Source organism: Streptomyces sp. NPDC088254 (assembly GCF_044740925.1).
In the GTDB taxonomy this organism is placed as follows: Bacteria; Actinomycetota; Actinomycetes; order Streptomycetales; family Streptomycetaceae; genus Streptomyces.
The window spans coordinates 1-57671 of sequence record NZ_JBIURQ010000010.1 but is presented as its reverse complement, the minus strand read 5'-3'; the positions used below and the strand labels follow the sequence as shown (position 1 = coordinate 57671).

At 71.3% G+C, this 57671-nt stretch carries 45 protein-coding genes and 1 pseudogene (1 of these 46 running past the window's edge); 24 read left to right on the top strand and 22 right to left on the bottom strand.

Features of this window, described 5'->3' with window-relative positions:
• Nucleotides 1-891, bottom strand: partial view of a glycosyltransferase family 2 protein gene (locus ACIOC0_RS27310; RefSeq protein ID WP_402158298.1) — the 5' portion only. 90 nt of this gene lie to the left of the window's left edge; 891 of the gene's 981 nt are visible here — the first part of the coding sequence; the start codon lies at nt 889-891; its stop codon lies beyond the left edge, outside the window.
• A gap of 196 nt (nt 892-1087) precedes the next feature.
• Here ACIOC0_RS27310 and ACIOC0_RS27305 point away from each other — a divergent pair, with 196 nt between their 5' ends.
• From ACIOC0_RS27305 to ACIOC0_RS27290, 4 genes are read left to right on the top strand one after another with little or no spacing between them, the layout of a single operon-like run.
• On the top strand, nt 1088-2431 hold the full coding sequence (locus tag ACIOC0_RS27305; RefSeq protein WP_402158297.1) for a DUF6716 putative glycosyltransferase: 1344 nt from the start codon (nt 1088-1090) through the stop codon (nt 2429-2431).
• 20 nt (nt 2432-2451) lie between these two features.
• Nucleotides 2452-3738 (top strand): cytidylyltransferase domain-containing protein, encoded by a 1287-nt coding sequence (locus ACIOC0_RS27300; protein WP_402158295.1) that lies wholly within the window; start codon nt 2452-2454, stop codon nt 3736-3738.
• Between the two features lie 11 nt (nt 3739-3749).
• The gene (locus tag ACIOC0_RS27295) at nt 3750-4688 is read left to right on the top strand and encodes an N-acetylneuraminate synthase family protein (RefSeq protein ID WP_402158294.1); all 939 of its coding nucleotides are present in this window, start codon (nt 3750-3752) and stop codon (nt 4686-4688) included.
• Between the two features lie 8 nt (nt 4689-4696).
• Nucleotides 4697-5911 (top strand): hypothetical protein, encoded by a 1215-nt coding sequence (locus ACIOC0_RS27290; protein ID WP_402158293.1) that lies wholly within the window; start codon nt 4697-4699, stop codon nt 5909-5911.
• 15 nt (nt 5912-5926) lie between these two features.
• Here ACIOC0_RS27290 and ACIOC0_RS27285 read toward each other — a convergent pair.
• Nucleotides 5927-6424: pseudogene (locus ACIOC0_RS27285) on the bottom strand (class I SAM-dependent methyltransferase); the annotation flags it as partial.
• 395 nt (nt 6425-6819) lie between these two features.
• Between ACIOC0_RS27285 and ACIOC0_RS27280 the strand changes: the two are divergent.
• The 8 genes from ACIOC0_RS27280 to ACIOC0_RS27245 all read left to right on the top strand — a co-directional run bounded on the left by ACIOC0_RS27280 (nt 6820) and on the right by ACIOC0_RS27245 (nt 17277).
• Nucleotides 6820-8049, top strand: coding sequence for a M20 family metallopeptidase (locus ACIOC0_RS27280; protein WP_402158715.1), 1230 nt, complete (start codon nt 6820-6822; stop codon nt 8047-8049).
• Between the two features lie 784 nt (nt 8050-8833).
• On the top strand, nt 8834-9901 hold the full coding sequence (locus tag ACIOC0_RS27275) for a BMP family protein (RefSeq protein ID WP_402158714.1): 1068 nt from the start codon (nt 8834-8836) through the stop codon (nt 9899-9901).
• Between the two features lie 244 nt (nt 9902-10145).
• Nucleotides 10146-11198: a BMP family protein gene (locus ACIOC0_RS27270; RefSeq protein WP_402158291.1), complete on the top strand. Its 1053-nt coding sequence runs from the start codon at nt 10146-10148 to the stop codon at nt 11196-11198.
• A 257-nt stretch (nt 11199-11455) separates the two neighbouring features.
• Nucleotides 11456-13126, top strand: coding sequence for an ABC transporter ATP-binding protein (locus ACIOC0_RS27265; protein WP_130441350.1), 1671 nt, complete (start codon nt 11456-11458; stop codon nt 13124-13126).
• On the top strand, nt 13123-14247 hold the full coding sequence (locus ACIOC0_RS27260) for an ABC transporter permease (protein ID WP_389034305.1): 1125 nt from the start codon (nt 13123-13125) through the stop codon (nt 14245-14247). The genes ACIOC0_RS27265 and ACIOC0_RS27260 overlap by 4 nt, the downstream gene beginning before the upstream one ends.
• Entirely contained in the window at nt 14247-15509 is a 1263-nt protein-coding gene (locus ACIOC0_RS27255; protein WP_402158289.1) for an ABC transporter permease, read from the top strand. Before ACIOC0_RS27260 ends, ACIOC0_RS27255 begins: the two co-directional genes overlap by 1 nt.
• A complete protein-coding gene (locus ACIOC0_RS27250; protein ID WP_130441356.1) occupies nt 15506-15919 on the top strand; it encodes a cytidine deaminase in 414 nt (137 codons plus the stop codon). Before ACIOC0_RS27255 ends, ACIOC0_RS27250 begins: the two co-directional genes overlap by 4 nt.
• Before the next feature lie 80 nt (nt 15920-15999).
• Nucleotides 16000-17277 (top strand): thymidine phosphorylase, encoded by a 1278-nt coding sequence (locus tag ACIOC0_RS27245; RefSeq protein WP_352250589.1) that lies wholly within the window; start codon nt 16000-16002, stop codon nt 17275-17277.
• Nucleotides 17278-17420: 143 nt separating this feature from the next.
• Here ACIOC0_RS27245 and ACIOC0_RS27240 read toward each other — a convergent pair whose 3' ends face one another.
• A complete protein-coding gene (locus tag ACIOC0_RS27240; protein WP_402158286.1) occupies nt 17421-18605 on the bottom strand; it encodes an SGNH/GDSL hydrolase family protein in 1185 nt (394 codons plus the stop codon).
• A gap of 4 nt (nt 18606-18609) precedes the next feature.
• Nucleotides 18610-19194 carry a TetR/AcrR family transcriptional regulator gene (locus tag ACIOC0_RS27235; RefSeq protein ID WP_402158284.1) on the bottom strand — a complete coding sequence of 195 codons (585 nt, stop codon included), beginning with the start codon at nt 19192-19194 and terminating at the stop codon, nt 18610-18612.
• Between the two features lie 87 nt (nt 19195-19281).
• Here ACIOC0_RS27235 and ACIOC0_RS27230 point away from each other — a divergent pair, with 87 nt between their 5' ends.
• Nucleotides 19282-19668, top strand: coding sequence for an STAS domain-containing protein (locus tag ACIOC0_RS27230; protein WP_402158281.1), 387 nt, complete (start codon nt 19282-19284; stop codon nt 19666-19668).
• Here ACIOC0_RS27230 and ACIOC0_RS27225 read toward each other — a convergent pair.
• A complete protein-coding gene (locus tag ACIOC0_RS27225) occupies nt 19552-20577 on the bottom strand; it encodes a sigma-70 family RNA polymerase sigma factor (RefSeq protein WP_402158279.1) in 1026 nt (341 codons plus the stop codon). The two genes, ACIOC0_RS27230 and ACIOC0_RS27225, sit on opposite strands and share 117 nt — an antisense overlap.
• A 155-nt stretch (nt 20578-20732) precedes the next feature.
• A complete protein-coding gene (locus ACIOC0_RS27220; protein WP_402158277.1) occupies nt 20733-22037 on the bottom strand; it encodes an MFS transporter in 1305 nt (434 codons plus the stop codon).
• Between the two features lie 63 nt (nt 22038-22100).
• Here ACIOC0_RS27220 and ACIOC0_RS27215 point away from each other — a divergent pair, with 63 nt between their 5' ends.
• Entirely contained in the window at nt 22101-23063 is a 963-nt protein-coding gene (locus ACIOC0_RS27215) for a LysR family transcriptional regulator (RefSeq protein WP_402158275.1), read from the top strand.
• 13 nt (nt 23064-23076) lie between these two features.
• Here the strand turns inward: ACIOC0_RS27215 and ACIOC0_RS27210 are convergent, their stop codons facing one another.
• Nucleotides 23077-23850: an alpha/beta hydrolase gene (locus ACIOC0_RS27210; protein WP_402158273.1), complete on the bottom strand. Its 774-nt coding sequence runs from the start codon at nt 23848-23850 to the stop codon at nt 23077-23079.
• Nucleotides 23851-23963: 113 nt separating this feature from the next.
• On the opposite strand from ACIOC0_RS27210, the gene ACIOC0_RS27205 reads away from it, so the two are divergent.
• Together ACIOC0_RS27205 and ACIOC0_RS27200 are read left to right on the top strand one after the other, a co-directional pair.
• Nucleotides 23964-25127 (top strand): adenosine deaminase, encoded by a 1164-nt coding sequence (locus tag ACIOC0_RS27205; RefSeq protein WP_402158271.1) that lies wholly within the window; start codon nt 23964-23966, stop codon nt 25125-25127.
• A 134-nt stretch (nt 25128-25261) separates the two neighbouring features.
• Nucleotides 25262-25615, top strand: a complete 354-nt coding sequence (locus ACIOC0_RS27200; protein WP_402158269.1) for an ATP-binding protein — start codon at nt 25262-25264, stop codon at nt 25613-25615.
• A 91-nt stretch (nt 25616-25706) separates the two neighbouring features.
• Here ACIOC0_RS27200 and ACIOC0_RS27195 read toward each other — a convergent pair whose 3' ends face one another.
• The 5 genes from ACIOC0_RS27195 to afsQ1 all read right to left on the bottom strand — a co-directional run bounded on the left by ACIOC0_RS27195 (nt 25707) and on the right by afsQ1 (nt 29615).
• Nucleotides 25707-25907 (bottom strand): PspC domain-containing protein, encoded by a 201-nt coding sequence (locus tag ACIOC0_RS27195; RefSeq protein WP_402158267.1) that lies wholly within the window; start codon nt 25905-25907, stop codon nt 25707-25709.
• A 95-nt stretch (nt 25908-26002) separates the two neighbouring features.
• Entirely contained in the window at nt 26003-26554 is a 552-nt protein-coding gene (locus tag ACIOC0_RS27190) for a VanZ family protein (protein ID WP_402158266.1), read from the bottom strand.
• A 153-nt stretch (nt 26555-26707) separates the two neighbouring features.
• A complete protein-coding gene (locus tag ACIOC0_RS27185) occupies nt 26708-27328 on the bottom strand; it encodes a hypothetical protein (protein WP_402158264.1) in 621 nt (206 codons plus the stop codon).
• A complete protein-coding gene (locus tag ACIOC0_RS27180) occupies nt 27325-28941 on the bottom strand; it encodes a sensor histidine kinase (RefSeq protein ID WP_402158261.1) in 1617 nt (538 codons plus the stop codon). The genes ACIOC0_RS27185 and ACIOC0_RS27180 overlap by 4 nt, the downstream gene beginning before the upstream one ends.
• Nucleotides 28938-29615, bottom strand: a complete 678-nt coding sequence (afsQ1, locus tag ACIOC0_RS27175; RefSeq protein ID WP_207228799.1) for a two-component system response regulator AfsQ1 — start codon at nt 29613-29615, stop codon at nt 28938-28940. The genes ACIOC0_RS27180 and afsQ1 overlap by 4 nt, the downstream gene beginning before the upstream one ends.
• A 286-nt stretch (nt 29616-29901) precedes the next feature.
• On the opposite strand from afsQ1, the gene ACIOC0_RS27170 reads away from it, so the two are divergent.
• Complete coding sequence (locus ACIOC0_RS27170; RefSeq protein ID WP_402158259.1) at nt 29902-30666, top strand: SigE family RNA polymerase sigma factor; 765 nt, start codon at nt 29902-29904, stop codon at nt 30664-30666.
• Nucleotides 30667-30937: 271 nt separating this feature from the next.
• On the opposite strand, the gene ACIOC0_RS27165 is transcribed toward ACIOC0_RS27170, so the two are convergent.
• Nucleotides 30938-31645, bottom strand: coding sequence for a uridine kinase (locus ACIOC0_RS27165; RefSeq protein ID WP_402158257.1), 708 nt, complete (start codon nt 31643-31645; stop codon nt 30938-30940).
• 59 nt (nt 31646-31704) lie between these two features.
• Between ACIOC0_RS27165 and ACIOC0_RS27160 the strand changes: the two genes are divergently transcribed.
• The gene (locus ACIOC0_RS27160; protein ID WP_402158255.1) at nt 31705-32109 is read left to right on the top strand and encodes a hypothetical protein; all 405 of its coding nucleotides are present in this window, start codon (nt 31705-31707) and stop codon (nt 32107-32109) included.
• 87 nt (nt 32110-32196) lie between these two features.
• Here ACIOC0_RS27160 and ACIOC0_RS27155 read toward each other — a convergent pair whose 3' ends face one another.
• The 4 genes from ACIOC0_RS27155 to ACIOC0_RS27140 all read right to left on the bottom strand — a co-directional run bounded on the left by ACIOC0_RS27155 (nt 32197) and on the right by ACIOC0_RS27140 (nt 37301).
• Nucleotides 32197-33105, bottom strand: coding sequence for an aldehyde dehydrogenase family protein (locus ACIOC0_RS27155; RefSeq protein ID WP_130441394.1), 909 nt, complete (start codon nt 33103-33105; stop codon nt 32197-32199).
• Complete coding sequence (locus ACIOC0_RS27150) at nt 33106-34563, bottom strand: aldehyde dehydrogenase family protein (RefSeq protein WP_402158252.1); 1458 nt, start codon at nt 34561-34563, stop codon at nt 33106-33108. It abuts the gene before it with no gap.
• 5 nt (nt 34564-34568) lie between these two features.
• Nucleotides 34569-35531 (bottom strand): deoxyribose-phosphate aldolase, encoded by a 963-nt coding sequence (deoC, locus tag ACIOC0_RS27145; protein WP_130441707.1) that lies wholly within the window; start codon nt 35529-35531, stop codon nt 34569-34571.
• Between the two features lie 963 nt (nt 35532-36494).
• Complete coding sequence (locus ACIOC0_RS27140; RefSeq protein WP_402158249.1) at nt 36495-37301, bottom strand: IPT/TIG domain-containing protein; 807 nt, start codon at nt 37299-37301, stop codon at nt 36495-36497.
• 671 nt (nt 37302-37972) lie between these two features.
• Between ACIOC0_RS27140 and ACIOC0_RS27135 the strand changes: the two genes are divergently transcribed.
• From ACIOC0_RS27135 to ACIOC0_RS27120, 4 genes are all read left to right on the top strand, one after another.
• Complete coding sequence (locus tag ACIOC0_RS27135; protein ID WP_402158247.1) at nt 37973-38695, top strand: PH domain-containing protein; 723 nt, start codon at nt 37973-37975, stop codon at nt 38693-38695.
• A 332-nt stretch (nt 38696-39027) separates the two neighbouring features.
• Nucleotides 39028-39645 carry a BMP family ABC transporter substrate-binding protein gene (locus ACIOC0_RS27130; RefSeq protein ID WP_402158245.1) on the top strand — a complete coding sequence of 206 codons (618 nt, stop codon included), beginning with the start codon at nt 39028-39030 and terminating at the stop codon, nt 39643-39645.
• 184 nt (nt 39646-39829) lie between these two features.
• Nucleotides 39830-50521, top strand: coding sequence for a LamG-like jellyroll fold domain-containing protein (locus tag ACIOC0_RS27125; RefSeq protein ID WP_402158243.1), 10692 nt, complete (start codon nt 39830-39832; stop codon nt 50519-50521).
• Nucleotides 50518-50970, top strand: coding sequence for an SUKH-3 domain-containing protein (locus ACIOC0_RS27120; RefSeq protein ID WP_402158241.1), 453 nt, complete (start codon nt 50518-50520; stop codon nt 50968-50970). The genes ACIOC0_RS27125 and ACIOC0_RS27120 overlap by 4 nt, the downstream gene beginning before the upstream one ends.
• A gap of 114 nt (nt 50971-51084) precedes the next feature.
• Here the strand turns inward: ACIOC0_RS27120 and ACIOC0_RS27115 are convergent, their stop codons facing one another.
• From ACIOC0_RS27115 to ACIOC0_RS27100, 4 genes are all read right to left on the bottom strand, one after another.
• Nucleotides 51085-52716 (bottom strand): phospho-sugar mutase, encoded by a 1632-nt coding sequence (locus ACIOC0_RS27115; protein ID WP_402158238.1) that lies wholly within the window; start codon nt 52714-52716, stop codon nt 51085-51087.
• Nucleotides 52717-52939: 223 nt separating this feature from the next.
• Nucleotides 52940-53764 (bottom strand): purine-nucleoside phosphorylase, encoded by an 825-nt coding sequence (locus ACIOC0_RS27110; protein ID WP_130441406.1) that lies wholly within the window; start codon nt 53762-53764, stop codon nt 52940-52942.
• A 100-nt stretch (nt 53765-53864) separates the two neighbouring features.
• Complete coding sequence (locus tag ACIOC0_RS27105) at nt 53865-54143, bottom strand: type II toxin-antitoxin system RelE/ParE family toxin (protein WP_402158236.1); 279 nt, start codon at nt 54141-54143, stop codon at nt 53865-53867.
• A 49-nt stretch (nt 54144-54192) separates the two neighbouring features.
• Nucleotides 54193-54633: a gamma-glutamylcyclotransferase gene (locus ACIOC0_RS27100; RefSeq protein WP_130441408.1), complete on the bottom strand. Its 441-nt coding sequence runs from the start codon at nt 54631-54633 to the stop codon at nt 54193-54195.
• A gap of 102 nt (nt 54634-54735) precedes the next feature.
• Between ACIOC0_RS27100 and ACIOC0_RS27095 the strand changes: the two genes are divergently transcribed.
• Both ACIOC0_RS27095 and ACIOC0_RS27090 read left to right on the top strand, forming a co-directional pair.
• Entirely contained in the window at nt 54736-56184 is a 1449-nt protein-coding gene (locus ACIOC0_RS27095) for an NAD(P)H-quinone dehydrogenase (RefSeq protein ID WP_351095168.1), read from the top strand.
• Nucleotides 56185-56388: 204 nt separating this feature from the next.
• On the top strand, nt 56389-57357 hold the full coding sequence (locus ACIOC0_RS27090; protein WP_402158234.1) for a DeoR/GlpR family DNA-binding transcription regulator: 969 nt from the start codon (nt 56389-56391) through the stop codon (nt 57355-57357).
• Nucleotides 57358-57473: 116 nt separating this feature from the next.
• Here the strand turns inward: ACIOC0_RS27090 and ACIOC0_RS27085 are convergent.
• Nucleotides 57474-57671 (bottom strand): biotin/lipoyl-containing protein (locus tag ACIOC0_RS27085; RefSeq protein ID WP_351333370.1); only part of this gene is annotated, 198 nt, incomplete at its 5' end.

Genomic DNA, 57671 nt, shown 5'->3' with positions numbered 1-57671 from the left:
CGCGAGCACGTCCTGCGGCATCCTGCGCAGCGCGGCGGCGCACAGCGAGCGCAGCCTGCGGGCCACGGCCGGCTCGAACCGCTCGATCGAGCCGAGATGGTGGGCCATGACCGCGCAGTACGTGCGCACAGCCTTCGGCAGCAGCGCCCCGGCCTCGGGGTCGCGTGCCGTCTCCTCGACGACCTGGTCGAAGGCGCGCACGAAGTCCAGTTGCCGCACGTCTGCGATCTGGGTGAGCGAAGAGGCCACCCCGCGCCGGTAGAAGACGCCGAGCAGCCCCACGACCGCGAAGGTCTCCGCCTCCCGGTGCAGCTTCCAGATCCACGGCCGGTCCTCGGCGGTGCGCAGCCCGTCGGTGAAGTGCAGCAGCCCGCGGTCGACCAGCCGGCGGTGGTAGACGCCCGCCCACGCGTAGGCGTAGTCCACGGGGGTGGACCGGTCGGCGGGCAGGATCGCCGCCCGCGGGTCCAGCACCGTCGAACGGCGTCCGTGCGGGACGCGGTGGACGGCGCGGGCCCGCCCGGTGCACTGCACATGGTCGGTGCGCACGAAGTCGCAGCCCAGCTCCTCGATCGCGTCCAGGAGCCGGGGAAGGTACCCGGGTGCGAGCCAGTCGTCGCCGTCCAGGAAGGTCAGATACTCGCCGCGCGCCCTGTCGATGCCGGAGTTCCTCGCGCTCGCCAGCCCCGCGTTCCGCTCGTGCGAGACCAGCACCGCGCCCGGCAGTTCACGTATCCCGCGGGCGAGGACGTCGGGGGTCGCGTCGGTCGAGCAGTCGTCGACCAGAATGAACTCGAAGTCAGCGCGCGCATTCGCACGCAAACTCTTCAGAGTGTCGGACGCGAATTGCTGCACGTTGTAGAACGGCACGATCACCGAGAGCTTGGGCACGCCGAAACCCTAAGAGGCGTTATTGCGGCTCTTCTTGACGCACGGAATATGGCTGGTGAACTCGATGTGTCGGAACGGTGCATCGCGGATACGCCACGGCTGTCGGCCTGCCGGTTATTACTTCGGCCTTACTCCGTTAACCATTCGTTGAATCACGGTTCGGCCCGTCCTGGATTTCGCTTCCTAGGTTCGAGCCGTGCCACTTCGTACTCCGAAGCCCCTGCGGGTCGCCGTCCTCGCCGACTCCGACACCCGCTGGAAATGGGGCGCCCTGACCGCTGGACGCGTCCTGCCCGCCGGCCCCGCCGCCCCGGTGCTGGACGGTTTTCTCCTGCGCGGCCGGGCCACCCCCACCCCCCGCCAGCTGCGCGAGGTCGGCGTCCGCGCCGACTCGCTGCGCGAGGTGACGGCCGTGGAGTTCCTGCGCGTCATGGCGCGTGAGTCGTACGACGTGCTCGTCCTCGCTCTCGTGGGCGGCGGGGTCCAGGCCGTGCTGCACGGCCTCGGGCGGGCCTGGGAGGGGCGGAGCGAGCGGCCCGTCGTCGTCACCGGCTACGTCGGCGTCGTCTACGAGAAGCTCGCCGACGGCCTGCTGCTGCGGCACGGCGCGGACCTCGTCCTCGCCAACTCCCGCCAGGACGCCGAGCGTTTCCGCGCGGTGTACGAAGGGGTGGGCGCCGACGCCTCGGCGGTGACGGAGGTGGCCCTGCCGTTCCTCGGCGGCGACCCCTACCAGGGCGAACACAGTCCCTACACCGTGGTGTTCGCGGCGCAGCCCTCCGTGCCGGACAACCGGGCGGACCGCACCTACCTGCTGGAGAGGCTGGTGAGGCACGCGCGGCTGCACCCCGACCGGGAGGTGCTGCTCAAGCTCCGCTCCCGGCCTGGCGAACACACCACCCACGTCGAGGAGTTGCCCTACCAGAAACTGGTGCGCGACCTCGACGCGCCGCCCAACCTCCGCCTGGTGTACGGCAACATGGGCGAGGTCCTCGACCGCGCCGACCTCATGGTCACGGTCAGCTCCACGGCCGCCCTGGAGTCCCTGCACCGCCGCGTCCCCACCGTCGTCCTCACCGACCTGGGCGTCCGCGAGACCCTCGGCAACCACCACTTCATCGGCTCCGGCTGCCTCGCCTCCTGGGACCAGCTCGACGCCGGACACCGGCCTGAGCCCGACCCGCAGTGGGTCGCCCGGCAGGGCGTGGCCGCCGGCGCCTCCGATGGAGCCGCCCCGGCGGGAGGCTCGTACGCCACCGCCTTCGACGCGGCGCGCGAGCGGATCGGCGCGCTGCTCGACCGGCCCGGCGGCCTGCCGCCGCTGACCCCGTACTACACACCCGCGACCGCGCCCGGCTACCTGCCCGGCATCCTCGCCCGCCACCACCTCGGCCCGGACGGCAGCCCGCTGCCCGGCGCGCCCGCCGCCGACGAGGAGCCCGGAGCCGTCCGGAGGATCGTCCGCCGGGCGGCGCGCGGCGCCTACCGGCACGGAGTGCAGCGGGTGGCGCCCGTCATCCGGCGGATGGGGGAGCTGTGACCCGTCAAGGAGAGACACCCATGACCGATCCCCGGCCCGGCGCGCACCGCGTCCTCGCCGTCATCCCCGCGCGCGGCGGCTCCAAGGGAGTGCCCGCGAAGAACCTCGCCCCCGTCGGCGGAGTGCCGCTGGTGGCGCGGGCGGTCCGCGAGTGCCGCGCCACCCGCCTGGTGACGGACGTCGTGGTCTCCACCGACGACGAGGCCATCGCCGCCGCGGCCCGGCAGGCCGGCGCGCAGGTCGTGCCGCGGCCCGCCGCCCTCGCCGGCGACACCGCGACCTCGGAGGCCGCCGTCCTGCACGCCATGGACGCCCACGCGGCCCTGAGCGGCACACCCGCCGACGTGGTGCTCCTGGTCCAGTGCACCAGCCCGTTCCTCGTCCGGCAGGACATCGACGCGGTGGCGGCCGCGGTGGTGGAGGGCGGCGCGGACACCGCCCTGACCGTCGCGCCCTTCCACGGGTTCGTCTGGCGCGACGCGGCCGACGACCCCGCCACGCACACCGGGAACGGCGACGCCCGGACCGCCGGCGGCCACGGCGTCAACCACGACAAGTCCTTCCGCCCCCGCCGCCAGGACCGCCCCCAGGACCTGCTGGAGACCGGCGCCGCCTACGCCATGGACGCGGCCGGCTTCCGCGAGCACCGCCACCGCTTCTTCGGGCACACCGAACTCGTACGGACCGACCCCGCCCGCGTCCTGGAGATCGACGACCCGCACGACCTCGCCCGCGCCCGGGCACTGGCCCCCCTCCTCGACGCGAACGGCCCCGGCGCCCTCCCGACCGCCGGCGACGTCGACGCCGTCGTCCTCGACTTCGACGGCACCCAGACCGACGACCGGGTGCTGATCGACTCCGAAGGGCGGGAGTTCGTCTCCGTCCACCGCGGCGACGGACTCGGCATCGCCGCCCTGCGCCGCAGCGGGCTGAAGATGCTGATCCTGTCCACGGAACGCAACCCCGTCGTCGCCGCCCGCGCCCGCAAGCTGCAACTGCCGGTGCTGCACGGCGTCGACCGCAAGGACCTCGCGCTCAAGCAGTGGTGCGACGAACAGGGCGTCGCGCCGGAGCGCGTGCTCTACGTCGGCAACGACGTCAACGACCTCCCCTGCTTCGCCCTCGTCGGCTGGCCCGTGGCGGTCGCGAGCGCCCACGACGTCGTACGCGGCGCCGCGCGCGCGGTCACCGCCCTCCCCGGCGGCGACGGCGCGATCCGCGAGATCGCCGGCTGGCTCCTCGGCCCCTCCCTCGACCCCCTCACCCCCCTCGACTCCCTCCCTCCCCTCACCCCCCTCTCCCGGTAAGGAACCCACAGATGAGCACCAACTCCCGCCTCCGCCAATTCGGTTCGCGTACCGCCGGACCCGGCCGCCCCGTCTACGTCTGCGGCGAGATCGGCATCAACCACAACGGCGAGCTGGAGAACGCCCTCAAGCTGATCGACGTGGCCGCCGAGGCCGGCTGCGACGCCGTGAAGTTCCAGAAGCGCACCCCGGAGATCTGCACCCCGCGCGACCAGTGGGACATCGAGCGCGACACGCCCTGGGGCCGGATGACCTACATCGACTACCGACACCGCGTCGAGTTCGGCGAGGACGAGTACCGCGCCATCGACGACTACTGCAAGACCAAGGGCATCGCCTGGTTCGCCTCCCCGTGGGACACCGAGGCCGTCGCCTTCCTTGAGAAGTTCGACGTCCCCGCCCACAAGGTCGCCTCCGCCTCCCTCACCGACGACGAACTGCTGCGCGCCCTGCGCGCCACCGGCCGCACCGTCATCCTCTCCACCGGCATGTCCACCCCGAAGCAGATCCGGCACGCGGTCGAGGTCCTCGGCAGCGAGAACATCCTGCTCTGCCACGCGACCTCGACCTATCCGGCGAAGGCGGAGGAGCTCAACCTCCGCGTCATCAACAGCCTCCAGGCCGAGTACCCGAACGTCCCGATCGGCTACTCCGGCCACGAGACCGGCCTGCAGACCACCCTGGCCGCCGTCGCCCTCGGCGCGGCGTTCGTCGAGCGCCACATCACCCTCGACCGCGCGATGTGGGGCTCCGACCAGGCCGCCTCCGTCGAGCCGCAGGGCCTTCAGCGTCTCGTCCGCGACATCCGCACCATCGAGGCGTCCCTCGGCGACGGCGTCAAGAAGGTCTACGACTCCGAACTCGGCCCGATGCGGAAGCTGCGCCGCGTCACCGGCGTCGTCGCCGAGGCGGAGATCGCCGCGGCGGCGGGCGAGCCCGTCGCGGTCTGACGACACCGATGAGCCCTCGCGCCGGTACCGCCGGCACCACCCCCCACACCCTCGCCTTCGTCGAGAGCCCCGTGCAGCTGCTGAACGTCCTGGAATGGGCGCACGCCCGAGGTCTCGGGGGCGAGGAGCGCTCCGGCGCGGGGCTCACCGTCGTCGTCCTGTCCCCGGTCGACCCCATGACCCGCGGCCAGCTGCGCCGCATGGCCGAACTGGCCCGCGACGAAGGTCACTCGGTCCGCTGGGAGGACGCCCGCGACGGCGCGGGCGCGCCCCTGCACACCGTCCGCGGTCTGACCCCGCTGCTGCGCGCGGCGAGCCGGATCGTCGTCGGCGACCCGTTCTCCCGCTACGTCCAGCTCCTGCTGACGATCGCCCGCCCCGCCGACCTCGTCGTCGTCGACGACGGCACGGCCACCATGGAGTTCGTCGGCCAACTGGCGCGCGGTGAAAGGCTCGTGCGCTGGCACCGCACGGGCGGGCGGCCCGGCCCCCGCGATCTGCTTCTCGCGCCGGTGTCGGCCGCGGCCCGCCGCCGTCTGACGCCCGGACCGGACCGGCGGGTGGAGGTCTTCTCCTCCATGCCGGTGCCGCAGACCCCGGCCGGCGTCACGGTCATCGGCAACGCCTTCGCCTGGACCCGGGCCCGCTTCGGCCCGCCCCGCGTGACGAAGGGAGCCGACCTGGTCGGCACGTCCCTCGTCGAGACGGGCGTCGTCGACGGCGACCGCTACCTCCACGCCGTCGGCCTCCTCGCCCGGACGCACGGCGCGGCCCGCTACTTCGCGCACCGCCGGGAGAGCACCGACAAACTCCGCCGCCTCGCCGCCGAGACCGGTCTGGAGATCGTCCGACCCGACCTGCCCCTCGAACTGATCGCTCGCCGCGGCCCCGTCGGCCGCACCGTCCTCAGCTTCCCCTCCACCGTCGTCCACACCCTGCCCCTGGCCCTGACCGGCACCGGGGTCCGCGTGGCCGTCTGCGACATCGACCCCGACTGGCTGACCGGCCACGCCTCTCCCCGGGCCCAGGGCTTCCTCACCACGGTGACCGCCACGGCCCGCGCCGCCCACGACCTCACCGAGGTGACGCCGCGAGATCCCTCAGCCGTCCCGCTTGTGGGCCAGCAGGAAGGACACCGGGCGACTGGTCTCGGCCTCGGGCTCCAGGACGGTGCTGGCCAGCAGGGAGAGGCCGGCCTGTTCGAGGTGGGCGGTGACCGCTGACGGCGAGCGCCAGTGGTACGAGAGGGCGACCTCCCGCCCGAACCGCTCGGTGAGCTGCTGCTCCTCCCCGCCGCCGGTCTGGAAGCAGAGCAGGACGTAACCACCCGGGGCGAGGACCCGCCGGAACTCCGCGAACACGCCCGGCAGATGGGCGTCCGGCACATGGATGAGCGAGAACAGGGCGAGCACTCCGCCCAGCGTCCCGTCGGGCAGGTCCAGGGACTCCATCGACCCCACGTGGAACCGCACCCCGGGATGGGTCCGCCGGGCCAGCGCCGTCATCCTCGGTGAGACGTCGACGCCGAACACCGGGACGCCGAGCCGGGCGAGCCGCGCCGTGACGTGCCCCGGCCCGCTGCCCACGTCCGCGACCGGCTCGCGTCCCCTGGATCTGACCAGCTCCGCGAAGGCGCACAGCAGCGCCCGGTCCAGGGGCCGGCGCTCCAGCCAGTCGGGGATCTGCCGGGCGTACTCCTCGGCGATCGCGTCGTACGAGGTCCGTGCGTCCCGCACGAAACCGGGCTCCGCGATCACCGGACAGGAGCGTGTGTTCGGTGCGCTCACGGGCCGGACTCTACCGACGCGGCCCCCGCCGGGAGGCCGAACCGGCGGATCCGCCCGCCGGTCCCGGGCGCGCGGGCCCGGATCGGCTCTCTCGGACGTTCCGGTACGTGGACAGGCCCGGCGTGATCCGCTCGGGGCGTGGTATGCGTGGAAGTGGAGAGAGCAAAAATTGGGATGGATCAGGATTCATGATCCACTCGGTGGGAAGTCGGCCGAGTGTACCCATCCCAAAAGACAGCCATGCGCCGTGCGACCGGCTTTTCTGCCTCTACGGGCTGAATTTTTGTTGATCGTGGGTCAGTCGACCGCCCCGGCGTCCTACCCTTCAGAGGGTGAAGCAACTGATGTCCCGAGAGTCCGAGGCCGATCCTTCAGGGGACGCGCTGCTCCCCGGCGCCCTGCCGGAGCCCCTGCGCGCAGAGCTCGTCGCCTTCCGCCGCGACATGCACATGCACCCAGAGCTCGGCAACCAGGAGTTCCGCACGACCGCCGCGATCAAGGAGCGCCTGGAGCGGGCCGGCCTCAAGCCGCGCGTCCTAGCCGCCGGGACCGGCCTCGTGTGTGACATCGGCGACGCGAGCGACGGCACGCCGATCCTCGCCATGCGCGCCGACATCGACGCGCTGCCCATCCCGGACACCAAGACCGAGTGCTCCTACCGCTCGAAGGTGCCCGACCGCGCCCACGCCTGCGGCCACGACGTGCACACCACCGTCGTCCTCGGCGCCGGCCTCGTCCTCGCCGACCTGCACCGCCAGGGCCTGCTGCCGCGCCCGGTGCGGCTGGTGTTCCAGCCCGCCGAGGAGGTGCTGCCCGGCGGCGCCGCCGACGCCATCCAGGACGGCGTGCTGGAGGGCGTCGGCCGGATCATCGCCGTGCACTGCGACCCGCGCGTGGACGCGGGGCTGATCGGACTGCGCACGGGCCCCATCACCTCCGCCTGCGACCGTCTGGAGATCGCCCTCGAAGGCCCCGGCGGCCACACCGCCCGCCCGCACCTGACCACCGACCTCGTCACCGCCGCCGCCCGGGTCGTCACCGACGTGCCCGCGCTCGTCGGCCGCCGCGTCGACACCCGCGCCGGCCTCGCGGTGACCTGGGGCCGGATCGACTGCGGTCACGCGCCGAACGTCATCCCGCAGCACGCCGAGCTCTCCGGCACCGTGCGCTGCCTCGACATCGACGCCTGGCGGCAGGCCCCCGACCTGGTCGTCGCCGCGATCGACGAGGTCGCCAACCTGCACCGCGCCAAGTCGGAGATCAACTACGTCCGGGGCGTCCCGCCGGTCGTCAACGACGCCGACGTCACCGCCCTGCTCAACGACGCGATGATCGCCCGCCATGGCGAGGGCACCGTGGAGAGCACCGAGCAGAGCCTCGGCGGCGAGGACTTCTCCTGGTACCTGGAGCGCATCCCCGGCGCCATGGCCCGCCTCGGAGTCCGCCACCCCGGCGAGCGCACAGTCCGAGACCTCCACCAGGGCGACTTCGACGCCGACGAGTCCGCGATCAAGGTAGGAGTGGAACTCTTCACGGCGGCAGCCCTCCTGGACGCCACAACCCGAACCGCGTGAGCTGACGGGAGCCGGGGGCCGTGCGCGGGCGTGGCCCGCCGGCCTGCGCAGTAGCGACCCCAGCAGCCTGCGCGGCGGCGACCAGCCCGGCCTGCGCGGGCCAGTGGCCCGGACGGCCCACGGGGGAGCGGTCTGCGCCCCCGGGTGGGAGCGGCCCGACGGCTGGGCGTGCTGTGGCGCGGGCGGCTTGAGTGGGGGTGGCCCGGGCGGCCCACACGCGCCAGCGACCGGGCGGCCTGGGCCGGAGTGGCGAGGACGTCTTGCTCAGGCGCAGGAGGAACCCGGGCACTCCGCGCGGGAGCGACCCGCGGCACCGCCCAGCCTGGGCGGCACCGGCCGGCATCGCCCGGGTGGGGGCGGTCCGGACGGCCTTCGCGGGAGCGCCCTGCACCGCCCGCCCGGGGGGCGCCCCGCACCGTCCCCGTGGCAGCGGCCCACACCGCTCGCGTGGCAGAAACCGCACCGTCCCCGCGGCAGCGCCCCGCACCGCCCGTGTGGCAGCCCCCCGCCGCAGTGGTCGGTGGCGGGGAGTGCCCGGAGCGCGGGGCTTTGTCCGGTGGGGTCATGTGGGTGTAACCGGGCGGGGCTGACCGGGGCGCGGTGGCGGCACGAATCGGTAACGGCCGGGGGGAATCCCGTTCCGCTCGCCTTCTACGCGCGTTACTGTGCGCCGAAATCGCCAGCCGGATCGGACAGTTGGGGGAGCCGCGCCGGAGGCGCCACATGGGGACACGCGGGCCGTTCGGCGGTGCCGTGGGGATGAAGGGTGCTTGCTGTGCGTTCGATCTCTCGGAAGACCAGAATCTCCCAGGCCGCGGCGGCCGTCGCGGTCGTCGCGCTCGCGGCCGCCGGCTGCGGCGAGTCCAGCACCGGCGCGAAGAGCGACGGTGACAAGCAGTCGTCCGGCAAGTACTCGGGCAAGGGCGTCGGCCTCGCGTACGACATCGGCGGCAAGGGCGACCAGTCGTTCAACGACGCCGCCTTCGCCGGCTTCCAGAAGGCCGACAAGGAGTTCGGCATCGGCGGCCGGGACGTCGAGCCCCAGGACGGCGAGTCCGAGGCGGACAAGGTCCAGCGTCTGACCCAGCTGGCCAAGGAGGGCTACAACCCGGTCATCGGCGTCGGCTACATCTACGCGCCGGCCGTCAAGGAGGTCTCCGCGAAGTTCCCGAACACCACCTTCGGGATCATCGACGACGAGACCGTGCAGGCCAAGAACGTCGCCGACCTGGTCTTCCACGAGGAGCAGGCCTCCTACCTCGCCGGCGTCGCCGCCGCCAAGGCGACCAAGAAGGCCCACATCGGCTTCATCGGCGGCGTCGACATCCCGCTGATTCACAAGTTCGAGGCCGGTTACGTCCAGGGCGCCAAGTCGGTCAACCCCAACATCAAGATCGAGTCGCAGTACCTGACGGAGACCCCCCAGGAGGGCGGCTTCTCCAGCCCCGACAAGGGCAAGGCGGGTGCGAGCGGCCAGATCGAGGCCGGCGCCGACGTCATCTACCACGCGGCCGGCCTCTCCGGCCAGGGCGTGATCTCCGAGGCCGCCGCCAAGAAGGTGTGGGCCATCGGCGTCGACTCCGACCAGTACAACCAGAGCTCGCTGGCCGCCTACAAGGACTACATCCTCGGCTCGGCCCTGAAGAACGTCGGCGGCGCGGTCTACGACCTGGCAAAGTCGGTGTACGAGGGCAAGCCCCTGGCCGGCGTGGTCCGCGGCAGCCTCTCCAACGACGGCGTGGGCTTCGCCGACACCAACCCCAAGTACAAGGCCCTGACCGACGTGGTCGCCGCGGTCGACAAGGCCAAGAAGGACATCGTCGACGGCAAGGTCAAGGTCGACACGAAGTAACGCTTCGGCACACCCGGGAACGGCCGCGGCCCGGCCCGCCCCCGAACCCGCACCGGCATCCCCGCAGACCACAGCGCTCCTCGCCTTGCGCGAGGGGCGCTGTGCTGTCCGTAGCCCTCGAACCGAATGCGGCCACAGCTCGATAACGGACCGGACAGAAGCCTTTTTCCGCCAGGTCTACGCGCGTTACGCTGCGGCGGAACCAGCGCCTGGTTTGGGCGCTTGCACAAAGGAGTCACGTTCCATGCGCCGGGTGTCCCGTATCGCGGTTGCGGGTGTTGCGACCGCTGCCCTCGCCGTCACCGTTTCCGCTTGCGGAAGCTCGTCCAAGTCGTCGTCCTCCTCCGCCGGCGAAGACAAGAACCTGGGCCTCGCGCTCGCGTACGACATCGGCGGCAAGGGCGACCAGTCCTTCAATGATGCCGCCACCGCGGGCATGGAGAAGGCCAACTCGGAGTTCGGTTACAAGTCCTCCGCCGTCGAGCCGCAGGACGGCGAGTCCGAGGCCGACAAGGTGCAGCGCCTGGAGAGCCTCGCCAAGCAGGGCTACAACCCGGTGATCGGCGTCGGCTTCGCCTACGCGCCGGCCGTCAAGGAGGTCTCCGCGAAGTTCCCGAAGACCACCTTCGGCATCGTCGACGACGAGACCATCAAGGCCGCGAACGTCGCCGACCTGGTCTTCCACGAGGAGCAGGCCTCCTACCTGGCCGGCGTCGCCGCCGCCAAGGCCACCAAGACCAACGTGGTCGGCTTCATCGGCGGTGTCGACATCCCGCTGATCCACAAGTTCGGCGCCGGCTTCAAGCAGGGCGTCCAGGACACCAAGAAGGGCGTCACGGTCAAGGAGCAGTACCTGACCGAGACCCCCGCCGAGGGCGGCTTCTCCAGCCCCGACAAGGGTGAGAGCGCCGCCGAGGGCCAGATCGACGCGAAGGCCGACGTGGTCTACGCCGCCGCCGGTCTGTCCGGCCAGGGCGTCATCAAGGCCGCCGCGGCCGCCAAGGTCTGGGCGATCGGCGTCGACTCCGACCAGTACAAGCAGGACGCGCTGAAGGCGTACAAGGCCTCGATCCTGACCTCGGCCATGAAGAACGTCGAGGGCGCGGTCTACGAGCTGGCCAAGTCCGTCAAGGACGGCAAGCCGCAGTCCGGCGTCATCCGCGGCAGCCTCTCCAACGGCGGCGTGAGCCTGTCGGCCTCCAACCCGGCCTTCGCGTCGAACAAGGAGATCCAGGACGCGGTCAACAAGGCCGCCGAGGCGATCAAGGCCGGCACGATCAAGGTGAAGACCTCCTGACCGCAGTGTCGAGGCCTGCTGAAGGTCTCTCATAGGCCGGTCCAGGACATGGCCGAACGGGCGCTGTGATGACAGCGTTACGCCCACGCGACGGGGCACGGGACGAAGGCTCGGCCCGCGCCCCGTTCGCGCGGCAGAATGCTCGGAACGGATCGGGACTCGATCGGAAACGTCGATCAAGCCGGTCAAGTCCGAGCACTATTTAAAGCAGGGGCGCTACGCGCGTAGAGTGGCCCCTTTCCCGAGGAGAGTGCGCCATCGACGCGTCCAGCAGCCCTCCGCTCACCGCCCGGTCGACAGTCGCGGTAGAGCTCGCGGGCATCACCAAGCGATTCCCCGGTGTCGTCGCCAACCACGACATCCACCTGACCGTCCGCAAGGGCACCGTGCACGCCCTGGTCGGCGAGAACGGCGCCGGCAAGTCGACCCTGATGAAGATCCTCTACGGCATGCAGAAGCCGGACGAGGGCACCATCGAGATCGACGGCGACCAGGTGAGCTTCTCCAGCCCCGCCGACGCCATCGCCCGCGGTATCGGCATGGTCCACCAGCACTTCATGCTCGCGGACAACCTGACCGTCCTGGAGAACGTCGTCCTCGGCAGCGAGAAGCTGTACGGAATCGGCGGCGGCGCCCGCAAGAAGATCAAGGAGATCTCCGACCGCTACGGCCTCGGGGTGCGCCCCGACGCCCTGGTCGAGGACCTCGGCGTCGCCGAACGGCAGCGCGTGGAGATCCTCAAGGTCCTCTTCCGCGGCGCCCGCACCCTCATCCTCGACGAGCCGACCGCCGTCCTCGTCCCGCAGGAGGTCGACGCGCTCTTCGACAACCTTCGCGAGCTGAAGTCCGAGGGCCTCTCCGTCATCTTCATCTCCCACAAGCTGGGCGAGGTGCTGTCCGTCGCCGACGACATCACCGTCATCCGGCGCGGCACCACCGTCGGCACGGCCGTCCCCGCCGAGACGACCCCGCGCCAGCTCGCCGAGATGATGGTCGGCAGCGAGCTGCCCACGCCGGAGACCGCGGAGTCCACGGTCACCGACAAGCCCGTCATCGAGGTCAGCGCCCTCACCGTCTACGCCAGCGGCGGCACCTCCCTCGGCATCGAGGCGGAGCCCAGCGGCGGCACGACCCTCGCCCCGGAGGGCGGCGAGGTCAAGAAGGTCCTCGACGACGTCACCTTCACCATCCACGCCGGCGAGGTCATGGGCATCGCCGGCGTCGAGGGCAACGGCCAGACCGAGCTGATCGACGCGCTGATCGGCACCAAGCACGCCCACTCCGGCGTCATCCGCTTCCTCGGCGAGGACATCACCCCCTGGCCGACCCGCAAGCGCCGCGAGTCCGGCGTCGGCTACATCCCCGAGGACCGCCACCGCCAGGGCCTGCTCCTGGAGGCCCCCCTCTGGGAGAACCGCATCCTCGGCCATGTCACCGAGGCCCCCAACGCCAAGGGCTTCTGGCTGAACCCCAAGGGCGCCCAGGCCGACACCCGCCGGATCGTCGAGGAGTACGACGTCCGCACCCCCGGCATCGACGTCACCGCCGCCTCCCTCTCCGGCGGCAACCAGCAGAAGCTGATCGTCGGCCGTGAGATGAGCCACAACCCCAAGTTCCTGATCGCCGCCCACCCCACCCGCGGTGTGGACGTCGGCGCGCAGGCCCAGATCTGGGACCGCATCCGCGAGGCCCGCCGCGAGGGCCTCGCCGTGCTGCTGATCTCCGCCGACCTGGACGAGCTGATCGGCCTGTCGGACACTCTGCGGGTGATCTACGACGGCAGGCTGGTCGCCGACGCCGATCCCGCCACCATCACCCCCGAGGAGCTGGGCTCGGCCATGACGGGCGCCGCGTCCGGTCATCTGGAACACGTTGAGACGCCCATGGCAGACGACGAAGCTGCCGGCCCGGAGGACGAGGCCCGATGAAGAAGTTCGACAAGGAGCGCCTGCTCCTCGCGGTGGCCGGCCCGGTCATGGCGCTCGTCGCGGCGATCCTGCTGACCTCGGTCGTGCTGATCGCCTCCGGCAAGAACCCGTTCGAGCCGTACGGGCTGATGCTGGAGCAGATCCCGTTCTCCGACGTCCAGGTCCTGATCCTCAACCAGGCGTCGCTGTACTACATCGCCGCCCTCGCGGTCGCCCTCGGCTTCCGCATGAACCTGTTCAACATCGGTGTCGACGGCCAGTACCGCCTCGCCGCCATGATGGTCGCGGTGGTCGGCGCGCACGTGGCGCTGCCGTCCTTCCTGCAGATCCCGCTGCTGCTGCTGGTCGGCTCGCTCACCGGCGCGTTCTGGGCGGGCATCGCGGGCGTCCTGAAGGTCACCCGCGGCGTCAGCGAGGTCGTCGCGACGATCATGCTGAACGCGATCGCCACCAGCGTCATCGGCTACCTCACCCTCCGCGAGAACTTCGGCGTCTTGGTCGGCGACAACGTCACCACGGGTGAGATGAAGGAGTCCGGCTGGGTCCCCGGCATCAACCTCGGCGCGGACGTCGGCGAGATCTACGGCCTGGTCTTCCTCGCCGTCGCGCTCGGCATCGGCTACTGGGTGGTGCTCAACCGCACCCGCTTCGGTTTCGACCTGCGGTCCACCGGCGAGTCGGAGACCGCCGCCGCGGCCTCCGGTGTCAACGCCAAGCGCATGGTCCTCACCGCCATGCTGCTCTCCGGCGCGGTCGCCGGCCTGTCCGGCCTGCCGCTGCTCCTCGGCGACGCCCACACCTACAGCCTGAGCTTCCCGACGGGCCTCGGCTTCACCGCCATCGGCATCGCGCTCCTCGGCCGCAACAACCCCGGGGGCATCGCGCTCGCCGCGCTGCTGTGGGCCTTCCTGGAGAAGACCTCTCCCGCTCTCGACTACGCCACCCCGGTCGCGTACGAGAAGGAGATCGCCACGATCATGCAGGGCCTCATCGTCTTCGCGGTCGTCATCTCCTACGAGTTCGTCCGCCAGTGGGGTCTGCGCCGCCAGCAGAAGCGGGTCGGCGCCGAGCTCGCCGCCCAGGCCGCCAACAACAACGCCAAGAAGGAGGTGGCGGCCTGATGTCCACCGCGACCATCGCCAAGCCGCAGGCGAAGAAGCCCGGCAAGGGCGGCCGCCGCATGTCTCTCCCGGTACTCCTGCTGGTCATCGCGGGCGTGCTGGTTCTCACCTCGATCGTCCGCCTGATCAGCGGCGCGGACGGCATCACCTCGACCGGGCAGATGTCCACCGCGCTGCGGCTGGCCGTGCCGATCGGCCTGGCCGGCCTCGGCGGCCTGTGGGCCGAGCGCGCGGGCGTCGTCAACATCGGCCTCGAGGGCATGATGATCCTCGGCACCTGGTTCGGAGCCTGGGCCGGCTACCAGTGGGGCCCGTGGACCGGCGTGGCCTTCGGCATCATCGGCGGCGCGCTCGGCGCCGTGCTGCACGCCGTCGCCACCGTCACCTTCAACGTCAACCACATCGTCTCCGGTGTGGCGCTGAACATCCTGGCCCTCGGCACCACCCGCTACCTGTCGAAGTTCACCTTCGAGGAGGCGCCGCAGGGCTCCTCCAAGCAGTCCCCGCCGATCGACTCGCTCGGCACCTTCGACATCCCGGGTCTGTCGGACTGGCTGCAGACGCTGAACGGCAAGCACTGGTTCCTGGTCTCCGACCTCGCCGGTCTGATCGGCGGCCTGGTCACCAACCTCTCGCCGCTCACCGTCGTCGCCGTCGCGCTCGTCCCCGCCACCTGGTGGGTGCTGTGGCGCACCGCCTTCGGCCTGCGCCTGCGCTCCTGCGGCGAGAACCCGGTCGCCGCCGAGTCCCTCGGCGTCAACGTCTACAAGTACAAGTACATCGCCGTGATCATCTCCGGCGGTTTCGCCGGCCTCGGCGGCGCGTTCCTGTCCATCGTGGCCTCGAACGTCTACCTGGACGGCCAGACCGCGGGCCGCGGCTACATCGGCCTCGCCGCGATGATCTTCGGCAACTGGATGCCGGGCGGCCTCGCCCTCGGCGCGGGCCTGTTCGGCTACACCGACAGCCTCAACCTGCGCGGCGGCACCACCAACGTGCACGCGCTGATCCTGCTGCTGGCCATCCTGCTGGTGATCGGCGCGGCCTACCTGGCCTGGCAGAAGAAGTACGTCAGCGCGCTGAGCACCCTGCTGGTCTCGGCCCTGATGTTCGTCTGGTACGTCAGCGTGGACGAGGTCCCGCGTCAGGTCGTCTCCGCCGCCCCGTACATCGTCACCCTGCTGGTGCTGTCGCTGTCCGCCCAACGCCTGCGCATGCCCAAGGCGGACGGTCTGCCGTACCGGAAGGGGCAGGGCAAGTGACCCCGGCCGCCGTCGACTGGGACGCCCTGCGGGAGCTGGCCCGGGAGGCCATGAGCCACGCGTACGCCCCCTACTCGGGCTACCCGGTCGGGGTCGCGGCCCTCGTCGACGACGGCCGCACGGTCACCGGCTGCAACGTGGAGAACGCCTCCTACGGGCTCGGCCTGTGCGCCGAGTGCGGGCTCGTCTCCGAGCTCCAGCGGACCGGCGGCGGCCGGCTCACCCACTTCACCTGCGTGGACGGGCGGGGCGAGATCCTCGTCCCGTGCGGCCGCTGCCGCCAGCTGCTGTTCGAGTTCGGCGGTCCGGAGCTGCTGCTGGAGACCCCGGCCGGCATTCTCCCGCTGGCCGACATGCTCCCGCAGGCCTTCGGCCCCGACCACCTCAGGCAGCCGGGCCACACCGAGTAACCCCCGTGCGGCCCCTGAGCCCGCTCGCCTCGGGCACAGGGGCCGCAGGGTCTTGATTTCCCGAAAGGAACGCCATGGCCATGGACGCCATCTCCGTCATCCGCACCAAGCGGGACCGCGGTGAGCTCAGCGACGAGCAGATCGACTGGGTCATCGACGCGTACACCCGCGGCGAGGTCGCCGACGAGCAGATGTCGTCGCTCGCCATGGCGATCCTGCTCAACGGCATGAACCGCCGTGAGATCGCCCGCTGGACGGCCGCGATGATCGCCTCCGGCGAGCGCATGGACTTCTCGTCCCTGTCCCGCCCGACCGCCGACAAGCACTCCACGGGCGGCGTCGGCGACAAGATCACGCTTCCCCTCGCCCCCCTCGTCGCGGCCTGCGGGGCAGCGGTTCCCCAGCTCTCCGGCCGGGGCCTCGGCCACACCGGCGGCACCCTCGACAAGCTGGAGTCGATCCCCGGCTGGCGCGCGCTGCTCTCCAACGAGGAGATGCTGTCGGTCCTTGACGGCACGGGCGCGGTGATCTGCGCGGCCGGCGACGGCCTCGCCCCCGCCGACAAGAAGCTCTATGCCCTACGGGACGTCACCGGCACCGTCGAGGCGATCCCGCTGATCGCCTCCTCGATCATGTCCAAGAAGATCGCCGAGGGCACCGGCTCCCTGGTCCTGGACGTCAAGGTCGGCACCGGCGCCTTCATGAAGACCATCGAGGACGCCCGCGAACTCGCCTCCACGATGGTGGGCCTCGGCACCGACCACGGCGTGAAGACCGTCGCCCTCCTCACCGACATGTCCACCCCGCTCGGTCTCACCGCCGGCAACGCCCTGGAGGTCCGCGAGTCCGTCGAGGTCCTCGCCGGCGGCGGCCCCTCCGACGTCGTGGAACTCACCATCGCCCTGGCCCGCGAGATGCTGGACGCGGCCGGCGTGAAGGACGCCGACCCGGCGAAGGCCCTGGCCGACGGCTCGGCGATGGACGTCTGGCGTCGCATGATCGCGGCCCAGGGCGGCGACCCCGACGCGAAGCTGCCGGTGGCCCGAGAGCAGCACGTGATCAAGGCCCCCTCCTCCGGTGTCCTCACCCGCCTGGACGCCTACGACATCGGCGTCGCCGCCTGGCGCCTCGGCGCGGGCCGCGCCCGTAAGGAGGACCCGGTGCAGGCGGGCGCCGGCGTGGAACTCCACGCCAAGCCCGGCGACACCGTGACCGAGGGCCAGCCCCTCCTCACCCTCCACACGGACACCCCGGAACGCTTCGACTACGCACTCCAGTCGATCGAGGGCTCCTACGACATCGCCACCCCGGGAACGCGGCACGAGGCGACCCCTGTGGTGTTGGAGCGCATCGCCTGAGGTCGACCCTTCCGGCGCCGGGCGAGCACAACCGGCCCGTCCGGCGCTTGAGGACGAGGCCCGTTCAGGGCCGACAGCGGGGGTCCGGGGGCGGCAGCCCCCGGGGATGGGACGGGTAGGGGCGGCGAGGGCGACACCCGCCGTCAGGCGAACACGCCCCCCTCCCCGAAGACCCGCGCACCGAACCGCTCCCCGATCCGCCGATGCGTGGCCGCATCAGGATGAAGCTGATCCGGCAACGGCAGCTCCCCGGAATCCCGCTCCCCATAAAGCTCGCGCCCGTCGAGATACCACAGCAACGGATCCTTCCCGGCCCGCTCGGAAACGATCCGCGCCAACTCCTCGCGAATCACCCGCAACGTCAGCTTCCCTCCCGCCACCTCCGCCGCCTCCCCCATCGGCACGAACGTCAACCGCCCTTCCCCCAGCCCCCCGAGGTCCGGCGCGGTGGGCCCGGGCGTCTCCTCGTGCATCGGGCACAGGATCGGCGACACGACCAGCAGCGGCGTCCGCGGATGCCCCTCCCGCACGGTGTCGAGGAAGCCGTGCACCGCGGGCCCGAAAGCCCGCAACCGCATCAGATCCATGTTGACCAGGTTGATCCCGATCTTGAGGCTGATCAGATCGGCCTCCGCATCCCGTATCGCCCGCGCGGTGAAAGGATCGAGCAGCGCGCTCCCGCCCAGCCCGAGATTGACCAGCTCGACCCCGCGGAGCGACGCGGCGACCGCTGGCCAGATACCGGTGGGCCCCGCCCCGTCGGAACCGTGGCTGATCGAACTGCCGTGATGCAGCCACACCCTCCGCCCGGACGGGCGCGCCGGCTCGACCGCCGCGTCCGTGCGCAGGGCGACGAGCTCGGTGGTCTCGTTGTGCGGCAGCCAGATCTCGATGTCCTTGTCGCCCTCGGGCAGACCGGAGAAGCGGACGGTCCCCGGCCGGCCGGCCCGGCGCTCGACGCTTCCGTCCCGCATGTCCATGGTCACCGTGTTGCCGTCGGAGATGCTGCCCCGGCCGGCGGGACGACCGTCGACGAGCAGCTCGTAGACGCCGTCGGGACGGGGCGGCGCGCCGATGTAGAGCCGCTTGGTGGGCAGCGCGTCGAGTTCGACGACGGTGGCCCGGGTGCGGAACGCCAGCCGCACGCCCGACGGCTGGGACTCGGCCATGGCGAGTTGCTCGTCGGCGCACTGGGCACGGGCCCGGGCGGGCAGCCGGTGCGGCAGCACGCCGTGCTCGGTCCGCTCGACGTCCAGGGCGCCGCGCAGCAGCGCGGCGGTGACGGGCGTGGTGATCCAGCGGTCGCTGGAGCGGTCGTCGGTGGGCATGACCTCATCCTTGTCGTTCGGAAGACGCAGGCCAGTTCCGCAGCAGCGCGTCGAGGGCGTCCACGATCCGGTTCCAGCTCTCCTGACTGTCGGGGGCGCTGTGGTCGAAGCCGCCGCCCAGCTCCAGGCCCACGTACCCGTTGAAGACGCTGCCCAGCAGCCGCACGGCGTGAGTCTGGTCCGGCTCGGCCAGGTCGTAGCCGCGCAGGATCGCCCGGGCCATTCCGGCGTGCCGGACGCCGGCGCTCGCGGCGGCCGTGGCCGCGTCGAGCCGTAGCTGGGCGGCGGCCCACCGGCCGGGGTGTTCGCGGGCGTAGTCGCGGTACACGCCCCCCAGGGCGGCCAGCGCGTCCTTGCCGGCCCGCCCGGCCAGGGCGGCCGCACCCCGGTCGGCCAGCTCCTCCAGGGCGACCAGGGCGATCCGCGTCCGAAGGTCTTGGGAGTTGCGCACATGTGAGTAGAGACTCGCGACCTTGACGTCGAAGCGCCTGGCCAGCGCCGAGACGGTCACCTGGTCGAAGCCGACCTCGTCGGCCAGTTCCGCGCCGGCTCGGGCGAGGCGTTCCGGGGTGAGACCTGCACGCACCATGAGGCCGATTATGCAATTGCCTAAAGATGTTAGGCAAACAGGATGCCCTCTGCCCTGGACTCGGCACGTCTTAGGAGCGAGCTGACGATGAGTTACGAGCCCGCGCCCGGTCTACCGCACGTGGACGCGACGACACCGCCCGTACTCAGCCTGCCCGGACCCGTACCCCGCGCCCGGGTGCCCGAACTCTGCGACGACGTGGGCAGACTGCTGGGACGCACCGGTGCCCGTGCCGTCGTCTGCGACGTCACCCGCCTCGGACCGCCGGGGCTCTGGACCGTGGACCTGCTGGCCCGGCTGCAGCTGGCTGCCCGCCGGGCCGGCGGGCGCGTCCGTCTTCGCGACCCCGATCCCTCGCTACGCGCCCTGCTGGACCTGGTCGGGCTCCGCTTCGAGGTGGAGGGGGAGACCGAAGAGGGGGAACCAGCGCTCGGTGTCGAGGAAGAAGTGGAATCCGGTGAGGCGGCCTTCTGAGATCTCCAGCACCTGGATCGCCCACGGCGTGAACCCGCCCGCCTCGGGGTCGGGCTTGTACTGCGCGAACCCCGGCAGACCGTTGACCTCGACGGGCAGCAGCCGTGAGCCCGCGCAGGCCGCGCCGAACGTCGTCATGAAGCCCGCGATGTCGTCGTGACCGGTCAGCCACAGGTCGAACGGCGGCATCGACATCACGGCGTCCTCGTGCAGCAGGGTCGTCAGCGCCGTCATGTCGTACCCCTCGAACGCGGCCACGTAGCGCTCCAGGAGTTCGCGCTGCCCCTCGTCCAGAGGGTCGGAGACCGCCGCGTCCGCGCCGGAGTCCGCACGCTCGGCGAGCGTCGCGCGGGCCCGCTGCAGGGCGCTGTTCACCGAGGCCACCGACGTGCCGAGCAGCTCGGCGACCTCGCTCGCCCGCCACGCCAGCACTTCGCGCAGGATCAGCACCGCCCGCTGCTTGGGCGGCAGTTGCTGCAGCGCCGCCATGAACGCCAGCCGCACCGACTCCTTGGCCACGGCCGCCTCCGCCGGGTCCTGGACCGCCGGCAGCACCCGAGCGTCGGGCATCGGCTCCAGCCAGGTGTTGTCGGGGCTGGGCGACAGGGCCGCCTGGGCGAGCGGCGTCGACTCGGTGAGGTCCATCGGGCGGGCCCGCTTGTTGCCGGCCGAGAGCATGTCGAGGCAGACGTTCGTCGCGATCCGGTACAGCCACGACCGCAGGCTGGAGCGGCCCTCGAATCTGTCGTAGCTCCGCCATGCCCGCACCAGGGTGTCCTGCACCGCGTCCTCGGCCTCGAAGGAGGAGCCGAGCATGCGGTAGCAGTAGCCGGTCAGCTCGACCCGGTGCTTCTCCAGCCTCGCATCGAGATCGTCGGCCGTCGCCGTGCCCGCCGTACCGTCGCTCATCGTCGTCCACCCACCCCTGTGGCCCGTCTGTCACGCGCCAGTGCGCCCAGTACTCCGGAAGCTATCGCACGCCACTGACAACGGCCCCCCGAGCCGCGGAAACCGCAGGTGGGGGGCCGTTGTCAGAAGCCGGTGGTGGGTGCCCGGCGGGTCTCTCAGCCGGCGGCGAGCAGCGTCTGGCGGCGAGCCGCCCGGGTGCCGAACACCGTGATCGTCACGACGCCGAGCACCGCGAGGACGCCCACGCCGACCGTGCCGGCCCAGCCGCCCGCGTGGAAGGCGATCGCGCCGACGGTGCTGCCCGCGCTGGAGCCGATGTAGTACGCCGACTGGTAGAGCGCCGAGGCCTGGGCGCGGCCCGTCGTCGCCGTCTTGCTGACCGCCGAGGACGCCACCGCGTGGCCCGCGAAGAAGCCCGCCGTGATCAGGACCAGGCCCAGCAGCACCAGCGGCAGCGTGTCCGCCAGGGAGAACAGCAGGCCCGTCGCCGTGGTGCCGCCCGCCAGGTACAGCGCCCCGCGCCGGCCGAGCGTGCCGACCAGCCGGCCCGCCGTCGACGCCGACACCGTGCCCACCAGGTACACCAGGAAGATCGAGCCGACGATGCCCTGCGGCAGCGAGAACGGCGCCTCGGTGAGGCGGTAGCCGATGACCGTGTACACGCCGCCGAAGACGGTCATGAACAGCGCGCCGATCGCGTACAGCCGGCACAGCAGCGGGTTCGACAGGTGGTCGCGAACAGTACGGGCCAGGACACGCGGGCGCAGCGAGCCCGGGGTGAAGTGCCGCGGCGTCGGCAGCAGCAGCCGGAAGGCGACGGCGCAGGCCACGGCGAGAACGCCGATCGCGCCGACGGCGACCCGCCAGCCCCACTCCTGGGCGACCCAGCCGGTGATGACCCGGCCGCTCATGCCGCCGACGCTGTTGCCCGCGACGAACAGGCCGATCGCGGTGACCAGAGCGCGCGGTCGGACCTCCTCCGCGAGGTACGCGGTGGCCGAGGCGGGCAGTCCGGCCAGGGCCGCGCCCTGCACGCCCCGCAGCACGACCAGCCAGCCCAGCGAAGGGGCGAAGGGCACCAGCAGTGCGACGCCCACGGCGACGGCCAGCGAGGCCGTCATCACCGCGCGGCGGCCGTAGCGCTCCGACAGGGCGCTCATCGGCAGGACGAACAGCGCCAGACCGCCGGTCGCCGCCGCCACCGTCCAGCTCGCCTCGCTCGCCGCGACCCCGAACTCGCCGGAGATCAACGGCAGCAGCGCCTGCGTGGAGTACAGCAGGGCGAAGGTCGCCACACCGGCGAGGAAGAGGGCGAAGCTCATCCGGCGGTAGCCGGGGCCGCCCGGGGCCATACGGGAGTCGGAATCCGCCCGGGACACACCGGGGACGGCGGAGGCGGAGGAGGGAACGGTCACGACGGCGCCCACAGCGGTGGACGCCCCGGTACTGGCGGGAGACATGCCTCGAAACTACGGACGGCCCCGCTCATCCGTCCAATGCACGGAATCCCCATAATCGTTCCCATGGTGCATCAGCAAAGGTCACAGAGCCGCCTGTCACCGTACAGTGACACAACAGACATGAATGACGACATCGTCACGCTCCTCGCCCCGCGGCTCGCGTACTTCGCGGGCGTCGCGCGCACCGAGCACGTCACCCGGGCCGCGCACGAGATGCAGGTCCCGCAGTCGACCCTGTCCCGGGCCATGGCCCGCCTGGAGCAGGACCTCGGCGTCGACCTGTTCGCCCGCCACGGCCGCACGGTCTCCCTCACCCCCGCCGGACGCACCTTCCTCACCTCCGTCGAACGGGCCCTCGCCGAGATCGAGCGGGCCGCCGACGAGGTGCGGGCGGACGCCGACGCGGCCACCGGCAAGGTCGCCTTCGGCTTCCTGCACACCATGGGCGCCGAGACCGTCCCCGCCCTGATCCACGCCTTCCGCGCGGACCACCCCCGCGTCCGCTTCAGCCTCGTCCAGAACTACGGCGAGGCGATGCTCGAAGGCCTGCGGGCCGGCGAACTCGACCTCTGTCTGACCTCGCCGATCCCCGACGCCCCCGACCTGGTCGCCCGCCGGCTGGACGAGCAGAAGCTCCGCCTGGTCGTCCCCGCCGACCACCGCCTCGCCGCCCGCCGACGCGTCCGCCTCGCGGAGGCCGCCGACGAGAGCTTCGTGACGCTGGAACCCGGCTACGGCCTGCGCCGCATCACCGACGCCCTCTGCTCGGAGGCCGGCTTCCGCCCGAAGGTCGCCTTCGAGGGCGAGGAGGCGGAAACCCTGAGGGGGCTGGTGGCGGCGGGCCTGGGCGTCGCCCTGCTCCCGCCCCCGGCCGTCCCCCGTCCCGGAGTGGTGGAACTGACGGTCACGGCGCCGAGAGCGGTCCGGGAGATCGGCGTCGCCTGGCTGGACGGCCACCCGGACACACCCCCGGTCGCCGCCTTCAAGAAGTTCCTGCTGTCGAGAAGGGGAAATCTGCTGCCCTGACGAGGCGAGCCCGCTACCGTCGCAGCGACTTGCCGAACCCCGCGGCCAACGGCATCCGCAACCCCAGCGGCGGCGGAGCGAGCATCGCGTCCTCGACCGGCCGGGAGAAGCCCCGCCCGAACAGCACGCCCATCACGAAGTCCTCACTCAGGGACAGTACTTCGCTCCGGTACTGGTGCAACCCGTGCCCGTCGGCGTGGACTTCGAAGCGGCACACCTCCCGGTTCACCTTCTTCGCGCGGGCCGCCAGCCGGAACGACAGCTCGGGGTCGGTGCGTTCGTCGTGCGTTCCGTGCACGATCAGCACCCGCCGGCCCACCAGCTGCTTCACCGGTTCGGGCGCGGCCGCCACGTCCTCCTCCGGCAGCCAGGGAGCGATCGCCAGCACCGAGTTGACGGCGTCGTGCCCGCCCGCGTGCAGGGCGGCCCGCCCGCCCATCCCGACGCCGGCCAGACACACGGGGACGTCCCCGTAGCGTCGTACCGCCTCGTCGGCGGCCCACGAGGCGTCGGCGACGAGCCGGGCCTCGCTGCCGTTCCAGCCGCGGTAGCGGTAGTGCACCGGGTGCACGGCCAGCCCGTCGCGCCGCCCCGCGCGGGCGAGCCTGCGGCCGAGGGCGCGGACCGGCGACGTCGCCCGGGCCGCCCAGGCCAGCGCCGAGGGTCTGCGCTCGGAGACCTCCGTCCCGTCGGGGAGCAGCAGCACCACGCCGCTCACCGTCCCCGGCTCCGGCCCGATCGCCTTCCCCAGCCCGGCCGTTCGCACCGGCGTCGCTTGCTGTCCCATGGCAGAACAGTGTCAGAAGCGCGGGCGTACGCGACCTGTCCTCGCGGTCACCGTTGCATATCGGCCGGAGCGCGTACCGCGCCGTCTACGCGCGTAGGAGTTAGAGTTCACAGATGACGAGCCAGAGCATCCAGAGGGGCGCCGCACCGAGTTCGGACCAGATCCGCCGCGCGCCCAAGGTTCTGCTGCACGACCACCTCGACGGCGGGCTGCGCCCCGGCACCGTCGTCGACCTGGCCCGAGAGGCGGCCTACGACCGTCTGCCCGAGAGCGATCCCGACAAGCTCGGCGTCTGGTTCCGTGAGGCCGCCGACTCCGGTTCCCTCGAACGGTATCTGGAGACCTTCTCGCACACCGTCGGCGTGATGCAGACCCGGGACGCGCTCGTGCGGGTCGCCCGCGAATGCGCCGAGGACCTCGCCGAGGACGGCGTCGTCTACGCCGAGGTGCGCTACGCCCCCGAACAGCACCTCGAAGGCGGACTGAGCCTGGAGCAGGTCGTCGAAGCCGTCAACGAGGGCTTCCGGCAAGGCGAACGGCTCGCCCGCGACAACGGCCGCCGCATCCGCGTCGGCGCCCTTCTCACCGCGATGCGGCACGCGGCCCGCGCCCTGGAGATCGCCGAACTCGCCAACCGCTACCGGGACCTGGGCGTCGTCGGCTTCGACATCGCCGGGGCCGAGGCGGGCTACCCGCCCACCCGGCACCTCGACGCCTTCGAGTACCTCAAGCGCGAGAACAACCACTTCACCATCCACGCCGGCGAGGCCTTCGGGCTGCCGTCCATCTGGCAGGCCCTCCAGTGGTGCGGCGCCGACCGGCTCGGGCACGGGGTCCGCATCATCGACGACATCGAGGTCGCCGACGACGGCTCGGTGAAGCTCGGCCGACTCGCCTCCTACGTGCGCGACAAGCGGATTCCGCTCGAACTGTGCCCCAGCTCCAACCTCCAGACCGGGGCCGCCGACTCCTACGCCGAGCACCCGATCGGGCTGCTGCGCCGGCTCCACTTCCGCACCACCGTCAACACGGACAACCGTCTGATGTCCGGTACCAGCATGAGCCGGGAATTCGAGCACCTTGTCGACGCATTCGGTTATACGCTCGACGACCTCGCATGGTTCTCTGTCAATGCTATGAAGTCAGCATTCATTCCTTTCGATGAACGGCTGGCCATGATCAATGACGTGATCAAGCCCGGATATGCCGAGCTGAAGTCCGAATGGCTGTTCCAGCAGACCGCTTCCACCAGCGGTTCCGTGGTCTCGGAGAGCTGAACCCCGAAAATCTGGGGCGCGGAATGCGGGCGGGCCTTCACGGTCCGTCCGTATTTCGGTGTTTGCGGTGGGCGCCTTTCCGTGTTTACGGTCTTGGACCGCTCAGTTCCCCTGTCTTCGAGGACGCATTCATCATGAAGCAGTCTGCTGCCAAGACCCTCGGCGTCGCCGCCCTCGGCGCCGCCTTCGCCGCCGTCGGCGCGGGCGCCGCCAACGCCGCCCCGGCCGTCCCGGACGCCGCCCAGGCGCTGGACGGCGTCACCAGGACGCTGCCGGCGGAGAACGTCGCCCAGGCGCTGCCGGGTGCCGACGGGGCGCTGGAGCAGGCCCAGCCGTCCCTCGGCGCGGGACTGGCCGCCGTGCAGCCGGTCGCCGAGAACGCGCTCGCGCAGGGCCCCACCGCGCCCGTCGCGGGACTCCTGGGCGGGCTGCCGGTGCAGGGTCTGCCGACCCACGGCCTCCCGGTGAACGGCATCCCCCTGGGCTGACCGGACTCACCCGCCGTCGGGGCGCACCCGGGACCCCGGGCGCGCCCCGACGGCGTACCGGCGACCGGCGCCGCCGACGGATTCCGCGGCCTCACCAGGCCGGCCGGCCCTTGCCCTCCGCGGGCAGGAAGATCCACAGGGCGATGTAGAGCAGGAACTGCGGGCCCGGCAGCAGACAGGACAGCAGGAACAGCACGCGCATCGTGGTCGAGGAGGTGCCGAACCGGCGGGCCAGCGCGGCGCACACTCCGGCGATCACGCGGTCGTTCGTGGGGCGGACGAGGCTGGACATCTGCGGCTCCTTGGCGAGCGTCGGTCCGGGGCGGCCCTGTGCGGCTGCCCCGACTGCCTTCCACGCTAAGGAGACGAACGGGACGAAGCATCGCTCTACGGGGCGATCCCGACCCTGGGAACCGTCGGGGTCCGCCCCTGAGCCGCGTCGTCCGCCCAGGCCGCCCGCCGCCGCCGGCGCTCACTGTGACGCCGCAGCCGGCCACGGGCCGTCGGCACCACCGCGACGTGCGCCAACGCCACACCCGTCGTGTTCAGCAGCAGTGAGTCGATGTCCACGACACGACCGGGCACCCCCGTCTGCAACAGCTCGACGGCCAGCGACATCAGGGCGCCGGCGGCGACCGTACGGACGAAGGAGGCGACCGGGGAGACCCGCAGCCGGCCGTGGGCCAGCGGCAGCAGCACGCCCAGCGGGGCGAACAGCGCGAGGCCCTCGCCGATGCGATGCGCCGCCTCCGGCCAGCCCAGCCGCAGATCGGCGCGGATCCCGGCGAAGGGACGCAGGTTGGTGGGCATCACCCAGGGGACGTCGAGCGGGCGCAGCGTGCACCAGGCGACGAACAGAAGATGTGCGGCCAGGAGGACGATCCCGGTCGCACGGATGCGGATCACGGCGCTGCCGCCGATGGAGCCTTGACGCTGCACGAACCCCTAGACGCGCCCCCCGGCACGATCGGTTCCGGCCCGGGACAGGTGTGCCCCCTGTCACTCCCCGGTCCGCCCGGGACGGCCCCCGACGCGCACCCGCCGGGCGTCACGGCAGACCCTTAGGGGACGCGCGAAGGGTCTTGAGGGTCCTCAGGCTATCGCCGTCGACGGCGGCTTCTTGGCGCCCGGCCGTGAACGCACCTCGTCCGTGCACGCGTACCGGCGCGGCCGCTCGGCGCCCGGACCGCCCAGCACCACCGAACCGTCCCCCTCGGCCGCCGCGGAGTCGGAGAACGTGCACACCAGTTGGGCGAGGGCGTACGAGGTCAGGTCGCCGGGGGAGACGCTCAGCCGCAGCGCGTCGTCGGGATCCCCGGGGCGCGGCCCCGCCACTCTCATGCCGCCGCTCACGTCCGTCGTGTAGCCGGCCCCCTTCTCGGCCGCCGACGGCGACCCGGCCAGCTCGTCCAGCAGGCCCTGGGCGACCAGGACGCGCCGCGCGGAGTCCACGGCGCCGTCCGGCACCGGCAGGCTCCGGTCCACGGCGACCAGCGACGAGCCGCACAGCAGGAACACCCGCACCGGCACGCCCCGCGCGCTCTGCGACGCCACATCCGGCCCGGTGAGGGAGCAGCGCACCCTGGAGGGCGCGGGGCCGAAGTCGGTCGGCACCTCGGTCGCCCGGATCCCGCAGCCGGCGAGCAGCACGCCCGACAGCCCCGCGAGCAGCGGCAGGGAGAGCAGACGGCGAGCGTTCCCGCGTACGTTCATCCTGCGTCCCCCCGCATGTCCCGCTGCGCCTCCGCGCGCGCGTCGCCCCGCACGTCCTTCTGCCGGTCCTCGCCGTCCCCGTCCGGCTCCTCCGCCGGCTCCGAGACGCCCCTCGGCAGCCGGAGCGTGAACACCGCGCCTCCGTCGGGGGAGTTGGCGGCCGTGATCCCGCCGCCGTGGATATGGGCGTTCTCCAGGGCGATGGACAGCCCCAGACCGCTGCCCTCGGAGCGCGGCCGGGAGGCGCTGGCCTTGTAGAACCGGTCGAACACGTGCGGCAGCACGTCCTCGGGGATGCCGGGGCCGTGGTCGCGCACCGCGATGACCATCTCGTCGTCCGCCGCCGTCACCGACACCCGCACCGGCGAACCGCCGTGCTTGAGCGCGTTGCCGATGAGGTTGGCGAGGATCACGTCCAGGCGGCGCGGATCGATCCGCGCGTGGAGGCCGCGCTCGGCGTCCAGTTCGACCGCGTCCAGCCAGGCCCGCGCGTCGATGCAGTGCGTGATCTGGTCGGCGACGTCCACGTCGTCCAGCACGAGCCGCGCCGTGCCGGCGTCGAAGCGGGTCACCTCCATCAGGTTCTCCACCAGGTCGTTGAGCCGCCGCGTCTCGGACACCACGAGCCGCACCGCCGGCTCGATCATCGGGTCGATGCCGCCGGACTCGGCGTCCAGCTCCTCCTCCAGCACCTCCGTGACGGCGGTGATCGCGGTGAGCGGCGTGCGCAGCTCATGGCTCATGTCCGCCACGAAGCGGCGCGAGGCCTCGTCCCGGGCGGCCATGTCGGCGACCCGCTTCTCCAGCGCCTCCGCCGTCCGGTTGAACGTCCGTGACAGATCGGCCAGTTCGTCCGTCCCGGAGACCCGCAGCCGGGTGTCCAGCTGGCCCTCGCCGAGCCGGCGCGCGGCGACCCCCAGCCGGTGCACCGGCTTCAGCACGGTCGTCGCGGCCGCCTGCGCCAGCAGCGCGGCGCCGACCAGCGCCAGCCCGGTGGCGATCCCCAACGACCAGGCCAGCGAGTTGAGGTCCTTGGCCTCCGGTGCGAGGGACTTGCGCATGTAGCCGGTCGGCCCCCCGCCGAGCACCTTCGTCCCCGCCACCAGATACGGCGTCCCGTGGTCGACGACCCGCTGCCAGTACAGGTGGTACGGCGACTTGTTGCCCGCGCCGGTGTCCTGCTCGCGGTTCACCGCGGCACGCAGAGACTCGGGCACGTCCTGCAGCGAGAAGCCGTTCAGGCCCCCGGAGCTGCCGTACATCGCCCTGCCGTCCGCGTCCTCGGCGACGAGCAGCACGCTGAAACGCTGGCTGCTGTTGGCCATCTGCCCGGCCGTCTGCTGCAGTTCGTCCCGAGAGGGATCGGTGGGCAGCGCGCCCGCCCGGTTCTGCATCTCCTGCTCGAAGTCCCGCAACACCGCGCCCTGCGTACGCGTCAGCACCGCCTCGCGGTTGAGCCAGTACGCGATGCCGGACGCGGACACGGCGGCGGTCAGCGCCACCAGACCGAACACCACCACCAGCCGCAGCCGCAGGCTCGTGAAACGCAGCCGTGCGATGTGTCCCTTGCGCGCCGCGGACCAGCCGCGGATCCCCCCTTGCCGTCGGATCACTGAGGGTTGTCCAGGCGGTAGCCGACTCCGCGCACGGTACGGATCAGGGTCGGGGAGGACGGCACGTCCTCGACCTTGGCGCGCAGCCGCTGGACGCAGGCGTCCACCAGCCGGGAGTCGCCGAGGTAGTCGTGCTCCCACACCAGCCGCAGCAACTGCTGCCTCGACAGCGCCTGACCGGGCCGCCGGCTCAGTTCGAGGAGCAGCCGCAGTTCGGTGGGGGTCAGCTGGAGGTCCTCGCCGTTCTTCGTCACCGTCATCGCCGCGCGGTCGATGACGAGGCTGCCGAAGGCCGCCGAGTCGTTCGACTCCCGCTCCCCACGGCGCAGCACGGCCCGGATCCGGGCGTCGAGCACCCGCCCCTGGACGGGCTTGACCACGTAGTCGTCGGCGCCGGACTCCAGCCCGACCACCACGTCGATGTCGTCGCTGCGCGCGGTCAGCAGGATGATCGGCAGCTGGTCGGTGCGCCGGATGCGCCGGCACACCTCGAAACCGTCGATGCCGGGCAGCATGACGTCCAGCACGATCAGATCCGGCCGCTGCTCGCGCAGCAGCTTCAGACCGTCCTCACCGCTCGCAGCGGTCGCCACCCGGTGTCCCTGGCGCGTCAGTGAGAGCTCCAGGGCCGTACGGATGGCGTCGTCGTCCTCGATCAGCAACAGGGAAGGCACGGGCTCATTCTGGCCCATGGCGGCCCGTCGTTCGACCTGTGGGGCACGACGGTTGTGGCACCGACTCGTGTGAACGATCTGCGGTGTCGCCGTGAGCGACCCCTGTGACAGGTCTGTGACAGTCGGCGGACACGGCGATGAAGTGACCCCGGCAAGCTTTTCGGCACAGGCAAGGAAGCAGGACCGGAAGCGAGCCGGAAGGCGAGAGACCGGGAGCGGAACGCCGGCGGCGAACCGCACGGAACAAGAGACCGAGACACCGGAAGTCCACGACGGGGGGCGCGAGATGAACACGCTGCACGGGCTGAGCAACAGCGCAGTGGTCACGCGTCTGCACGACGTGCACCGGGTTTCCGAGAAGGCTGGTGTGACGAGCGTGCGGGGGTGCGCTCGCAGCACCGGACGTCAGCACACGACCTTCATGTCCGTGGTCGACGGGCGCTCGGGGGAGAGCGCCGGGGCGGCCGACGGGGGAGTCGCGTACGGGGAGGACCAGGGGGAGCGCCGCTCCCTGGCGGAGGCAGCGGACGCCGAAGCGGCGTTCACCGCCTACGTCCAGGAGCGCCGCGCCTCCCTGTACGCGACCGCGTTCCACCTCACCGGGGACCGGTTCGAGGCCGAGGACCTGCTGCAGAGCGCGCTGTTCTCGACCTACCGGGCCTGGGACCGGATCAGCGACAAGGCCGCGGTCGGCGGCTACCTCCGCCGGACCATGACCAACCTGCACATCAGCGCGTGGCGCCGCCGCAAGCTGAACGAGTACCCGACCGAGGAGCTGCCGGAGACGGCCGGCGACACGGACGCGATGCGCGGCACCGAACTGCGCGCGGTCCTGTGGCAGGCGCTGGCCCGGCTGCCCGAACTCCAGCGCACGATGCTGGTCCTGAGGTACTACGAGGGCCGCACCGACCCGGAGATCGCGGAGATCCTCGGCATCAGTGTCGGCACGGTGAAGTCCAGCATCTGGCGGTCGCTCCGCCGGCTGCGCGAGGACGAGGTCCTCAGCTTCGGCCGTGACGAGGAGGACGCCTTCGGCGAGCTCGTCGCCTGAGGTGAACGGGGGAGCCGGCTCCGTTCAGGGGAGCCGGTGCACGGGGGAATCACGGGGGAGCGGTACCGGGGGGACCCGACGGGGGAAGCTCGGGAGAGCGGTACCGCGCACCACGCCGCCAGCGCCTGCGGGGGGACACGCGGGCGCAAGGACGGGGGAAACACGGGGGAACAGGGGGAACACGGGGGAGCACGAAGAAGCGGGGCTGGAGGGCCGGGGGGTCCGTCCAGCCCCGCTTCCGTGCTGTCGCGAGCGGGCCGCCGTACGCCCGCTACACCGCCGTACGCGTCGTCGGTGCGCGCCGGCCCGCCGCCGCCGAGGCCAGGCGGCCCATGGCCTCGTCCCGGTCGCAGGCGTACGCGCCGAGCGCCGACTGCCGGGCCACGATGGAGCGTTCGGTCCGCATCAGACGCCAGCCGCGCCGCAGCAGGAAGGGAACCGACTTGCGGCCCTCCTTCAAGTCCCGCAGGAAGCGCCGCCTGAAGGTCGTCACCGGACCGCGGCTCAGGCACAACGCGTCGGCCAGGACGCCCAGTTCACGGCAGCGGCCGATGATCTCGGCGGCGAAGATGCCCTCCGCGATGAACAGCGGGGTCCGCCCGATGTCGACCGACTCCACACCGGTGCGGGCGCTGAGGGAGATGTCGTAGACGGGAACGCCCGTACGGCCCGTGCGGCACAGCTCGGTGATCGCGGCGATCGCGGTGTCCGCGTCCCAGGAGCCGGGATGGTCCCAGTCGATGTCGGAGCTCCCCGCCACCAGCGGCAGGGTCGGGTCGTCGCCCTCCTTGTAGAAGTCGTCGAGCCGCAGCACCGGAAGGCCGGAGCGGGCCGCGAGAAGGGACTTGCCGGAGCCGGAGGGGCCGCAGAGCAGCACGACGCGCGCGGGTATGGGCGGATGGGAACTCACGGGACACCAGTGTGAGGCATCGACCGGCCCCGCCACGACCCCGCGGGTCGGCTTTGCAGCGCGCGTCACACCCCAACTACCCTTCGTGTCGACCTGATCACCGAACGCACCAGAAAGCGGGCGCCCCGATGGCACGACACGCTTCCCCCAAGAACCCCTCCGGCCGGCGCGCCCTGGTCGCCCTCGCCACGGCGGGGGCGGCGCTGGGCGTGGGCGCGGGGACCGCCGCCGCCGACACCGCACCGGGCCTGAACCTGGCGCAGACCCGCCCCACCTCCCTCGGCGAGGTCGACCCGCAGGCGGCCCTGGCGGCCCTGACCGGCGCGGTCGGCCACGCCACCGGCCCCGTCGCGGACCTCAAGCCCAACCCCCTCGCCGGCACCGGGGTGGACCCCCTCGACAACGGCGTGGGCACCCAGGTCGCCGACTTCCAGCCCCTGACGTCCCAAATGCTGACGGGCCCGGTGGCCCAGGCGGAGTCCTTCGGGAGCATGCCGGTGGTCGGCCAGGCGGCGGGCCTGCTGCGCGCCTGACCGCCTCCCGCGGGTCCACAGCCCGAACAGGCCGGGTCTCTCCGTCCGAGAGACCCGGCCTGCGCCGTACGGCGTGCGACGCGGGTGTCAGTACGACGAGCCCGACGCGCCCAGCGATCCCGTCGGGTGCCAGACCGTCTTCGTCTCCAGGAACGCCGTCATGCGGTCGATGCCCGGGGTGGCGGACCAGTCGTCCACAGGCTGTGGACGCAGGACGCGCTTCAGGTTGTCCGCGGCGGCGATCTCCAGCTCCTTCGCCAGCGCCTCGTCCGCCCCCGCCAGGTCGATCGCGTTGACGTCCTGGTGTGCGGCCAGGGGCGCCGCGAGCTCCGCCGTACGGCCGGAGAGGACGTTGACCACTCCGCCGGGGACGTCGGAGGTGGCCAGGACCTCGCCGAGGGAGAGGGCCGGCAGCGGGGCCTTCTCGGAGGCGACCACGACCGCCGTGCTGCCCGTCGCGATCACCGGGGCCAGCACGCTCACCAGGCCCAGGAACGACGACTGCTGCGGGGCCAGGACGGCCACCACGCCCGTCGGCTCGGGGGAGGACAGGTTGAAGTACGGCCCCGCGACCGGGTTGCCGCCGCCCAGCACCTGGGCGATCTTGTCGGTCCAGCCCGCGTACCAGACCCAGCGGTCGATCGTCGCCTCCACCTGCTCGGCGGCCTTCGACTTCGACAGGCCCTCCGCGTCGGCGACCTCGTGCGTGAACTGGCCCTTGCGGCCCTCGAGCATCTCGGCGACCCGGTACAGGACCTGGCCCCGGTTGTACGCCGTCGCGCCCGCCCAGCCGCCGAACGCCTTGCGCGCGGCCACGACCGCGTCCCGGGCGTCCTTGCGGGAGGACAGGGGCGCGTTCGCCAGCCACTTGCCCTTCGAGTCGCTCACCTCGTACACCCGGCCGCTCTCGGAACGCGGGAACTTCCCGCCGACGTACAGCTTGTAGGTCTTGAAGACGCTGAGACGCTGCTGCTCGGACTTATCGACTGTGCTCATTTATCGCTCGCCCTCCGGGCTCGACGGGGCGAGGTACGCCTCCAGGCCGTGCCGGCCGCCCTCGCGGCCGAAGCCCGACTCCTTGTAACCGCCGAACGGCGAGGTGGGGTCGAACTTGTTGAACGTGTTGGACCAGACGACGCCGGCCCGCAGCTTGCCCGCCACCGCGAGGATGCGCGAGCCCTTCTCCGTCCAGATGCCCGCGGACAGGCCGTACGGCGTGTTGTTGGCCTTGGCGACGGCCTCGTCCGGCGTGCGGAAGGTGAGGACGGACAGGACCGGGCCGAAGATCTCGTCGCGGGCGACGGTGTGCGCCTGGGTGACGTTGGTGAACAGCGTCGGCGCGAACCAGAAGCCGGACGTGGGCAGTTCACAGGCCGGCGACCAGCGCTCGGCGCCCTCGGCCTCGCCCTGGTCGGCGAGCGCGGTGATCCGCGCCAGCTGCTCGGCGGAGTTGATCGCGCCGATGTCGGTGTTCTTGTCCAGCGGGTCGCCGAGGCGCAGGGTGGACAGCCGCCGCTTCAGCGACTCCAGCAGCTCGTCGTGGATCGACTCCTGGACGAGCAGCCGCGAGCCGGCGCAGCAGACCTGGCCCTGGTTGAAGAAGATGCCGTTGACGATGCCCTCGACGGCCTGGTCGATCGGCGCGTCGTCGAAGACGATGTTGGCGCCCTTGCCGCCCAGTTCCAGCGTGAGCTTCTTGTGGCTGCCGGCGACCGTGCGGGCGATCTCCTTGCCGACGGCGGTGGAGCCGGTGAAGGCGACCTTGTTCACGTCAGGGTGGGCGACGAGCGCGGCGCCCGCGTCGCCGTAGCCGGGCAGGATGTTGACGACGCCCCTGGGCAGGCCCGCCTGGCGGCAGATGTCCGCGAAGAACAGCGCGGACAGGGGGGTGGTCTCGGCCGGCTTGAGGACGACCGTGTTGCCGGTGGCGAGCGCCGGGGCGATCTTCCAGGCCAGCATCAGCAGCGGGAAGTTCCAGGGGATGACCTGGCCGGCGACGCCCAGCGGCCGGGGCGAGGGCCCGAAACCGGCGTGGTCGAGCTTGTCGGCCCAGCCGGCGTAGTAGAAGAAGTGCGCGGCGACCAGCGGCAGGTCGGCGTCGCGGGTTTCCTTGATCGGCTTGCCGTTGTCCAGCGTCTCCAGGACGGCGAGCTCACGGCTGCGCTCCTGGATGATGCGGGCGATGCGGAACAGGTACTTCGCGCGCTCGGAGCCCGGCAGCGCCGACCACTTCCCGAACGCCTTGCGGGCGGCCCGTACGGCCCGGTCCACGTCCTCGGCGCCGGCCTGGGCCACCTCGGAGAGGACCTCCTCGGTGGACGGGGAGACGGTCTTGAAGACCTTGCCGTCCGCCGCGTCGGCGAACTCGCCGTCGATGAACAGGCCGTAGGACGGCGCGATGTCGACGACCGAGCGGGACTCGGGAGCCGGGGCGTACTCGAATGCGGATGCCATGGTGATCAGTCCACCGTCACGTAGTCGGGGCCGGAGTAGCGGCCGGTGGCCAGCTTCTGACGCTGCATCAGCAGATCGTTCAGCAGCGAGGAGGCGCCGAAGCGGAACCAGTGGTTGTCCAGCCAGTCCTCGCCCACGGTCTCGTTGACCAGGACGAGGAACTTGACCGCGTCCTTGGTGGTGCGGATGCCGCCGGCGGGCTTCACGCCGACCTGGACGCCGGTCCGGTCGCGGAAGTCGCGGACGGCCTCCAGCATGAGGAGGGTGTTCGCGGGCGTCGCGTTGACGGCCACCTTGCCGGTGGACGTCTTGATGAAGTCGGCGCCGGCGAGCATGCCGATCCAGCTGGCGCGGCGGATGTTGTCGTACGTCGACAGCTCGCCCGTCTCGAAGATGACCTTGAGCCGGGCGGAGTCGCCGCAGGCCTCCTTGACGGCGACGATCTCGTCGTACACCTTGCCGAACTTGCCCGCGAGGAACGCGCCGCGGTCGATGACCATGTCGATCTCGTCGGCGCCCGCGGCGACGGCGTCCCGGACGTCGGCCAGCTTGACGTCGAGCGCGGCGCGGCCGGCCGGGAAGGCTGTGGCGACGGAGGCCACCTTGACGCCGGAGCCGGCGACGGCGGCCTTGGCGGCGGCCACCATGTCCGGATACACGCAGACCGCGGCCGTGGCGGGCGTGGTGCGGTCGGTGGGGTCGGGGTGGACCGCCTTCGCGCCGAGCGCCCGGACCTTGCCCGGGGTGTCCGCGCCTTCCAGCGTCGTCAGGTCGACCATGGAAATGGCCAGGTCGATGGCGTACGCCTTCGCGGTCGTCTTGATGGATCGGGTGCCGAGGGATGCGGCGCGCGCCTCCAGGCCGACCGCGTCGACGCCGGGCAGCCCGTGGAGGAAGCGGCGCAGCGAGCTGTCGGACGTCGTGACGTCCGCGAGTGCGTGAGCTGCGGTGGGTGCATTGGTGGGCATGGTCACCAGACGAGCATATCTACGCGCGTAGCGGGTGTACACCCCGGCGGGGGATCCGGGGCGGTTCCCGGGTGGGGTGCGGCGGGTCCGGCGGTGGGTCGGTGGCGCGGCGGCCTCCGCGGAGAGTCGGCGCCGCGGTGGCCGCAACGGAGAACCGGCGCTGCAGCGGCCGTCACTGAGAACCGGCGACGCGGCGACCTCCCGTCAAGAACCGGCGGCGCGGTGGCCTCCCGGCGGGAACCGGCACTGTGGCGGCCGCCGCGGAGAACCGGCGCTGCGGTGGCCGCCCCCAAGAACCGGCGCGCGGTGGCCTTCCGTCGAGAACCAGCCGGAATGGCTGATAAAGGGGCGATCCCGTCAGGGGTGAGGCCATCGCCGGAGTGTCGAACGCCGGCGGATATCTGAATTACCGCGCCTTGACCGGGGGGAATTGCCCTCACCGCCCGTCAGGGGCCGTTTAGCGGACTTTCGCGGTGGAGATGACCAACCGCCCAGCCGGCGTCAAGGAAATGACGCCGGCTGGGGGATCCATTCCTCTCAGGGGGTGCCCATCGCGGCATCGAGCCCGATGCTGGGCTGCCCTACGCGCAAGGCAGGCAGCGGCCGGACCGGACACCGCGCCCCCCGGAGAGGTTGGGCTGCCCACCGGTTGGATACCTCCAGTGACGCAGAATGAGGAATATGCCGCAAGGGATATGTGCACCCGTCACCCGATCGGAGGGGCGTATTCAGGAGCGCATTCCACGAGCGGGGACGGTTCGCTATTCCATTACCGACAATATTGTCCGGTGTATGCGTCATCGACCACTAATGGAGAAGGTGGACCCGCCGGCCTTGACACTCCCGGGAAGGATCGATTTTGCAGCAGCGGAATCCGGTAGGTGGTCCGTCGGCCACCGTGTCGGGCCCCACGCACGCGAGCGGGCCGGACGTCGATCGCCGTCCGGCCCGCCCGCGCGTCTGTCAGACGTAGGTGAACCCGCCGGAGACGGTCGCACTGCCGGCCGGCGTCGTCACGACGACCGCCGCGTTACCGGCCACACCAGCGGGCGTGAGGGCCGCCAGCACCGTGCCGGTGGCGTCGACGACCACGTTGGTCGCCGGGACGCCGCCGATGGTCACGGTGGCCCCGGTGAGGTTGGTGCCGATGATGGCGATCGGCGTGCCGCCGACGGTGGCGCCCACCGACGGGGTGATGGAGACCGCCGTGGGCAGCGGCGGACCGACGTAGGTGAACCCGCCGGCGACGGTGGTGCTGCCCGCGGGCGTGGTCACGACGACGGGGACGTTGCCGGCGGCGTGCGGCGGGGTGACGCCGGTGAGCAGGACGCCCCCGACGACGGTGACGCCGACGGCGGGGACGCCGCCGAAGGTGACGCTCGCGCCGGTGAGGTTGGTCCCCACGATCGTGAACGGCGTGCCGCCGGTCGTCGGGCCGGTCGGCGGGGTGAAGACGAGGACCGTCGGAGGCGACGGCACGACCGGTCCCACGTAGGTGTAGTTCGCCGGCGTGCTGGCGCCGGCCGGGGTGGTCACCACGACGGGCACGTTGCCGGCGGCGTGCGGCGGCGCGACCACGGTGATCAGGAAGCCGAAGAGGTCCTGGGAGACGATGGTCGCGGGCGTGCCCCCGAAGGTGACCGAGGTGGCGCCGCCGAGGTTGGTGCCGATGAGCAGGACGCTGTTGCCGCCGGCGGTCGGCCCGAAGCCGGGCACGGCGGCGATCAGCGTCGGCGACGACACGATGGGGAGCAGGTTGGGTGCAGACATGGCTGTCCTCCTGGACGAGGTTGGGGTGTGTGCGAGGTGCGTCGCTCGCGCCCCGCGAGTGCCGGCGTGGTTCCGGGCCGGGGTCGGCACGGCTGCACGGGCAGGGGGGGACGGCCCGAGTCGGGACGTCGGACGATCAGGGTGCCGGGGTCAGAGGCCACGATCTGGGCGCTGTGACGGCCTTCGACGAGCCGCCGAAGACCTGTCGTCCAGCTCTCGGGCATGGGCTGCGGCGCAGATGCATGTGCGACGGACGCACATGAGACAGGTCGCGGGCATCAGCGATACGCGCTACCCCGAATGGGATGGGCCGCCCACCGGTATGTCCATTGATCCATGCGGGTGAGGGAGTGACAAGAGAGCTGACGGAACATCACCCGTATGGAGGGGCGCGCGACCTGCGCCGACGCCGTACGGCCCGTACCGGCCTTCCGATGCGCCCGTGTGCGCCCCTGTTGACGGCGTGGCGGGAGTTTCATCCCTGCGCGGGTGTGGAAGAGGGGGTCCCGTCGGCGAGTGGGACGAGCCGATGGCTGCGAGGGAGCCGGGCTGCAAGGTCGAGGGGACCGGCGTTCCCGCTCACGGACGGTTTCGGCCGCTGAGCCGCCGCTCCGGCGCCCGGCGTCCGGGCGGGTCGGCCCGCCGAAGGGCGCTGCGGCAGAATCGGGAGCATGACGACCCCGGAAGACCAGTCACCAGCACCGCGGCCCCCGGCGCCCGAGTCCAAGGACCGCATCTACCGGTCTCCCGCCGGCATCGCGGCCGGAGTGCTGCTCCTCGGGCTCGTCGGCTGGCTCGGCCTCGACGCGATCCTCGTCGGCAAGGGCCGCACACCGTGGCTGGCACTGGCGACGCTGCTCCTTCTGGTGCCGCTGATCGTCGCGTTCACGGTCCGCCCCGCGGTGTACGCCAACGACGACCGGCTGCGCGTGCGCAACCCGTTCCGGGTGATCGCACTGCCCTGGGGCGAGGTCGACTCCCTCCGGTCCGGGTACTCCAACGAGGTCGTCACCCACGCCGGGGCGAAGTTCCAGCTGTGGGCGATCCCGGTCTCCCTGCGCGGCCGCAAGAAGGCGCACCGGCAGGAGGCCAAGGCGGAGGCGGACCGCGAGGGACGCGGCGGCGGCCGTCGCGTCGGTGGCCTGGGCGGGTTCGGCGGCCCCGGCGGCGAACCGACCGCGCGCGGCGCGAACGCGCGCACCGGTACGGGGACTCCCGAGGGCCCGGTGAGAGCCGAGGGCGACAAGATCATCCACGAGCTGCGGCTCCTGCGCGAGGCACGCGGGAAGGCGGCCGGCGCTCAGGGCGAGGTGACGATCCGCTGGGCTTGGGAGATCATGGGCCCCGCGGCGGCGGGCGCGGTGCTCCTGGGCATCCTGCTCGGCCTGGGCTGAACCACGACGCCACCGCCTCCCACCGCCGAGGGCCCGTGACGCGACACCCCCGCGCCCGGCGAGGGCCCTGGGGCGACGCCCCGGCGCGATCGGCTGACGTCTGCCGCGCCCGGCCCCGCGGCCGGCGTGCCGCGTGATCCGTACGCTCAGCGTGCCGCGGGGGCTGTGCGCCCGCGAACGTGCGCGTCCGGGGCGCGCCTGCCGCGGGCACGCCGTTGCGGGTGCTACCGCCGACGCGGACCCCGCGCCGCCCGAGCGGGCTCGCGACGCCACCGTCCAGTCAGTCACCGGTGCTCAGGCGCACCGTTCCGAGAATCGAGGGGGGCCTTCCGATGAAGACCCGGCGCAATTGGCGCAGCAACAGCAAGCAGAACCCCGGGCGCGGGGTGTGGGCCCCGGCCCTGGTGAACCGGGCGGCCGGCCTGGTGCGGGGCCGCCGCGGCCGGCTGGCGGGCGGAGTGGCCGTCGCGCTGCTCGCCCTGGCGGGTGGCCTGTGGCTGCTCCTCGGAGGGGACGAGGACGGGAACCGGCCCCCCGATCCGAGGGCACGGCAGTACCGGGACGTCGACGCCTGCCTGTTGACCGGCGCGGACGGCATAGCCCAGGGGACGGTCGCCTCCTCCGTGTGGGAGGGGATGCAGCAGGCGTCCGAGGAGACCCGGGCCAGGGTGAGCTACGTGCCGGTCACGGGGGAGCAGTCGGCGGCCAACGCCCGGCCGTTCCTCAACGGGCTCGTGCAGCGGCAGTGCGAGATCGTCCTGACGGTCGGCGTGCCGCAGGCGCAGGCCGTCCGAGCCGTCGCCGGACAGCATCCTTCGCTGCCGTTCGTCGTGGTCGGCGAGGCAGTGGCGATGGCGAAGAGCAACGTCACCGCGGTACCGCCGGGTGACGGGCTCAAGGCCGCGGTGGTGAGGGAGATCCGGGACGCGGCGTCGGACAAGAGGCCGTGAACAGCCGCAAACTGATCACCAGTCAGTAAAGATCACATAAACATATGGATCTTGTGTAGAAATCCTGTTCGCACATGAGCAAACCTTGCGAGGTTCTGTAAGGACCACGTAAAGGCTGTCCATGCGCAAGCAACGGGGGCGTGGTACTCGCCTGTTTCCGCCGGGTCGTACCGGCAGGGGCAGGATGAGGACCACGGCGCTATCTGTTCTCGTCTTCTTCTCCTTCACGCTCACCACCGAGACGGCGGCGGCGACCGGCGCCACGCTGCCCGCAGTGAGCATGCCGAAGCTGTCGCTGTCCGGTCTGTGGGAGTGGGCCGGCGAGTCGCCGCTCGACACGCCCGACCAGCAGGGCGGCACCGCCGAGGGCAAGAGCCACACCGCCTCCACCGCCGCCACCAGCGCCGACGACGGGGTGGGCCGCGCGCCCGGTCAGGGCAAGGGGGAACTCGACGCGTACGAACGGCCCGTGGACGTGACCGACAAGGTCACGACCGGCTCCGCGACCGCCACGGCGAAGAGCTTCGACCTCGCCACCAGCGAGCGCGACGCGGCCAAGTCCACCGCCACGTCGGACTACTTCGTCAACGCCGACGGCTCCACCACGGTCCGCCACTACACCGGCCGGGCCAACTTCAAGGAGACCGACGGCACCTGGCAGCCGATCGACACCGCCCTGGTCAAGGACGCGGACGGGCGGTTCACGCAGGAAGCCAACTCCCTCGACGTCGAGTTCGCCCCGGACTCCGGCGACGAACAGCTGGCCTCCGTCGAACTCGGCGACGGCCGCGCGCTGTCGTACACCCTCCAGGGCGCCCGCGAGGTCACGGCGGCAGAGAAGCGCGACGGCACCCTCGTCTACGCCGGCGTCCTGCCCGGCACGGACGTGGAACTCGTCCCCACCGCCGACGGGTTCAAGGAGAACGTCGTCCTGCACTCCAAGGACGCGGCCGACTCCTGGGTGTTCCGGCTGGACGCCAAGGGACTGACCCCGCGCCTCGCCGCCAACGGCGACGTGGAGTTCACCGGCGCCGACGGCAAGGTGACGGCGAGCATCCCGCACGCCTTCATGGTCGACTCCCGTATCGACCCCCGTTCGGGCGAGGGCACGCGTTCGCAGCAGGTCTCCTACGAACTCACCACCGTGGACGGCGAGCCGGCGCTGCGGATGACCGCCGACCGGGCCTGGCTGGACGACCCCGAGCGGGTCTACCCCGTCACCGTCGACCCCACGACGGTCGTCGCCTCCAGTGAGGCGACGTACGTGCAGTCCGACGCGAGCATCAACCGCTCCAACGAGTCCCAGATCAAGGTCGGTTCGTACGACTCGGGCACCAACAAGGCCAACTCCTTCCTGCAGTTCTCCACGCTGAGCTCCAAGATCGCCGGGCAGAAGGTCTCCGCCGCGACCCTCAACGTGTACGCGCTGTGGTCCTCGTCGTGCAGCGCGAAGCCGTTCTCGGTGTACCCGGTGACGCGGTCCTGGTCGCCCTCGACGACCACCGCCTACCCCGGCCCCGCCTACGGCGCCGCCATCGGTACGGCGACCGTCGCCCCCGGCGCCTCGTGCAGCAACAGCGACGGCAGCACCGACGTCGGTGTGAAGATGCCCGTCACCCTGTCGACGCCCTGGTTCACGCAGGTCGCCACCGGCGGCGCCAACTACGGCCTGGCGCTGGCCGCGCCGACGTCCGACGGACTGCACTGGAAGCGGTTCCACTCCGACGACTCGGCGAACGCCGCCATGCGCCCCTCGCTCGACCTGACCTACGCGGCCAACACCCAGCCGCAGGTCAACGCCCAGTACCCGCCGGAGAACTTCCAGGCCAACACCCTCCAGCCGGAGCTGCTGGTCTACGCCAGCGACGCCGACAAGTGGCCCAACGCCACGCTGACCTACACCTTCGAGGTGTACGACGCCGACTCCGGCAGCACCACCCCCGTCGTCACGTCCGGCGCCCTGGCCAAGGGCAGCTGGAAGATCCCCGCGGGCAAGCTCAAGTGGTCCAAGAACTACGCCTGGTACGTCGGCGTGACCGACGGCTACCAGGAGGTGACCTACTCCAGCCGCTTCACCACCGCCGTGCCGCAGCCGCCGGTCACCTCGGGCCTCGCCCAGAACACCGACGGGCACGACTTCGACCCCTCGGACGGCAACTACACCACCGACGACACCGACGCGGACGTCGAGGTCGTCGGCCCCTCGCTCCAGATCGACCGTTCCTACAACAGCCTCGACCCGCGCACCGACCAGGCCTTCGGCGCCGGCTGGTCGACGGTCGCCGACATGAAGGCCGCCGAGGTCAAGGACCCCTCCGGCACCGTCACCAGCGTGATCGTCACCTACCCCGGCGGTGAGCAGGTCGCCTTCGGCCGCAACACCGACGGCACGTTCCAGCCCCCGCTCGGCCGCTACGCCCGGCTGCTCGCGGTGACCGGCGGATACACGCTGACGGACAAGGAGTTCACCGAGTACGCGTTCAAGCAGGCCACGGCCAAGGCGGGCACGTACGCCATCTCCGGCATCAAGGACTACGCCGGCCGCGCCGAGACGTTCACCTACAACGCCTCCAAGCAGCTGACGAAGATCACCAACAGCACGGCCAAGCGGTCCCTGACGCTGACCTGGACGACCCCCGCCGGCGCGAGCGCCGCGCACGTCGACTCGGTCGCCACCGACCCCTCGGTCAAGGGCGACACGACCACCGTCCAGACGTGGAAGTACGGCTACTCCGGCGACCAGCTCACCTCGGTCTGCCCGCCCGCGAGCCCCGCCAAGTGCACCACGTACGGCTACGCCACCGGCAACCACTACCGCACCACCGTCCTCGACGCCGACCCCTACGCCTACTGGCGGCTCGGCGAGACGAGCGGCACGACCGTCGCCAAAGACACGGTCGACACCAACCAGGGCCGCTACAACGGCACTTACCACGACGTGACCCTGGGCGGCTCCACCCTGCTGGCGGGCTCGACCCAGAAGACGGCCACCTTCAACGGCACCACGTCCTACGTCGAGATGCCGTCCGCGCCCGGCGCGACGCCGTCGTACATGACGGTCTCCCTGTGGTTCAAGACGACCACGCCCGGAGGCGTCCTCTTCTACTACGGCGACAAGCCGCTCAGCGACTCGGACCCCGTCGCCAACACGACCAAGAACACCCCGGCGGTCTACGTCGGCACCGACGGCAAGCTGCGCGGCTGCCTCGCCATGTCGCCGAGCTGCAGCCCCACCGCCGTCTCCACCGCCACGGTCACCGACGGCCAGTGGCACAACGCGGTCCTCACGGGTCAGGCCGGCAGCCAGACCCTGTACCTGGACGGCGTCTCCCAGGGCTCGCTGACCGGCACGATCAACGACTGGGAGCAGCCCTGGATCTCGCTCGGCGCCGGCGTGAACACCGACGGCTGGCCGGCGATGAACGCCGGTGACAAGCTCGGGCACTACACCGGTCAGATGGCCGAGGTGGCGATCTACTCGGAGCCCCTCGACCTGTCGGCGATCACCGCGCAGTACCAGGCCGCCAAGCGGTCCACCGGACTGCTCGACAAGATCACCACGCCCGGCGGCAAGGTTCAGGCGAAGGTCGCGTACGGCACGACCGACGACCTCGTCCAGCAGGTCACGGACGGCGACGGCGGCGTCTGGAAGCTCAACCCGTCCACCGTCACCGGCTCCTCGCAGGTGTACCGCTCCGCGGTCATGGGCTCCGCCCCGACCGGGTACTGGCGCCTCGCCGACACCCTCGGCGCGCCGCAGGCCGCGAACGAGGTGCACACCGGCTTCGGGACCAACAGCACCGTCACGCAGGGCGTGGCCGGCCCGTTCGGCGCCGGTGACGTGACCGCGGCCTCCTTCAACGGCACCTCCTCCTACGCCGAGATCCCGTACACCCCCTGGCACGGCTCCTCGGCCCGCGCCGTCGAGCTGTGGTTCAAGACCGCCAAGCCCGGCACGCTCCTGTCCGACCAGTCGCAGCCGCCGACCCTGTCGGCCCCGTCCGGCACCTGGACCCCCACGCTGTACGTCGGCGCGGACGGCAAGCTGCGCGGCCACTGGTGGAGTTCGGGCAACGCGAACGCGGACTTCGGGTCCACGAAGGCCGTCAACGACAACGTCTGGCACCACGCGGTCCTGTCCGCCGACGGCGCCAAGCAGACCCTGTACGTCGACGGCGTCAAGCAGGGCGACCTCGCGAGCGGGGTGAACGACCAGTCCAACACCCGCACGTTCGTCGGCGCGGGCTTCAACAAGTGGTTCAGCTCGCCCGGCGACGTGAGCTTCTTCAACGGCTCCATCGCCGAGGTCGCGGCCTACGACCACGCCCTCACCGAGGACCAGGTCGAGCAGCACTGGTCCGCCTACAAGGCGTCGTCCGGCGTCGCACCGGTGCGCACGGTCACGCTCACCGACCCGACCGACAAGACCTTGACGTACGTGTACGACGCGGAGATGGGCAACCGTCTGCTGGCCGCGGTCGACACCAACGGCAAGCGGACGACGTACGGTTACGACACCTCCGGCTTCCTGCACACGGTGACCGACGCCAACGGCAACCGGAGCATCACCGGTCACGACGTCCGCGGCAACACGGTCTCGCAGACCGACTGCCAGGACACGGCCGCCGGCAAGTGCGCCACCGAGTACTACACGTACTACCCCGACGCCACCACCGCCTTCCCGGCGATGGACCCGCGCAACGACCTGCTCCTCACCGAGCGGGACGCGCGCTCCGCGTCCGCCACCGACAACACGTACCTGACCAGCTACACCTACGACGCCGGCGGCAACCTGCTCACCGTCACCGGCCCGCCCGTGGCCGGTCATCCGGGCGGCCGTACGGCGTCCACGACCTACACCACGTCGTCGACGCCGGCCGCCGAGGGCGGCACGGCGGTGGCGCCGGCCGGCCTGATGGACACGGTGACCACTCCCGGCGGCAAGCGGACCAAGTACGTCTACTTCGCCAATGGAGACCTCGCCGAGGCCGTCGACGCCAACGGCGCGAAGGTCAGGTACACCTACGACGACATCGGCAGGCAGAGCAGCAAGACGGAGATCTCCGACGCCCAGCCGAGCGGCCTCACCACCTCCTGGACGTACGACAAGAACGACCAGGTCGTCACCGAGACCAGCCCCCAGGTCACCAACCGCGTCACCGGCGCCAGGCACCAGGCGAAGTCGACCACCGTCTTCGACGACGACGGCAACATCCTGTCGCAGACCGTCGCCGACCTGACCGGCGGAGACGCCTCCCGCACCACGTCGATGACGTACGACGCCTACAACCGGCTCGCCTCGCGGACCGATCCGGGCGGCGACACCACGTCCTTCGAGTACGACGTCTACGGCAACAAGGTGAAGGAGACCGACCCCGAGGGCAACGTCAACGTCTACACCTTCGACGCCGAGAGCCGGCCGCTGACCACCAGCCTGCTGAACCACACCGGCGACCCGAACGACCCGAAGTCGCCGAGCACCCTGGTCCAGGAGTCCCGGGCCTACGACCCGGCGGGACGCCTCGCCTCCCTCACCGACGCGATGGGCTGGGTGACGGCCTACACCTACACCGACGACGGCCTCGCGGCGTCGGTCGTGCGCAAGGACCCGGCGACCGGCAAGCAGTTCGTCGAGCAGGACAACACCTACGACCTGGCCGGCAACCTGATCAAGCAGGTCACCAACGACGGCCGCACCACCACCACGTTCGCGGTGGACGCCGCCGACCGCGTCACCTCCTCGGTGCTCGACCCGACCGGCGTCAACCGCACCACGAAGGTCTCCTACGACCCGGACGACAACGTCGTGACCGAGTCCGAGACCGACCCGGCCACCGGTGACACCGACCGGGTGGACACCCGCTACGACAACCTGGGCAACATCACCGGCACCACCGTCCACGACGGCACCACCGCCCCGGTGGCCCGCTGGAAGCTGTCCGAGACCAGTGGCCTCACAGCCCAGGACTCCTCGGGCGGCAACAACAAGCTGACGCTGACGAGCGCCGTGACCCGCTCCACCGAGAAGGGCGGAGCGGTCGTCATCAAGGGAGCGGGCTCCTACGCACAGTCGAGCGGTCCGGCCGTCAACACCGGTGGCAGCTTCACCGTGTCGGCGTGGGTCAAGCTCAACTCGACCAGCGCCAACAGCGACGTCGTCGCGCAGGACGGCAAGACCGCCAGCGGCTTCCAGCTGTACTACTCCACGGCGTACGGCTGGACCTTCAACCGGCATGCCGCCGACGCGACCGACGCGGCGACCATTCGCACCTCCTCGGGCACCTCGGCGGTGACGTCGGGCGTCTGGACCCACCTCACCGGTGTGTACGACCAGGCCTCCGCGTCGCTGAAGCTGTACGTCAACGGCGCCCAGTCCGGGACGACGACCGCCTTCACCACCCCCTGGGAGGCCACCGGTCCGCTTCAGCTCGGACGGCGTCTGTACAACGGCGCCTACGCCGAGAACACGCAGGCCGCCATCGCCGACGTCCAGGTCTACGGCGAGGCGCTGACCGCCTCCCAGGTGTCCGCGGTGTACGGCGGCACGCTTCCCGCGGCGGGCAGTTCGGTCCGCACCACGACGTGGAAGCTGGACCAGCGCGGCCTGCCCACGTCGATGACCGACCCGGCCGGCAACACCACCGACTACGGCTACGACGAGGCGGCCCAGCAGACCACGGTCACCGAACCCGCAGCCGACGCGGAGACCGGAGGCGGCGCGGCCACCTCCGTCCGCCCGATCTCGATGACGGGCTACAACACCTTCGGCGAGCCGACGGAGACCTCCGACCCGCTCGGCAACGTCACGACCGTCGCCTACGACGCGGAGGGGCAGGAGACCTCCACCACGTCCCCGGGCTACACCGCGCCGGGGGCCGGCGCCCCGGTCACCGCGACCTCCTGGAACGAGTACAACAAGCTCGGCCAGGTCACCGCGGAGGTCGACCCGCTGGGCAACCGCACGACGTACACCTACACCCAGCTCGGCGACGTGGCCTCGGTCACCGAACCCGGCGGCGGCAAGTCCACGTTCGTCTACTCCACCAACGGCGACCTGCTGTCGGCCACCCGGCCCGGCGGGGCGCGCGAGGAGTCGACGTGGGACTACCTCGGACGTGAGCTGACCAGCACGGACATCGTGCGGCAGCCGACGCAGCGGGCGTACACGTCGATCAACGAGTACGACGCGCCGGGCGGCGACCTGTCCCGGACCGTGAGCGCGGCGGGGGTGGCCGAGTCCTACAAGTACAACGCGCTCGGCGAGGTCACGGAGGTGACCGACGGCGCCGGCAACACCTCGAAGTTCACGTACACCATGGACGGCGACGTCCTCACCGCGACGAACCCCGACGGCACCAGTACCCGCAACACCTACAACGGCTACGGTCAGTTGACCGCGACCAGCGACCTGGACACCGCGGGCGCGGTCCTGCGCACCAGCAGCACCGCCTACGACCGTGCGGGCAACGCGGTGTCGGTGACCGATCCCCGCGGGCACAGCACCACGTACACCTACGACCCGACGGGCCTGGTCACCAAGGCGGTCGAACCCGTCTCGGCCACCGAGTCCATCACCACGACCTACGGCTACGACGTGGCGGGCAACCCCACGCGCTTCACCGACGGCCGCGGCAACCCGTTCATCACGACCTACAACACGTGGGGGCTGCCCGAGTCGGTGATCGAACCGTCCACCCCGGCCCACCCCGACCTCGCCGACCGCACCTTCACCACGGTGTACGACGCGGCCGGCCGGCCGAAGGAGCAGCGCTCCCCGGGCGGAGTGGTCGTCACCCAGGAGTACGACGCCAAAAGCCGGCTGGTGAAGCAGTCGGGCACGGGTGCGGAGGCCGAGACGGTCGACCACACCTACGCCTACGACTCCGACGACCGCGTCACCTCGGTGACGGGCACGGACTCCGACACCGGCAGGGACACGTTCACGTACGACGACCGGGGCCTGCTCCTGTCGACGTCGGGGCCGTCCGGCTCCTCGTCCTTCGCCTATGACGGCGACGGCGCGATGACGTCCCGGACGGACGCCTCGGGCACCTCGACGTACGCCTACGACACGGCCGGCCGCCTCAGGACGCAGGTCGACGGCGCGACCGGCTCGACGATGACGTACGTCTACGACGTCGACAACAAGGTCAAGCAGATCGACCTGGGCGACGGAAAGGCCAAGCGGGAGTTCTCCTACGACGCGCTGCAACGGCCGACATCGGAGAAGCTGACCTCGCCCACCGGCAAGACGGTGGCGTCCCTCGCGTACGGCTGGGACGAGAACGACAACCTGACGTCGAAGACGACGACGGGAGTCGCCGGCGCGTCCACGAACACGTACACCTACGACTGGGCGAACCGCCTGACGTCGTGGAACAACGGGACGTCCACGGAGGTCTACGGCTACGACGCCTCGGGCAACCGCACGCGCGTCGGCGGTGACACCTACACCTACGACGCCCGCAACCGCCTCACCTCGGACGGGCACTCCACGTACGCGTACACCGCGCGCGGCACGATGAGGACCACGACGGACGAGGGCGGCTCGCAGACGTCGGTCAAGGCGGACGCCTTCAACCGCGTGGTCAGCGAGGGCGACCGCACGTACGCCTACGACGGTCTCGACCGGGTGCTCAGCGCCAAGGACGGGACCGGTGCCGAGGCCTTCTCCTTCCGCTACAGCGGTCTGGGCAACGACGTGGCCTCCGACGGTCACGCCGTCTACAGCCGCGGCGCGGACGGTTCGCTCGCCGGCGTGAAGACGGCGCTGTCGTCGGTGCTGGTGTGGACCGACCTCCACGACGACGTGGTGGCGCAGTTCACCGACGCCGCCGAGACGCTGTCGGGCTCGACGACGTACGCGCCGTTCGGCAAGGTCACCGCCACCACCGGCATGCTGGGCAACCTCGGCTACCAGTCGGGCTGGACCGACCCGGAGACGGCCAAGGTCAACATGGCCGCGCGCTGGTACTCGCCGGAGAGCGGCCAGTTCAACAGCCGGGACACGGTGTCCAACAGTCCGCTGCCGGCGTCGGTGAACGCCAACCGCTACTCCTTCGCCAACCAGAACCCGATGACGGAGATGGACCCGACGGGCCACTGGTCCATCGGCGGCCTGGCGAAGAGCTTCAAGAAGACCGTCAAAAAGGTCACGAAGAAGGCCAAGTCGGCCGTCAAGTCCACCTGGAAGAAGGGCAAGGCCGCGGTCAAGAAGGCCGCGAAGAAGGTCCGCAAGGTCGCGAAGGCCGTCAAGCGCACCGTCAAGAAGGCCGTACGCAAGGCGCACCGCGCGGTGCGCAAGGCGGTGCGGTACGTCCAGGACAGCGTCAAGAAGGTCAAGAGATACGCCAAGCGGACGTACAAGTACGCCAAACGCCAGGTCCATCGCGTCGTCCACAAGGTCAAGAAGACGGCACGGGCGGTGGCCAAGGCCGTCAAACACGTAGCCAAGAAGGCGGTCGCGGCCGGAAAGAAGGCGGCCAAGAAGATCGGCAGAGGCCTTAAGAAGGCAGCCAAGGCCTCAGCCAATTACGTCAAGCAGCACGCGGCGACGATCTTCTCCGTGGCCACGGGCGTGGTGGTCTTCGGCGTCTGCACAGGAGCCACCATGGGTGGTGGCGTCGTAGCCTGCGCGGCCCTGGCGGGCGCGGCGGCCAACGGCGTCGGCTACATGATGAGCGACGGCCCCAAGTCGGTCGGCGGGCTTCTCGGTTCGATGGCGATCGGCGCCGTGACCGGAGCCGTAGGCGGCGCTGTGGGCGGTGCGGTCTCCGGTGCGGTGGGTCGCCTGCTGGCGGGCGCCGGCGGCAAGGTGGCGCAGGGCGCGGCCATGGGCGCCGCGGGCGGCGGTGCCGAAGGCGCGGTCGGCTACGGCATCAGCTGCGCGGCGAGCGAGGAAGGCTGCAGCGCGAGCGGCGCGGCCAAGGCGACGGCGACCGGCGCGGTGGTCGGCGGCATCTTCGGAGCGGCGGCGAGCAAGTACGGCGGCAAGGGCAAGTCGTCCAAGTCCGACGAGACGCCGGCGGCAAGCTGCCGCGTCCCCGCGAGGCACAGCTTCACCGGTCTCACCGGTGTGCTGATGGCCAACGGCGCCGTCAAGCAGATATCCGATGTCAAGGTCGGCGACTACGTCCTGACCGCTGAACCCGGCAAGAAGAAGAAGGAGAAGCACCGCGTCAAGGCGGTCATCGTCACCAAGACCGACCGTGACTACGTCGACGTCGTCGTAGCCACCAAGTCCGGCAAGAAGGCGATCCAGACCACCAAGCACCACCAGTTCTACGAGGTCAGCCACAACAGCTGGACCCAGGCGGGCGACCTCAAGGCGGGCCAGACCCTCCAGAACGCCGACGGGGCGGCGACCCGCATCGTCGAGATCAAGTCGTACACGGCGCAGAGGGTCACGTACGACCTCAGCGTCGAGAGCCTGCACACGTACCATGTGCTCGCGGGTGCCACGCCGGTACTGGTGCACAATTGCGACGAGGTCGATCTTCGGCAGGAGCTGACCCAGCTCGGCCGAGCTCGGATCAACCAGATCAAGGCCGGGCTTTCTGACGATGGCTTCTTTCCGGGTGCGTTCAGTGTGGGACGTGACCGAACCACCGGTAAGACGTACTACGGCGAGAGCGGGCCTGAGGATGGGCTTCACCCAGATGTGACATCGCGGCTTCCGGGTGAATCCCAGCACCCCGCTGGTCGCCCGCCGGGCGTATGCGCAGAGGCGCGTATGTGCACCAATGCCCTGAACGACGGAGCCTCTTTGGAGAACCTGGATATCATCACGCTCAACCAGAAGGGTAAGAAGTTCCCGATGTGCGACAACTGTAAAGTGTGGGTTCCGGGGGCAGTCAGGAAGGTGTTGACCGGATGAGTGAATCCACCGAGAACGCCAGGCGGCAGAGGCTGCGGGACGCGTTCCCTGGTGCCACGCGAGTGGACCTGGGGGGGGCTTCTGTCGAGCTGGTGGCAGGACTCTACGAAGAAGCCGGCTACCCGGTGGAGACGGAACTTCTCAGTTTCCTCTCGGAGTACCGAGAGTGCTCCATTTCATGGATGTATCGCGGAACGGAGGTGGGGGTGACGATCGATGCTGAAGAGGCGCTCTCTTTCTATCCGGGAAACATTCGTATCTACTCTCGTAGAGTGGGTCGCCCTCTGGTCCCCGTCGGGTCTGCATTCTCCACCGAAGAAGTGGTTCTGATGGCGCGTGATGGGGACGTGTTTCTCGGTGGAGACGCGGGAATGCAGTACGTGGGCAACGGGTTCGTGAAATCCGTGCAGGCTCTGATTTCCGGCGACTGGGACAAGACCTTCTTCTGAACGCGCTGAAACAAGCCGAAGTTCTGCATGAGGGCTCGGATACCAAATGACAGGCGCCCTGCGGTTTCGCAGGGCGCCTGTCGTTTGCTGGGTGTCGGACTGCCTAGGGGCAGCTCAGATGCCGGCCGCTGTCGACAGGTCGTGCTTGATCGCTGTCAGGAGGGCCGTCGCCTTCGCGCGCGCCGTCGGGAGGTCCGCGTGGGTCGCGGCCGGGACCACTACCTCCAGGTAGCACTTCAGCTTCGGTTCCGTGCCGCTCGGGCGGACGATCACTCGGGCGCCGTCGAGGGTGTAGCGCAGGCCGTCGGTCGGGGGGAGGGTGTCCGTGCCCCGGGTGAGGTCCTCGGCTCGGGTGACCCGGAGACCGGCGAGCGTGGTCGGCGGGTGCTCGCGCAGGCGGGTCATCGCGTTCACGATGATCGTCAGATCCTCCACACGGACCGACAGCTGGTCGGTCGCGTGCAGGCCGTGCTCGACGGCCAGGTCGTCCAGGAGGTCCAGCAGCGTGCGGTTCTCCGACTTGAGCTGTGACGCCAGCTCCGTGATGAGCAGGGCCGCCGTGATGCCGTCCTTGTCGCGAACGCCCTCGGGGTCGACGCAGTAGCCGAGCGCCTCCTCGTAGCCGTAGCGCAGACCGTCGACGCGGGCGATCCACTTGAAGCCGGTGAGGGTCTCCTCGTAGGGCAGACCCGCCTTCCCGGCGATACGGCCCAGCAGCGACGAGGAGACGATCGACTCGGCGAACGTGCCCCGCGCGCCGCGCGAGACCAGGTGGGCCGCGAGCAGCGCGCCGACCTCGTCGCCGCGCAGCATGCGCCAGTCGCCGCCGTCCTTGACCGCCACCGCGCAACGGTCGGCGTCGGGGTCGTTGGCGATGACCAGGTCCGGGTCGCTCTCACGGGCCTTCGCGAAGGCGAGGTCCATCGCGCCGGGCTCCTCCGGGTTGGGGAAGGCGACCGTCGGGAAGTCCGGGTCGGGTTCGGCCTGTTCGGCGACGAGGACCGGCTCGGGGAAGCCGGCGCGGGCGAACGCGGCGAGCAGGACGTCCTTGCCCACGCCGTGCATCGCCGTGTAGACGGTGCGGGCCGTACGCGGGGATGCGGGGTCGAGGACCGCGTCCGTACGGGCCAGGTACGCGTCCAGGACGGAGTCGTCCAGGACCTCCCAGCCGGACTCCGGGCGCGGTACGTCGTCCAGCGAGCGGACGGCGGCGATCTCGGCCGCGATCTCCGCGTCGGCCGGCGGGACGATCTGGGAGCCGTCGCCCAGGTACACCTTGTAGCCGTTGTCGCGCGGCGGGTTGTGACTGGCCGTGACCTCGACGCCGGCGACCGCGCCCAGGTGCCGGATGGCGTACGCCAGGACCGGGGTGGGGAGGGGGCGGGGGAGGACGGCTGCGCGCAGGCCGGCTCCCGTCATCACGGCGGCGGTGTCCTGCGCGAACGCCGCCGACTTGTGGCGGGCGTCGTAGCCGATGACGACGAGGCCGTCGCCCTGGCCCTTGGCCTTGAGGTACGCGGCCAGGCCGGCGGCGGCGCGGATGACGACGGCGCGGTTCATGCGCATCGGGCCGGCGCCGAGCTCGCCCCGCAGGCCGGCGGTGCCGAACTGGAGGGTGCCGGAGAAGCGGACGGCCAGCTCGGTTGCGTCTCCCGCGTCGAGGAGCTTCGCGAGTTCCTCGCGGGTCTCCGGGTCGGGGTCCTCGGCGAGCCACGCCTGGGCGCGGGCGGTCAGGTCGTCATGCACGGTTGGGTCAGCCTCTCGTGTGGTCGTGGGTTTCCTCGCCCCCGCCGCCCCTTCCCTTCCCGTCCTCGGGGGCTGCCGCCCCCGGGCCCCCGCTTCGGCCCTGAACGGGCCTCGTCCTCAAACGCCGGACGGGCTGGACGCCTCACCCTGATGGGGAGCGGGCGAGCCCGGGGGCGGAGCCCCCGGTGGATCAGGGGCAGCGCCCCTGAGTGCCGCGCTGGTCCTACAGCCGGCCCAGCACCTGCGCCAGCAGCGCGCCCATCCGCGTCGCGCTGTCCCGTCCCGCCTGCAGGACCTCCTCGTGGTTCAGCGGCTCGCCCGTCATGCCGGCGGCGAGGTTGGTGACGAGGGAGATGCCCAGCACCTCCGCGCCCGCCTCCCGCGCGGCGATGGCCTCGAGGACCGTGGACATGCCCACCAGGTCGGCGCCGATCGTGCGGGCCATCCGGATCTCCGCCGGCGTCTCGTAGTGCGGGCCGGGGAACTGGGCGTAGACGCCCTCCTCCAGCGAGGAGTCGATCTCCTTGCACAGCGTCCGCAGCCGCGGCGAGTACAGGTCCGTGAGGTCGACGAAGTTCGCGCCGACGATCGGGGAGGTCGCCGTCAGGTTCAGGTGGTCGCTGATCAGGACCGGCTGGCCGGGGCGCATGCCCTCGCGCAGGCCGCCGCAGCCGTTGGTCAGGACGATCGTCTTGCTGCCGGCCGCCACCGCGGTCCGCACACCGTGGGCGACGGCGGCCACGCCGCGGCCCTCGTAGTAGTGGGTGCGGCCCAGGAATACCAGGGCGCGCTTCTCGCCGATCCGGTACGAGCGGATCTTGCCGCCGTGGCCCTCGACCGCCGGCGGCGGGAAGCCGGGCAGCTCGGTGACCGGGAACTCGGCGTCCGGCGCGCCCAGGGCGTCCACGGCCGGCGCCCAGCCGGAGCCCATCACGAGGGCGACGTCGTGGGTGTCGGCGCCGGTGAGTTCGCGCAGCCGCGCCGCGGCGGCGTCGGCGGCCCCGTAGGGGTCGCCCTGGATGTCGTCCGGGAGAAGAGATGCGTTCACGCGATGAGGGTAGCCCGTATCGGCCTACGCGCGTAGATGAGGAACCCGACGGGATGTCGATCGTTGCCTTGTCGTTTCCAACCAGAGGCGTCGGGGGTGCCTACTCGTCCGCGACGAGGACGTCCTTGTCGTTGAAGACCTCGACGATGAAGATCAGCAGCCTGCCGCGGCTGACCGTGTACTCCACCAGGACGTTCTGGGTGAGCCGGATCGTGCGGTCGTCTCCCGTGGAGCTTATGGGCCGTGAGACGGAGAGGAAGGGATCACGGGCGAGCAGGGCGATGCCCTTGTCGAACGCGGTGCGCTGGCGGTCGTCCAGCCGGTCGCGGGCGGCCGCGGCCTGCACGGTGTAGTAGACGTCGTAGGTGGTGGGGGCCATGCGCTCTCCCGTGGGTGCGTCGGTTCCACAAGTGTAGGAACGTCGTGCCTCAGCAGGGCCGCTTCCGCAGTTCCATCACGTAATCGTGTGGTGCGCCGGCCGACTCGGCCGCGTCGGCGATCTCGCCGAGGTAGCGGGCCGACGGCAGGCCGCCCTCGTAGCCGTTGAGGACGTACGTCCAGCCCTGCTCCTCGCCGTCGAGGGTGTGGACGCGGATCCGGGTGCGCCGGTAGACGTCGAGGCTGCCGACGCCCTCCCAGCGGTCCAGGGACTCCTCGTCCATGGGGGCGATGTCGTACAGCGCGACGAAGACCTGTGAGAAGGGGTCCTCCACGATCGTCGCGAGCGCGCCCTCCCAGCCCATGTGCTCGCCGCCGAAGGTCAGCCGCCAGCCGTTCAGCCAGCCCGTCGCGCGCAGCGGGGAGTGCGGGGCGCGGCGGGTCATCAGCCGCGCGTCGAGGTTGCCGGCGTACGCGGCGTAGAGCGACATGGGTCGAGAGTACGGCAGCCAGGGCGAGGTCACCGAGGTGTCCGCCGCCACTCGGGCACCGCCCGCCCCCCGGGGAAGTGCCCCGTCGACGGGTGCGGGACAATGGGGTACGTGACTCGGATCGTGATCATCGGTGGCGGACCCGGCGGCTACGAAGCGGCCCTGGTGGCCGCGCAGCTCGGCGCGGAGGTGACCGTCGTCGACGCCGACGGTCTGGGCGGGGCGTCGGTGCTGACCGACTGCGTGCCGTCGAAGACGCTCATCGCCACGGCGGAGGTGATGACCACCTTCGACTCCTCCTACGAGGAGCTGGGCATCATCGTCGCCGACGACACCCCGCCGCTGGAGCAGGCGGCCCGGGTGGTCGGGGTGGACCTGCACAAGGTCAACCGGCGTGTGAAGCGGCTCGCGCTCGCGCAGTCGCACGACATCACCGCCTCCGTGACCCGCGCCGGCGCGCGTGTGCTGCGCGGGCGCGGCCGGCTGGAGGGGATGCAGTCCCTCGACGGCTCCCGCAAGGTCGTGGTCACCGCCGCCGACGGCACCGAGGAGACCCTCACCGCCGACGCCGTCCTCATCGCCACCGGCGGTCACCCGCGCGAACTGCCCGACGCCCAGCCCGACGGCGAGCGCATCCTCAACTGGACCCAGGTCTACGACCTGCGGGAGCTGCCCGAGGAGCTCATCGTGGTGGGCTCCGGCGTGACCGGCGCCGAGTTCGCCGGCGCCTACCAGGCCCTCGGCTCCAAGGTGACGCTGGTGTCGTCCCGGGACCGGGTGCTGCCGGGTGAGGACCCGGACGCCGCCGCCGTCCTGGAGGACGTCTTCCGCCGCCGCGGCATGAACGTGATGGCCCGCTCCCGCGCGCAGTCCGCCAAGCGCGTCGGCGACCGGGTCGAGGTGACGCTCGCCGACGGCCGGGTCATCACCGGCTCGCACTGTCTGATGGCCGTCGGCGCGATCCCCAACAGCGAAGGGCTGGGCCTCGAGGAGGCGGGCGTCAGGGTCCGCGACTCCGGGCACATCTGGACCGACAAGGTCTCCCGTACGACCGCCCCCGGCGTGTACGCCGCCGGCGACGTGACCGGCGTCTTCGCGCTCGCCTCCGTCGCCGCCATGCAGGGCCGCATCGCCATGTACCACTTCCTCGGCGACGCGGTGGCCCCGCTCAACCTCAAGACGGTCTCCTCCAACGTCTTCACCGACCCCGAGATCGCCACCGTCGGCTACACGCAGGCCGACGTGGACGCGGGCAAGATCGACGCCCGGGTCGTCAAGCTGCCGCTGCTGCGCAATCCGCGCGCGAAGATGCAGGGCATCCGGGACGGCTTCGTCAAGATCTTCTGCCGGCCGGGCACGGGGATCGTCGTCGGCGGTGTGGTCGTGGCGCCGCGCGCCTCGGAGCTGATCCACCCCATCTCGATCGCCGTCGACAACAATCTGACGGTCGAACAGATCGCGAACGCCTTCACGGTGTACCCGTCGCTGTCGGGGTCGATCGCCGAGGTGGCGCGGCAGTTGCAGACGAGCAAGGCGGGCGGCGAGGGCTGACCGGGGCGCGCGACGGCGCTCACCGGGGCGTGAGGGGCGGCCGGAATCGACTCCCCGCTGGTCACGGGGAGTTGTGGCCCGTGCGGATGGCATAGGCGAGGCAACTAGACCCCTATACCACCTCTGTCCCTACTGTGCGAACAACTTCTATTATTCGGCGCAAAGAGCTGAAAGCAGACGGTCGCCCGCGTTACTGTCAGTTTCGTGTTCGCTGCAGAACGTCGCCAATTGATCCTCGAAATGGTGCGAGCCAACGGAGCCGTGTCGCTCCGTGAGCTCGCCCGCGTCGTCCAGACCTCCGAAGTGACCGTACGGCGGGACGTGCGCGCACTGGAGGCAGAAGGACTCCTCGACCGCCGGCACGGCGGTGCGGTATTGCCGGGCGGTTTCACGCGGGAGTCCGGCTTTCCGCAGAAGTCCCATCTCGCGACCGCCGAGAAGACCGCCATCGCGGACCTCGCCGCCAACTTCGTGGAAGAGGGCGAGGCCATCGTGGTCGGGGCGGGTACCACCACCCAGGAGCTCGCGCGCCGCCTCGCCCGGGTGCCCGGCCTGACCGTCGTCACCAACTCCCTGCTGGTGGCCCAGGCGTTGGCTCACGCGAACCGGGTGGAGGTCGTGATGACCGGCGGCACGCTCAGAGGGTCCAACTACGCCCTCGTCGGCAGCGGGGCCGAGCAGTCCCTCCAGGGGCTGCGGGTCTCGCGGGCCTTCCTCTCCGGGAGCGGCCTCACCGCCGAGCGCGGACTGTCCACGTCCAACATGCTGTCCGCGTCCGTGGACCGTGCGCTGGTGCAGGCCGCCGCCGAGGTCGTCGTCCTCGCCGACCACACCAAGCTCGGCACCGACACCATGTTCCAGACCGTGCCGACGGACGTCATCACCCGTCTGGTGACCGACGAACCGCCCGCCCACGACGACCGTGCCGCCACCGAACTCCAGGCCCTCGCCGACCAGGGGGTGCAGATCGCCGTGGCCGGGGCGTCGGGAGGCCCGGGGGGTGACGCGGTCCCGGCGCGCCGCCAGCAGCAGCGCCGGGACGTCCCCCTGCCGGCCCCGCGCCGGGGCCAGGTCCCCGGCGCGAACGGCCTGCGCACGGCCGCGGTGATGGGCGGGGAGCAGGCCCCGGGGGGTGAGCGGGCGGCCCGCGTCGCGGATCTCCGCCGCCGCTGAGCCGTCCCCGCGAGGACCCCTCGAAGGGGGCCGGGCCGGGGGCCGCTCCCGATGTACGGCGAGGCGCCCGCCGGATCCCTCGGATCCCGCGAGCGCCTCGGCGCGTTCCCTCTGTGTCAGTCCTTGATCTCGCAGATCGCGGCGCCCGAGGTGATCGACGCGCCCACCTCCGCGGTGAGGCCCTTGACCGTGCCGGAGCGGTGCGCGTTCAGCGGCTGCTCCATCTTCATGGCTTCGAGGACGACGATCAGGTCGCCTTCCTGGACTTCCTGGCCTTCCTCGACGGCGATCTTGACGATGGTGCCCTGCATCGG

What these genes read in the sequence shown, in the direction of transcription:
- ACIOC0_RS27255 (WP_402158289.1), top strand. Translation starts at nt 14,247, where the DNA reads ATGTCCACCGCGACCATCGCCAAGCCGCAGGCGAAGAAGCCCGGCAAG.
- ACIOC0_RS27185 (WP_402158264.1), bottom strand. Translation starts at nt 27,328, where the DNA reads ATGAACGTACGCGGGAACGCTCGCCGTCTGCTCTCCCTGCCGCTGCTC.
- ACIOC0_RS27200 (WP_402158269.1), top strand. Translation starts at nt 25,262, where the DNA reads ATGAAGCAGTCTGCTGCCAAGACCCTCGGCGTCGCCGCCCTCGGCGCC.
- ACIOC0_RS27210 (WP_402158273.1), bottom strand. Translation starts at nt 23,850, where the DNA reads ATGGGACAGCAAGCGACGCCGGTGCGAACGGCCGGGCTGGGGAAGGCG.
- ACIOC0_RS27135 (WP_402158247.1), top strand. Translation starts at nt 37,973, where the DNA reads ATGACGACCCCGGAAGACCAGTCACCAGCACCGCGGCCCCCGGCGCCC.
- ACIOC0_RS27100 (WP_130441408.1), bottom strand. Translation starts at nt 54,633, where the DNA reads ATGTCGCTCTACGCCGCGTACGCCGGCAACCTCGACGCGCGGCTGATG.
- ACIOC0_RS27195 (WP_402158267.1), bottom strand. Translation starts at nt 25,907, where the DNA reads ATGTCCAGCCTCGTCCGCCCCACGAACGACCGCGTGATCGCCGGAGTG.
- ACIOC0_RS27095 (WP_351095168.1), top strand. Translation starts at nt 54,736, where the DNA reads ATGGGGTACGTGACTCGGATCGTGATCATCGGTGGCGGACCCGGCGGC.
- ACIOC0_RS27280 (WP_402158715.1), top strand. Translation starts at nt 6,820, where the DNA reads ATGTCCCGAGAGTCCGAGGCCGATCCTTCAGGGGACGCGCTGCTCCCC.
- ACIOC0_RS27230 (WP_402158281.1), top strand. Translation starts at nt 19,282, where the DNA reads ATGAGTTACGAGCCCGCGCCCGGTCTACCGCACGTGGACGCGACGACA.
- ACIOC0_RS27150 (WP_402158252.1), bottom strand. Translation starts at nt 34,563, where the DNA reads ATGGCATCCGCATTCGAGTACGCCCCGGCTCCCGAGTCCCGCTCGGTC.
- ACIOC0_RS27120 (WP_402158241.1), top strand. Translation starts at nt 50,518, where the DNA reads ATGAGTGAATCCACCGAGAACGCCAGGCGGCAGAGGCTGCGGGACGCG.
- ACIOC0_RS27160 (WP_402158255.1), top strand. Translation starts at nt 31,705, where the DNA reads ATGGCACGACACGCTTCCCCCAAGAACCCCTCCGGCCGGCGCGCCCTG.
- ACIOC0_RS27170 (WP_402158259.1), top strand. Translation starts at nt 29,902, where the DNA reads ATGAACACGCTGCACGGGCTGAGCAACAGCGCAGTGGTCACGCGTCTG.
- ACIOC0_RS27295 (WP_402158294.1), top strand. Translation starts at nt 3,750, where the DNA reads ATGAGCACCAACTCCCGCCTCCGCCAATTCGGTTCGCGTACCGCCGGA.
- ACIOC0_RS27140 (WP_402158249.1), bottom strand. Translation starts at nt 37,301, where the DNA reads ATGTCTGCACCCAACCTGCTCCCCATCGTGTCGTCGCCGACGCTGATC.
- ACIOC0_RS27125 (WP_402158243.1), top strand. Translation starts at nt 39,830, where the DNA reads ATGAGGACCACGGCGCTATCTGTTCTCGTCTTCTTCTCCTTCACGCTC.
- deoC (WP_130441707.1), bottom strand. Translation starts at nt 35,531, where the DNA reads ATGCCCACCAATGCACCCACCGCAGCTCACGCACTCGCGGACGTCACG.
- ACIOC0_RS27270 (WP_402158291.1), top strand. Translation starts at nt 10,146, where the DNA reads ATGCGCCGGGTGTCCCGTATCGCGGTTGCGGGTGTTGCGACCGCTGCC.
- ACIOC0_RS27290 (WP_402158293.1), top strand. Translation starts at nt 4,697, where the DNA reads ATGAGCCCTCGCGCCGGTACCGCCGGCACCACCCCCCACACCCTCGCC.
- ACIOC0_RS27155 (WP_130441394.1), bottom strand. Translation starts at nt 33,105, where the DNA reads ATGAGCACAGTCGATAAGTCCGAGCAGCAGCGTCTCAGCGTCTTCAAG.
- ACIOC0_RS27240 (WP_402158286.1), bottom strand. Translation starts at nt 18,605, where the DNA reads ATGCCCACCGACGACCGCTCCAGCGACCGCTGGATCACCACGCCCGTC.
- ACIOC0_RS27235 (WP_402158284.1), bottom strand. Translation starts at nt 19,194, where the DNA reads ATGGTGCGTGCAGGTCTCACCCCGGAACGCCTCGCCCGAGCCGGCGCG.
- ACIOC0_RS27245 (WP_352250589.1), top strand. Translation starts at nt 16,000, where the DNA reads ATGGACGCCATCTCCGTCATCCGCACCAAGCGGGACCGCGGTGAGCTC.
- ACIOC0_RS27220 (WP_402158277.1), bottom strand. Translation starts at nt 22,037, where the DNA reads ATGTCTCCCGCCAGTACCGGGGCGTCCACCGCTGTGGGCGCCGTCGTG.
- ACIOC0_RS27260 (WP_389034305.1), top strand. Translation starts at nt 13,123, where the DNA reads ATGAAGAAGTTCGACAAGGAGCGCCTGCTCCTCGCGGTGGCCGGCCCG.
- ACIOC0_RS27205 (WP_402158271.1), top strand. Translation starts at nt 23,964, where the DNA reads ATGACGAGCCAGAGCATCCAGAGGGGCGCCGCACCGAGTTCGGACCAG.
- ACIOC0_RS27300 (WP_402158295.1), top strand. Translation starts at nt 2,452, where the DNA reads ATGACCGATCCCCGGCCCGGCGCGCACCGCGTCCTCGCCGTCATCCCC.
- ACIOC0_RS27215 (WP_402158275.1), top strand. Translation starts at nt 22,101, where the DNA reads ATGGTGCATCAGCAAAGGTCACAGAGCCGCCTGTCACCGTACAGTGAC.
- ACIOC0_RS27130 (WP_402158245.1), top strand. Translation starts at nt 39,028, where the DNA reads ATGAAGACCCGGCGCAATTGGCGCAGCAACAGCAAGCAGAACCCCGGG.
- ACIOC0_RS27225 (WP_402158279.1), bottom strand. Translation starts at nt 20,577, where the DNA reads ATGAGCGACGGTACGGCGGGCACGGCGACGGCCGACGATCTCGATGCG.
- ACIOC0_RS27105 (WP_402158236.1), bottom strand. Translation starts at nt 54,143, where the DNA reads ATGGCCCCCACCACCTACGACGTCTACTACACCGTGCAGGCCGCGGCC.